Genomic DNA, 56,705 nt, shown 5'->3' on the forward strand with positions numbered 1-56,705 from the left:
GATCCTTGGCGACGGTCTGCACCATCACCCGACCGAGCCCCTGCCCCTGGTAGCCCGGCATGATCCAGGCGGTCATCAGCTGCACGGCATCCGGGGAGACAGGGCTCGTCGGAAACGCCGTGGAGCGCGGCACATAGGCGGGCGGTGCATAGAGCACGAACCCGACCGGCACCTCGTCGACATAGACGATACGGCCGCACGATCCCCACTCGAGAAGGACGGCGGAGATCCAGGCCTCCTTCTCCAGCTCCGGTCTGCCCGCCCTTACTGCGGCTTCTCCGCTGACTGGATCAAGCTCCCAGAAGACACACGCTCGGCAGCGCTTGGGGAGGTCTGGAAGGTTGTCGAGTGTGAGCGGTACGAGCCGACGGCCCATGAAGGCTGCTCCTCACTTCCTTGGACTGCCGCGCCAAGGGCAGCTGACAACGCGCTCCGTTCTCGGAGCAAGCTGCCGATGAACCCGCCGACCGCGCCAATGCTCAGGCCGGCTGTCAGTAGCTGGCTGCGGCTCACCGATCGCATGGCTGCCCTTCCTCTGAGATGGGTCAAGGTGGATGCGCCGTACCAGAACGCATCGTATCCACCCAGCGAGGACACGCCTACCGTGAGACGGCAAAGGGCGGACCGTGTTCCGTCGAGTGCCGGACACGATCCGCCCTGATGACTGCGCAGAGGCCTCAGACCTCTTCGTCCTCCGCAGTTTCCTCGGAGAGCCCCTTCTCCATGACCCGCCCCTCTCCGGGAGCGAGCGTGCCGAGGATGCGGTCCAAGTCTTCTATCGAGGCGAACTCGACGACGATCTTGCCCTTCTTCTGACCCAGGTCGACCTTCACTCGGGTCTCGAAGCGGTCCGACAGGCGCGATGCCAGATCGGAGAGCGCCGGCGAGAGACGGGCGCCCGCCCGGGGTCCCTTCGGCTTCGCGGTGCTCGAGGGCCGCGACCCCATCAGGGTCACGATCTCCTCAACTGCACGCACCGAAAGGCCCTCGGCCACGATGCGGTGTGCCAGTCGGTCCTGCTCCTCGGAGTCCTCCACCGAGAGCAGAGCACGGGCGTGACCGGCGGAGAGCACACCTGCAGCGACGCGGCGCTGAACCGGAGGCGAAAGGCGGAGCAGTCGCAGCGTGTTGGACACCTGCGGACGCGAGCGCCCGATCCGGTCGGCCAGCTGGTCGTGCGTGCAGTTGAAGTCCTTGAGCAACTGGTCGTAAGCAGCGGCCTCCTCCAGCGGGTTCAGCTGTGCCCGGTGAAGGTTCTCCAGAAGGGCGTCCAGCAGAAGCTTGTCGTCCTCCGTGGCACGCACGATCGCCGGGATGCGCTCCAGGCCCGCTTCACGGCATGCCCGCCAGCGGCGCTCACCCATGATGAGCTCATACCGGTCGGGACCCAACTGACGAACGACGACAGGCTGGAGGAGACCAACCTCCTTGATGGAGGTGACCAGCTCGGCGAGCGCGTCCTCGTCGAAGACCTCACGAGGCTGTCGAGGGTTCGGCGTGATGGTATCCAGGGGCACCTCGGCGAAGTGAGCCCCGGCCGGGGACATGACCTCGGGGACCACCTCCGGCTCGGGCTCGGCCGCCCGCGGCTCGGGAGTCATGGGCCCTGGCGGCAGCGTGGTCACCTTGGCGGCGGCCACACCCCGCTCCGCCGTGAGGACCGGTCCTGCGCCCGCTGATGCCGGGCCGGTCCCGTCGGAAGCCACCGGCTTCTCCTGCGGAGCGGCCGGGATCAGGGCACCGAGCCCACGCCCCAGTCCTCTACGTCGCTCGCTCACTGGATCCCCTCCGACATGCTCTGCTGGTTGTTCTGGCTGACCACATGGGCAGCCGGAGCATCGTAATGGACCCCGACCCCACGCAGTGCGATCTCACGCGCTGCCTCAAGGTACGACAATGAGCCGCTGGAGCCCGGGTCGTAAGTGAGGACCGTCTGCCCATAGCTGGGCGCCTCCGAGATGCGCACGGACCGAGGGATGCTCGTCCTCAGCACCTCATCACCGAAGTGGCTGCGGACCTCCTCCGCCACCTGCGAGGCGAGCCTCGTCCGACCGTCATACATGGTGAGCAGAATCGTCGACACATGCAGCGTGGGATTGAGGTGGCCGCGTACCAGGTCGACGTTGCGCAGGAGCTGACCCAGGCCCTCAAGTGCGTAGTACTCGCACTGGATGGGGATCAGCACCTCGGCGCCCGCGACAAGGGCGTTAACGGTCAGCAGGCCGAGCGACGGCGGGCAGTCGATGAGGATGTAGTCCAGCGGCTGCTCATACGACTGGATGGCCCGCTGCAGTCGGCTCTCCCGCGCCACCAGAGAGACCAGCTCGATCTCCGCACCGGCGAGATCGATGGTGGCTGGGGCGCAGAAGAGGCCTTCGACGTCCAGGACCGGCTGGACCACTTCGGAGAGAGGCTTGCTCTCCACCAGGACGTCATAGATCGAGGGGACTTCGGCGTGGTGATCGATCCCCAGCGCCGTGGAGGCGTTGCCCTGTGGATCCAGATCGATCACCAGAACGCGGGCGCCGTGCAGCGCCAGCGAAGCGGCAAGGTTGACCGTTGTGGTCGTCTTACCCACTCCGCCCTTCTGGTTGGCGACCACCATGACGCGTGTCTGCTCAGGTCGAGGAAGACCTTCGCCGGCACGGCCCAGAGCCTCCACCGCCAGTTGGGCAGCACGACCAATGGGGGTGTCGTCCATCGGAGGTGGTGTTTCACGTGAAACATCCACCCCCGCTGACTCGGTACGGGGACCTGGGACCGGATCGGTCATCGGTCCCGCGATGTTGGCGTCGGACCGCAAGGATTCACTCTCCTCGACTTCAGACTCGCGATGAACAGAGCCTGCCATGTCTTGGGGGTCGTGAACCAGCGAGGCCGGTGGTTCTGTGGAGGAATCCACCTCTGTGGACAATTCGATAGCCCTCAAGAAGGGCTTGCGGTTACGGGGAGCGGCAGCCGCGCGACCGCGGCTAATGATTCCCTGCAGCAGTGAGCGACGTTTCACGTGAAACACGATGCCCGCGCCTCACGGTCACATCGTTACGACACTCCGAAATGCGTACGTATGGGGATGCAGACCAACGACCAGTTGGCGGGCACCACACATGAGAAAACCTCAGCGACGGAAGACCTCACCGACGCCGGGGCGCGTCAACGACGACGGCGAGTGCGACCCGTCCTGGCAGCCTTGGCCCGCTTGGCCGCAAAGCGAACACCGCCGGGGCTCTCCCCGACCTCGACCCGCACCACCGTGGAAAGCGGATCCACGATCCCCTCCCCGACATGCAGCACAGAGGTCTCCACCACCCCCAGCTTGCTGAGGGCCGCACGAGCGCCGTTGAGCTCCTCCTCCGCGGTGTCGCCCTTGAGCGCCAGCATCTCGCCGTACGGACGCAGCAGCGGAACGCCCCATCCCGCCAGCCGGTCCAGTGGAGCCACGGCACGTGCTGTCACCACATGCACCGGCGGCAGCTTGCCGAGAACCTCCTCGGCCCTGCCCCGCACCACCGTGACATGGTCCAGCCCCAGCAGCTCGACGACCTCCTGAAGGAAATTCGTGCGACGCAGGAGCGGCTCAAGAAGGGTGATCTTGAGATCCGGGCGAACGAGAGCCAGTGGGATACCCGGGAGGCCGGCGCCGGACCCGACGTCGCAGACGGTGACGCCTTCCGGGACCACCTCGGAGAGCACGGCACAGTTCAGCAGGTGCCGCTCCCACAGCCGCGGCACTTCACGCGGACCGATCAGCCCGCGCTTGACCCCCGCGTCCGCGAGCAGCTCCGCGTACCGGACGGCCTCGGGGAAGAACTCACCGAACACCGTCCGCGCCGCCTCGGGCGCCTGGGGAAGCTCTGCTGCCTCCGTCACCGGAACCGTCCTTCCATACCGCGCTACCGCGCTGTGGTGGCTGACTACAGGCTGACAAAGTTCGGCCCCGCCTGCGAACAGACGGGGCCGAGGGAACGCTCAGGTCAGGCCGGGAGCACGACGACGAAGCGCTGGGGCTCCTCGCCCTCGGACTCACTGCGCAGACCGGCGGCCGCGACCGCGTCGTGCACAACCTTGCGCTCGAACGGAGTCATCGGCTTCATCCTCACCGGCTCACCGGTGTTCTTGACCTCGTCCGCGGCCTTGGCCCCGAGCTCGGCGAGCTCGGCACGCTTCCTGGCCCGGAAACCCGCGATGTCCAGCATGAGCCGGCTGCGGTCCCCGGTCTCCCGGTGCACCGCGAGACGCGTCAGCTCCTGGAGTGCCTCGAGCACCTCGCCGTCCCGGCCCACAAGCTTCTGCAGATCCCTGCTGCCCGTTTCACTGATGATCGAGACCGCGGCCCGGTCCGCCTCGACGTCCATGTCGATGTCGCCGTCGAGATCGGCGATGTCGAGCAGGCCCTCGAGGTAGTCGGCGGCGATCTCCCCCTCCTGCTCCAGGCGGGTCAGGGTGTCGCCACCCTCAGCGGCGGCGGAGGTGGTGCCTTCCGTCACGGATGGACTCCTTCTTACTTCTTGGACGACGGGTGCTTGGGCCGCTGCTGGCCCTTGCGCTGTCCGGACTTGGCTTGGCGGGCCGACGCGGGGGCGGTCTTGCCCACCGGCTTCGGCTTGGCGTCCTGCGGCTCGTCCTGCTTCTCGAGCGACGTCTTCGAGTCGCTCGAGGTGGTCGATGCGCTCGACGTGGAGTCCTGCTGAGCACCGCCGGCCTGAGTGGCAGCGGCCTGGCGCTGAGCCTTGGTCTGGCGCTTGGGCTGCTGACGCCTCGCTGCGGCACCCCCGTCGGCCTCGGCGGTGACGGTGTCGCTCTTGACGACCGTGCCGTCCGCCTGGGCGGCGAAGCCCTCCTTGGACAGGGCCGCGATGAACCGGCGCTCGTTCTCGTTGCGGTCGGAACCCTTGGCGACGATGGCCTGGACGACGCTGCGCTTGCGGCGGCCGCGCACCTCAGCGTGAGTCGTGATGCCCTTCAGCAGACGCTGCAGGTAGTTGTCCTGCGCCTTCGAGCCCGGGGTGGGGTTCTGGTTGATCACGTACATCTGCTGGCCCATGGTCCACACGTTGGTGGTCAGCCAGTAGACGAGAACACCGACCGGGAAGTTGATGCCCGTGACGGCGAAGATCACCGGGAAGATGTACATCAGCATCTTCTGCTGCTGCATGTACGGCGTCTTGACCGTGAGGTCGACGTTCTTCTGCATCAGCTGGCGCTGCGTGTAGAACTGCGACGCCGACATCAGGATGATCATGATCGCGGTGACGACGCGGACATCGGTCACCGAAGCGTGGAGCGACTCGACCTTCTCCGCGGAGTCCATGAACTTCGCGGCGATCGGAGCGCCGAAGATCTCGGCCTGCCGCGCGCTGTCCACCAGGGTCTGGTTGAGTACGCCGATCGTCTTGCCGTTGGCGATGTTGCTCAGCACGTGGTAGAGCGCGAAGAAGAACGGCGACTGCGCGAGGATCGGAAGGCACGAGGACAGCGGGTTGGTACCCGTGTCCTTGTACAGCTTCATCATCTCTTCGGACTGACGCTGCCGGTCGTTCTTGTAGCGCTCCTGGATCGCCTTCATCTTCGGCTGGAGCGCCTGCATGTTCCGCATCGACTTGATCTGCTTCACAAAGAGCGGGATCAGACAGATACGGATCAGCACCACCAGCGACACGATGGACAGTCCCCAGGCCCAACCAGTGTCGGGGCCGAAGACCGCCCCGTACAGGCTGTGGAACTGGACGATGATCCAGGAAACAGGTGTGGTGATAAAGCTGAAGAGACTGGCAATCGTGTCCACTAATCAGGCTCCTTGAGCATTGGGCGAGGTCTCTGCGGCCGGGCTGGTCTCAGGGGGGTGCCCGCCCTTGCCACCACGCAGGTGGTCGCGCAGCAGCTCGTGCCAACGAGGTCGTTTACGCGGCGGAACATGGTCCACACCACCTGGCGACCACGGATTGCACCGCAGAATGCGCCAAGCGGTCAGGGCCGTGCCCTTCACCGCGCCGTGCCGGTCGATGGCCGTATATCCGTAGTGGGAACACGACGGGTAGTACCGGCAGACAGGCCCGAGTAGCGGGCTGATCGTCCACTGGTACAGCTTGATCAGGGCCAGCAGCGGGTATTTCATCGCGCGCCCCCTCCCAGCAGCCGCTGAAGAGCGGCGTCCAGGTCTCGGGCCAGCTGTGCATGGTCGGCGTCGCCCGCTCCGGGCAGCGCCCGTACGACCACCAGGCTACCGGGGGGCAGCTCGGACAGTCGTTCGCGCATCAGGTGCCGCAGTCGCCGCTTCACCTGGTTGCGAATGACCGCGCCACCTACAGCCTTGCTCACGACGAAACCCGCACGCGTCGGGGGAGCGCTCTCCCCAGGCGCGTGCGGGTCCGTTGCACCGCTGCGTAGATGGACGACGAGTAGCGGGCGTCCGGCCCGGCGTCCTCGACGTACCGCGGTCGCGAAGTCCTCGCGCCGCCTCAGCCGATTCTCGGTAGGCAGCACGTCATGACCTGTTAGCGATCAGGCGGACAGGTTCGCGCGACCCTTGCTGCGGCGGTTCGCCAGGATGGCTCGGCCGGCACGGGTACGCATGCGCAGGCGGAAGCCGTGGGTCTTCGCGCGACGACGGTTGTTCGGCTGGAAGGTGCGCTTGCTCACTCGGGGGCTCCAGAAATGATTCGTGTAGTGGCGGGGCATCGCCTGGCTGTCACCGTGCGCCCACGAGTAGCTCGCAATACGCCCGAGTGCACCGCTTCACAATCACTGATCGTGATCTTTGCCCATCGGAGGCAGGCGGCAGCAGCCATCGACAACTCGACCTGGTTACGGTACGCGCGGCTACGCCATTCGGTCAAACCAGGGTCACGGCGCGCCCCGCTGTGCACAGGCTGTGGACAACAACTTGAACCACGCGGGTCGGCCTGACTACCGTGACTGGACTCGAATTCCTTTCCTACCCGCCTGCCGGACCTGACCGACCCGTCCCGAGAACCACACATTCGTGGGACCTGTGAGAGAGCGTGCCTTGTGGCTGACGTACCTGCCGATCTTGCCGCAGTGTGGCCACGAGTGCTGGAGCATCTCCTGGGAGAGGGCCAGCAGGGCATCGAACCCAAGGACAAACAGTGGATCGAGCGCTGCCAGCCACTCGCACTGGTGGCCGACACTGCGCTCCTCGCCGTCCCCAATGAGTGGGGCAAGCGTGTCCTCGAGGGCCGGCTGGCGCCGCTGATCAGCGACACCCTCAGCCGCGAGTGCGGCCGCCCGATCCGTATCGCGATCACCGTCGACGACTCCGCGGCCGAGCCGCCCGTGCAGCAGCAGCCCCGCTACCAGGGCCCGCAGCACGACGAGCCGCGCCAGAGCGACACGTACGAGAGCTACGGCCACCGCCCCACGAGCGACGACGGTCTGCCGACGGTCCGCCCCGCGTACCCCGACTACCAGCAGCAGCGCCCGGAACCCGGCGCCTGGCCGCGCACCCAGGAGGACCTGTCCTGGCAGCAGCCGCGGCTCGGCGGGTTCCAGGAGCGCGACCCGTACGCCACGGGCCGCCCCCAGCAACACGACTACCGGTCGCCGATGCCCGACCGCGGGCATTACGACCAAGGGCGCCACGAGCGGCACGAACTGCCGGAGCGTCAGAACCCGAGGCACGGCGGTCCGCCCGGCCCGCCGGTCGGGGGAGTACCCGGCAGTCATGCCCCCGGCCCGCTCGGCGCACAGCCCGCGCCGGCCCCCGGTCCCGGTGAGCCGCATGCCCGGCTGAACCCCAAGTACCTCTTCGACACCTTTGTCATCGGCGCGTCCAACCGGTTCGCGCATGCGGCCGCCGTCGCGGTGGCCGAGGCCCCGGCGAAGGCGTACAACCCCCTGTTCATCTATGGGGAGTCGGGACTGGGCAAGACCCATCTGCTGCATGCCATCGGGCACTACGCGCGGAGCCTCTATCCGGGTACGCGGGTGCGGTACGTGAGCTCCGAGGAGTTCACCAACGAGTTCATCAACTCGATCCGCGACGGCAAGGGCGACGCGTTCCGCAAGCGCTACCGGGATGTGGACATCCTGCTCGTCGACGACATCCAGTTCCTCGCGAGCAAGGAGTCGACGCAGGAGGAGTTCTTCCACACCTTCAACACGCTCCACAACGCGAACAAGCAGATCGTGCTGTCCTCGGACCGGCCGCCCAAGCAGCTGATGACCCTGGAGGACCGGCTGCGCAACCGCTTCGAGTGGGGTCTGACCACCGATGTACAGCCGCCCGAACTGGAGACGCGAATCGCGATCCTCCGTAAGAAGGCGGTGCAGGAGCAGCTCAACGCCCCGCCGGAGGTACTGGAGTTCATCGCCTCCCGGATCTCGCGCAACATCCGCGAGCTCGAGGGCGCGCTGATCCGGGTCACGGCCTTCGCGAGCCTCAACCGGCAGCCGGTCGACCTCGGGCTGACCGAGATCGTGCTCAAGGATCTGATCCCGGGTGGCGAGGACAGCGCCCCGGAGATCACCGCGAGCGCGATCATGGCGGCGACCGCCGACTACTTCGGGCTGACGGTGGAGGACCTCTGCGGGTCCTCGCGCAGCCGGGTACTGGTCACCGCCCGCCAGATCGCGATGTACCTCTGCCGCGAGCTCACGGATCTGTCGCTGCCGAAGATCGGTGCGCAGTTCGGCGGCCGCGACCATACGACGGTGATGCACGCGGACCGGAAGATCCGCGCGCTGATGGCCGAGCGACGCTCGATCTACAACCAGGTCACCGAGCTCACCAACCGCATCAAGAACGGCTGAGGCCGCCCGGCCTCCACAGAACTGCAAGGTCTGCGAGGACCGCACAGCAGGCTGTGCACACGGCCTCGAAGGGCGCCCCGGGACGAATCCCGGGGCGCCCTTCGGCGTTCCCGGCCCTGCCCCGTGCGACCGCGGTGCCGCCTCGCCGACACGGACTCGCCGTCGCGGTGTTCGAATACGTACCGGCGTCAGCCCGTTCTCCACAGAACTGCGGACAATCTTCCGTCCACAGCCTGGGGACTCCTGAGTTGTCCAGATTGCGTCCACAGGGCCACTTGCCGAGACTTGATCACTCCAGGTCAGCCGGTTGTGGATTTGTGGCCAACCGCGCTCCACAGACTGTGGACGGGCGGCTCGTCCACAGGGCGCGATCAAGGTTGTCCCCACCCGGCCCACAGCCGAGGCCGTGTTGCCCACAGCTTCTCCACACCCCTGTCCACTGTTCGGCAACGAAACACCCGAGCTCACCGGACCGAGTGAAAGGCGTCACACCAAGGTGCTGGATTGGTCTGTGGGGAACCTGGGTAAAGCTGGGGACAGCACTGGGGAGAAGTCCATGTGGCCTGTGCACCGGGTGTGCAGAACTTTCGGGCGTCCACAGAAAGCCCGGGTTGTCCACCGCTCGCGCCCACAGGGCCGGTGGACAAAAAATCGGGTCTGACCTGCGCGGATGGCGTTATCCACGGTTTCCACAGGCCCTACTACTACTCCCACTCAGAGATACCGGGGAATTCGCTTCGAAGAGGGTCCTGTGCACAACTCGGCGCCGGGGCTCCGGCTGCCTCTTGTCTCGACTTGACCCCGAGCCGCACCGAGTGTCGGTGCGGTGCGTCAGACTGGTCTCCGGCATCGGCCCCTGGCTCCGGCTGGGGACTCCATGCCGACGACGAAGGCCAGCAGGGCGAGCGAGCAACAGCAGGAGGCGGTTCCGGTGAAGATCCGGGTGGAGCGCGATGTACTCGCGGAGGCGGTGGCGTGGGTGGCCAGGAGCCTCCCGGCCCGTCCGCCGGCGCCCGTTCTCGCGGGCCTTCTTCTGAAGGCGGAGGACGGCGCTCTCAGCTTCTCCAGCTTCGACTACGAGGTCTCGGCGAAGGTCTCGGTCGAGGCGGAGGTCGAGGAGGACGGGACGGTCCTCGTCTCCGGCCGCCTCCTCGCCGACATCTGCCGCGCCCTCCCCAACCGGCCGGTGGAGATTTCCACAGACGGTGTACGGGCGACGGTCGTCTGTGGCTCCTCGCGCTTCACACTCCACACCCTGCCTGTGGAGGAGTACCCGGCGCTGCCGCAGATGCCGACCGCGACCGGCACGGTCCCCGGCGAGGTCTTCGCCTCCGCCGCCGCCCAGGTCGCCATCGCCGCGGGCCGCGACGACACACTGCCGGTCCTCACCGGCGTACGGATCGAGATCGAGGGCGACACCGTCACCCTGGCGTCCACCGACCGCTACCGCTTCGCGGTCCGCGAGTTCCTGTGGAAGCCGGAGTCCCCGGACGTCTCCGCGGTTGCCCTGGTGCCCGCCAAGACGCTGCTGGACACCGCCAAGTCGCTGACCAGCGGTGACACCGTCACCCTGGCGCTCTCGGGCTCCGGCGCAGGCGAGGGCCTGATCGGTTTCGAGGGCGCCGGCCGCCGCACCACCACGCGGCTGCTGGAGGGCGACCTGCCGAAGTACCGGACGCTCTTCCCCACCGAGTTCAACTCGGTCGCGGTGATCGAGACCGCGCCGTTCGTCGAGGCCGTCAAGCGTGTCGCCCTCGTCGCCGAGCGGAACACGCCGGTGCGGCTCAGCTTCGAGCAGGGCGTGCTGATCCTGGAGGCCGGTTCCAGCGACGATGCACAGGCTGTGGAGCGTGTGGACGCACAGCTGGAGGGCGACGACATCTCGATCGCCTTCAACCCGACGTTCCTGCTGGACGGCCTGAGCGCCATCGACTCGCCGGTGGCCCAGCTCTCCTTCACCACCTCCACCAAGCCGGCGCTGCTCAGCGGCAAGCCGGCGATGGACGCGGAGGCGGACGAGGCGTACAAGTACCTGATCATGCCGGTGCGACTGAGCGGCTGACCTGCTGATATCGGCCGCAGGCCATGCGCCGCATGAGCGGCTGACCCCACAGGTGTGCACCCGCGCCCGGGCGTAGGCTCGGACGCGGGTACGAAACCGCACACGACGCAAAAGGAATCTCTGATGGAGCTCGGTCTCGTCGGTCTCGGCAAGATGGGCGGCAACATGCGCGAGCGCATCCGCCGCGCAGGCCACACCGTCATCGGTTACGACCGCAATCCGGAACTCGCCGATGTCCCCAGCCTCGAGGAGCTGGTGGCCAAGCTCAAGGGCCCTCGTGTCGTGTGGGTGATGGTCCCGGCGGGCGCCGCGACGCAGTCCACCGTCGACGAGCTGGCCGAGCTCCTGTCCCCCGGCGACATCGTCGTCGACGGCGGCAACTCCCGCTGGACGGACGACGAGAAGCACGCGGTCGAGCTCGGCATCAAGGGCATCGGCTTCGTCGACTGCGGTGTGTCGGGTGGCGTGTGGGGCCTGGAGAACGGCTATGCGCTGATGTACGGCGGCGACCCCGAGCACGTCGCCAGGGTGCAGCCGATCTTCGACGCGCTGAAGCCCGAGGGCGAGTTCGGCTCGGTGCACGCGGGCAAGGTCGGTGCCGGCCACTTCGCGAAGATGGTCCACAACGGCATCGAGTACGCCATGATGCAGGCCTACGCCGAGGGCTGGGAGCTGCTCGAGAAGGTCAACTCGGTCACCGATGTCCGTGAGGTCTTCCGCTCCTGGCAGGAGGGCACGGTCATCCGTTCCTGGCTGCTCGACCTCGCGGTCAACGCGCTGGACGAGGACGAGCACCTGGAGAAGCTGCGCGGTTACGCACAGGACTCCGGCGAGGGCCGGTGGACTGTGGAAGCCGCCATCGACAACGCGGTGCCCTTGCCCGCGATCACCGCGTCGCTGTTCGCGCGGTTCGCGTCGCGCCAGGAGGACTCTCCGCAGATGAAGATGATCGCGGCCCTGCGGAACCAGTTCGGCGGGCACGCGGTCGAGAACGCGAAGTAATCCACAGCCTGTTGACCGGCCTGTCGATATACGGCGAGAGCGGCGGGCGGCAGGCGGTACACAGGCAGTGAGAGGCAAGCCGGGGGAGGTCGGCGTCGATATGCATGTCACGCATCTGTCGCTGGCCGACTTCCGCTCGTACGCCCGGGTCGAGGTCCCGCTCGACCCGGGCGTCACCGCGTTCGTGGGGGCGAACGGACAGGGCAAGACCAACCTGGTCGAGGCCGTCGGCTATCTCGCGACCCTCGGCAGCCACAGGGTCGCGTCGGATGCCCCGCTGGTACGGATGGGAGCTGACCGGGCGGTCATTCGCGCGGCCGTCACCCAGGGCGAGCGGTCCCAGCTGATCGAGCTGGAGCTCAATCCGGGCCGGGCGAACCGGGCGCGGATCAATCGGTCCTCGCAGGTCAGGCCACGGGATGTGCTCGGGATCGTACGGACCGTGCTGTTCGCGCCGGAGGACCTGGCGCTGGTGAAGGGCGATCCGGCTGAGCGGCGGCGCTTCCTGGACGAGCTGGTCACGGCGCGGTCGCCGCGGATGGCCGGGGTGCGGTCGGACTACGAGCGGGTGCTCAAGCAGCGCAACACGTTGCTGAAGTCGGCGGCGATGGCGCGGCGGCACGGCGGCCGGTCGATGGATCTGTCGACGCTCGACGTGTGGGACCAGCATCTGGCACGGACGGGCGCGGAGCTGCTGGCGCGGCGGCTGGATCTGATCGCGACGCTCCAGCCGCTCGCCGACAAGGCGTACGAGCAGCTGGCGCCGGGCGGCGGGCCGGTCACCCTCGAGTACCGCGGGTCGGCGGGCGCGGAGGCGCACACCCGTGAGGAGCTGTACGAGCAGCTGATCGCCGCGCTCGCGGAGGTGCGCAAGCAGGAGATCGAGCGGGGCGTCACGCTCGTCGGGCCGCACCGTGACGAGCTGCTGCTCAAGCTGGGGGAGATGCCGGCGAAGGGGTACGCGAGCCACGGCGAGTCCTGGTCGTACGCGCTGGCGCTGCGGCTGGCTTCGTACGACCTGCTCAGGGCCGAGGGCAACGAGCCGGTGCTCGTCCTCGACGACGTCTTCGCGGAGCTGGACGCCCGGCGGCGTGAGCGGCTTGCGGAACTGGTGGCTCCGGGTGAGCAGGTACTGGTGACGGCGGCTGTGGACGACGACGTTCCGGGGGTGCTGGCGGGGGCGCGGTACGCCGTCGCGGACGGGGCGGTGGAGCGCGTATGAGCGAGAACGAGGCGGCCGGGGTTCCTGAGCCCTCCGGGGTCGACCTTGCGCGGGTCGCGCTGCGCGCGGCCAAGGAGCAGGCGCGGGCGCGTGGTGCGGCGGCGCAGGAGAAGCGGCAGGCCAGGCGGGGTGGCGGACTGCGGTCCGGGGCTCGTGCGGACGGCCGGGACCCGCTGCCGCTCGGCGCGGCGATCAATCGGCTGATCACCGAGCGGGGCTGGGAGACGCCTGCGGCGGTCGGCGGTGTGATGGGGCGCTGGCCGCAGATCGTGGGCGAGGACCTGGCGAAGCACTGTCTGCCACTGCGGTACGACGAGGATCCGGACGAGCGCGTGCTGACGGTGCAGTGCGACTCGACCGCGTGGGCCACGCAGCTGCGGCTGCTGGCGCCGCGGCTGGTGGCCCGGCTGAACGAGGACCTCGGCCAGGGAACCGTCCGTCTGATCAAGGTCCTCGGCCCCGGTGGCCCCCCGCGTCGGTACGGCGCGCTCCGTGCCCCGGGCAGCACGGGCCCGGGCGACACCTACGGCTGACCTGCCGCCGGTCCGCCCCAGCTCCCTTCCTTCACCTGTGCCTGTCCTTCAGCTGTGCCTGGGAGCACCCTCCTCCTTCTCCCGTGCCCGGGGCGTCCTGTGCCCGGGAGCTGCCTTGTATCCCGGCTCTGGCCCGCTGCCTGGCGCGGGGCCACAGGCCCTGAGTCCCCTCGCCTCTGGGCTCCGCCCTTCCCGGCGCCGCACTCCAGCCCCACTCCAGCGCCCGCCTCGCATCCGCCGAAGGTGCCCGGCGGCGCCTGCGTCCCACCCCGGTCGCAGCCCACTGTGCCCCCCGAAACCCGCGTGGCTCATGAGGCGTCCCTCACCGTAGCCGGAGGTTGACAGGCCGAAGCGCTCAATGCCCGTGTGAGCCTCTTGGAGCCCCTTCCCGAATATGGGGAGTCGGTCGGCGCCCGTTCAGGGCGGCACATGCGGACTCAGGTACCGGCAAACCCCCATTAGTGTCGGCGGTACCGGTAGACTGGTAGAGAATCCCGTCCGATGGACGGGACACGTCGATTAATGCCGAACGACGCAGCCGCTCCCGCGATCGCGGAGAACGGCTTGTGCTGTGCCAGAAAGGGCGCTTCGTGGCCGATTCCGGCAACCCCAACGAGAACATTCCTTCCACTGCTGCCGCCGGGACCGGCGAGGCCCTGGCGCCCTCGTCGTACGACGCCAGCGCGATCACCGTCCTCGAGGGGCTGGACGCGGTCCGCAAGCGCCCCGGCATGTACATCGGCTCGACCGGTGAGCGTGGACTCCACCACCTTGTGCAAGAGGTCGTCGACAACTCCGTCGACGAGGCGCTCGCCGGCCACGCGGACACGATCGACGTGACGATCCTGGCCGACGGCGGCGTCCGTGTCGTCGACAACGGCCGGGGCATCCCGGTGGACATCCACCCCGTCGAGAAGAAGCCCGCCGTCGAGGTCGTGCTGACCGTCCTGCACGCGGGCGGCAAGTTCGGCGGCGGCGGTTACGCCGTGTCCGGCGGTCTGCACGGTGTGGGTGTCTCCGTCGTCAACGCCCTGTCCACCAAGGTCTCGGTCGACATCAAGCGCGACGGCTACCGCTGGACGCAGGACTACAAGCTCGGTGTGCCGACCGCCCCGCTCGCCCAGCACGAGCAGGTCGCGGACTCCGGCACCTCCGTGACCTTCTGGGCCGACCCGGACGTCTTCGAGACCACCGATTACTCCTTCGAGACGCTCGCGCGCCGATTCCAGGAGATGGCCTTCCTCAACAAGGGCCTGACCCTGACGCTCACGGACGAGCGCGAGTCGGCCAAGGCGACGATGAACGCCGACGACCCCGACGCCGAGGCGGCCGAGGAGCAGCCGGCGAGGACGGTGAAGTACCACTACGAGGGCGGCATCGTCGACTTCGTGAAGTACCTCAACTCCCGCAAGGGCGAGCTCATCCACCCGACCGTGATCGACGTGGAGGCCGAGGACAAGGACCGGATGCTCTCGGTCGAGATCGCGATGCAGTGGAACTCGCAGTACACCGAGGGCGTGTACTCCTTCGCGAACACGATCCACACGCACGAGGGCGGTACGCACGAGGAGGGCTTCCGGGCAGCGCTGACGGGCCTGGTCAACCGGTACGCGCGCGACAAGAAGCTGCTGCGCGAGAAGGACGACAACCTCACCGGTGAGGACATCCGCGAGGGCCTGACGGCCATCATCTCCGTCAAGCTCGGCGAGCCCCAGTTCGAGGGCCAGACCAAGACCAAGCTGGGCAACACGGAGGCGAAGACCTTCGTGCAGAAGGTCGTGCACGAGCACCTCTCCGACTGGTTCGACCGCAATCCCAACGAGGCCGCGGACATCGTCCGCAAGTCGATCCAGGCGGCCACCGCCCGTGTCGCCGCCCGCAAGGCGCGCGACCTGACCCGCCGCAAGGGCCTGCTGGAGTCGGCGTCCCTGCCCGGCAAGCTGTCCGACTGCCAGTCGAACGACCCCACCAAGTGCGAGATCTTCATCGTCGAGGGTGACTCCGCCGGCGGCTCGGCCAAGTCCGGCCGTAACCCGATGTACCAGGCGATCCTGCCGATCCGAGGCAAGATCCTGAACGTCGAGAAGGCGCGGATCGACAAGATCCTGCAGAACACCGAGGTCCAGGCGCTGATCTCGGCCTTCGGCACCGGAGTCCACGAGGACTTCGACATCGAGAAGCTCCGCTATCACAAGATCATCCTGATGGCGGACGCCGACGTCGACGGCCAGCACATCAACACGCTGCTGCTGACGTTCCTCTTCCGCTTCATGCGGCCGCTGGTCGAGGCCGGGCACGTCTTTCTGTCCCGTCCGCCCCTGTACAAGATCAAGTGGGGTCGCGACGACTTCGAGTACGCGTACTCGGACCGTGAGCGCGACGCGCTCGTCGAGCTCGGCAAGCAGAACGGCAAGCGGATCAAGGAAGACTCGATCCAGCGCTTCAAGGGTCTCGGTGAGATGAACGCCGAGGAGCTGCGCGTCACGACCATGGACATCGAGCACCGTGTCCTCGGCCAGGTCACCCTGGACGACGCCGCGCAGGCCGACGACCTGTTCTCGGTGCTGATGGGCGAGGACGTCGAGGCCCGGCGCTCGTTCATCCAGCGCAACGCCAAGGACGTCCGCTTCCTCGACATCTGAGTCGGTCTCAGCTGACCGCACGAAAGGACTGAAGACCAGCAATGGCCGACGAGAACACTCCCGAGACTCCCGCCATCACGGACACCGAAGAGGAGGAGCAGCTGCGGATCGAGCCCGTCGGGCTCGAGACCGAGATGCAGCGCTCGTACCTCGACTACGCGATGTCCGTCATCGTGTCCCGCGCGCTGCCCGACGTACGGGACGGCCTCAAGCCCGTCCACCGGCGCGTGCTGTACGCGATGTACGACGGCGGCTACCGGCCCGAGAAGGGCTTCTACAAGTGCGCCCGTGTCGTCGGCGACGTCATGGGTACGTACCACCCGCACGGCGACTCCTCCATCTACGACGCGCTCGTCCGTCTCGCCCAGCCGTGGTCGATGCGGATGCCGCTGGTGGACTCCAACGGCAACTTCGGTTCCCCGGGCAACGACCCGGCCGCCGCCATGCGGTACACCGAGTGCAAGATGATGCCGCTGTCCATGGAGATGCTCCGGGACATCGACGAGGAGACCGTCGACTTCCAGGACAACTACGACGGCCGTAACCAGGAGCCGACGGTCCTGCCGGCCCGCTTCCCGAACCTGCTGGTCAACGGCTCGGCGGGCATCGCGGTCGGCATGGCCACCAACATCCCGCCGCACAATCTGCGCGAGGTCGCGGCCGGTGCCCAGTGGGCGCTGGAGCACCCGGAGGCCACCCACGAGGAGCTCCTCGACGCGCTGATCGAGCGGATCAAGGGCCCGGACTTCCCGACCGGCGCGCTGGTCGTGGGCCGCAAGGGCATCGAGGAGGCGTACCGGACCGGCCGCGGCTCCATCACCATGCGCGCGGTCGTCGAGGTGGAGGAGATCCAGAACCGCCAGTGCCTGGTGGTCACGGAGCTTCCGTACCAGGTCAACCCGGACAATCTCGCGCAGAAGATCGCCGACCTGGTGAAGGACGGCAAGGTCGGCGGCATCGCCGACGTCCGCGACGAGACCTCCTCCCGGACCGGCCAGCGTCTGGTCATCGTGCTCAAGCGCGACGCCGTCGCCAAGGTGGTCCTGAACAACCTCTACAAGCACACCGACCTGCAGACGAACTTCGGCGCCAACATGCTGGCGCTGGTCGACGGTGTGCCGCGCACGCTGTCCCTCGACGCGTTCATCCGCCACTGGGTGACGCACCAGATCGAGGTCATCGTCCGGCGGACGAAGTTCCGGCTGCGCAAGGCCGAGGAGCGCGCCCACATCCTGCGCGGTCTGCTCAAGGCGCTCGACGCGATCGACGAGGTCATCGCGCTGATCCGGCGCAGTGACACGGTCGAGGTCGCGCGTGAGGGCCTGATGGGCCTGCTGCAGATCGACGAGATCCAGGCGAACGCGATCCTGGAGATGCAGCTGCGCCGGCTGGCCGCCCTGGAGCGCCAGAAGATCGTGCAGGAGCACGACGAGCTGCAGGCGAAGATCAACGAGTACAACGCGATCCTCGCCTCGCCCGAGAAGCAGCGCGTCATCGTCAGCGAGGAGCTGGCCGTCATCGTCGAGAAGTTCGGCGACGACCGGCGCTCCAAGCTGGTCCCCTTCGACGGTGACATGTCCATCGAGGACCTGATCGCCGAGGAGGACATCGTCGTCACCATCACGCGCGGCGGCTATGTGAAGCGTACGAAGACGGACGACTACCGGTCGCAGAAGCGCGGCGGCAAGGGCGTGCGCGGCACGAAGCTGCGGGAAGACGACATCGTCGACCACTTCTTCGTCTCGACCACGCACCACTGGCTGCTGTTCTTCACCAACAAGGGCCGGGTCTACCGGGCCAAGGCGTACGAGCTCCCCGACGCCGGACGGGACGCCCGCGGCCAGCACGTCGCCAACCTGCTGGCCTTCCAGCCGGACGAGCAGATCGCCGAGATCCTCGCGATCCGCGACTACGAGGCCGTGCCCTATCTGGTCCTGGCCACCAAGGCCGGACTGGTCAAGAAGACCCCGCTGAAGGACTACGACTCCCCGCGCTCGGGCGGTGTCATCGCGATCAATCTCCGGGAGACGGGGGACGGCAGCGACGACGAGCTGATCGGCGCCGAGCTGGTGTCGGCGGAGGACGATCTGCTGCTCATCAGCAAGAAGGCGCAGTCGATCCGGTTCACCGCCACGGACGAAGCCCTGCGGCCCATGGGCCGTGCGACGTCCGGCGTCAAGGGCATGAGTTTCCGCGAGGGCGACGAACTGCTCTCGATGAATGTCGTCAGGCCCGGTACTTTCGTGTTCACTGCCACCGACGGTGGGTACGCGAAGCGGACCGCTGTCGACGAGTACCGCGTCCAGGGCCGCGGTGGCCTCGGAATCAAGGCCGCCAAGATCGTGGAGGACCGCGGTTCGCTCGTGGGCGCGCTGGTGGTCGAGGAGACCGACGAGATCCTCGCCATCACGCTGTCCGGTGGTGTAATTCGTACGCGAGTCAACGAAGTCAGGGAGACGGGCCGTGACACCATGGGCGTCCAACTGATCAACTTGGGCAAGCGTGATGCCGTGGTCGGTATCGCCCGCAACGCCGAGGCCGGCCGCGAGGCCGAAGAGGTCGACGGGGAGGCGGGCGCCGAGGACGGTGCAGCGGTCGACGCCGTCGAAACAGTCGAGGCCGTCGAGTCCGCCGAGACCGGTCGGGCCGGCGAGGGCACGGAGCCCTCGGCCGGGGAGCACGAGGAGTAGAGCGTGAGTGGAGCCACGGGTGCCGGATCGGCCGGCGGAGCTGCTGGACCGAACGGCACCCCTGGCTCCGCCACGGACTCCCAGGGGGTTACGGTGACGGACACCCGGGGGCCGCAGCCCCCGTACGAGACCTACGGCGGGGAGCAGCCGGTGCAGCAGGGAACGCAGCCGTACCACCCGCCCCAGGCGTACCCCTCGCCCCAGGGCGGTACGGGTACGCAGGGCGGCCAGCAGCACGCCGGTCACCCGGGGCAGCCCGGTCAGGCCGGAGGGCAGGCGGCCGCCGCCGTCCGCCGGCCGCGTACCGGAGCGACCACTCAGCCGCGGACGCGCAAGGCGCGGCTGCGGGTGGCCAAGGCCGACCCGTGGTCGGTGATGAAGGTGAGCTTCCTGCTCTCCATCGCGCTGGGCATCTGCACGATCGTCGCGTCCGCCGTGCTGTGGATGGTCATGGACGCCATGGGCGTCTTCTCGACGGTCGGCGGCACGATCAGCGAGGCCACCGGGTCGAACGAGAGCAACGGCTTCGATCTGCAGTCGTTCCTGTCGCTGCCGCGCGTGCTGGTCTTCACCTCGGTGATCGCGGTCATCGATGTGGTGCTCGCCACGGCGCTGGCGACGCTGGGCGCCTTCATCTACAACATCTCCGCCGGGTTCGTGGGCGGTGTCGAGCTGACGCTCGCCGAGGACGAGTAGACGAGGGGCCCGGGGGGTAGGAACCGATTTTGGGACTGCCCCCCACGTGCGCTAACCTTCAGGAGTCAGCGCGCAGCGCGGCGGGGCTATAGCTCAGTTGGTTAGAGCGCATCCCTGATAAGGATGAGGCCACAGGTTCAAATCCTGTTAGCCCCACAGTGACGATCGGCCCGGACGGAGACTCTCCGTCCGGGCCGATGTCGTATGTCGGGGGCGGGAGTTGGCCGCCCCCGGGGCGCGAGTCGGCCCGGGCTCAGGTCACCGAACGGTATCGATCGGTGTGTATAGTCGGGCGCCAGAAGTCCTCATACGTCAAGGAAAGACGAGGTCGCGCGGTGAAGAAGCTTCTCCTGGTCGCACTGGCCGCCATCGGCGGGCTCCTCGTGTACCGCCAGATCCAGGCGGATCGCGCCGAGCAGGATCTGTGGACGGAGGCGACCGACTCCGTGCCCGCAGGTTCGGGTGTGTGAGACGCAAACACGTCTGAGTGACAGAGCCCCGGCCGCTGAGCGGCCGGGGCTCTGTGCTGCTCGCCAGGGCCGCTCGGATGGTTGCTGCCTGTTGCCGGACCGTGACACCGAAGCCCTGAGTTCGCTTACGCAAACCAATAGCTTGCAAGGGCAAAGTCGCGGACGTGGACGAGGGGGCAACGGGTGACAGCACGGCTGCGGCGCCGCGCGGGGGCGGCGCTCATCATCGGCGGAGCGGCGCTCACTCTGGCAGCAGGACCGCTGCCGGCCATGGCGGCGGCCGGCACGGCAGTGGCTTCGGGTACGGCAGCCGGGAGTGCGGCGGCCGGCGGCACGGCGGCTGCGCCGCGCGTGGAGGGGACGAGCAGCCTCGTCATGGTTCTCGACTCCTCCGGCTCGATGGCCGACGACGACGGCACGGGACGCACGCGTATCGACGCCGCACGGCAGGCCGTCGGCACCGTCGTGGACGCACTCCCTGACGGATATCCCACCGGCCTGCGGGTCTACGGCGCGGACCGGCCCAGGGGCTGCACCGACACCCGTCTGGTCCGTCCCGTACGGGCGCTCGACAGGACGGCCGTGAAGCAGGCCGTGGCGTCCCTGGAGCCCAAGGGGGACACTCCGACCGGGCTGTCGCTCCAGAAAGCCGCCCAGGACCTTCCGAAGCCCGCCGACGGGGCGATCGGCACGCGCACGATCCTGCTGATCTCCGACGGCGAGGACAACTGCGGTACGCCGCAGCCCTGTGAGGTCGCCGAGCAGCTCGCGAAGGACGGCATCGGGCTGCGCATCGACACCGTCGGCTTCCAGGTCCGCGGAGCGGCCCGCAAGCAGCTGGAGTGCATCGCCGAGGCCGGCAACGGGCGTTACTACGACGCGCCCGACGCCGAGGCGCCGGCGCGCCGGCTGCAGCGCTCCGCCCAGTTGTCGGCGGACGGCTACCGCTTCCGGGGCGAGCGGGCCGGGGCACGCCGAAGCGCAGCGGTGCGCCCGCGCTCGCGCCGGGGCAGTACCTGGACACCATCGGGCCGGGAGAGAAACGGCACTACGCCGTCGACCTCGACGGCGTCTCCAGGGTGAACTTCTCCGCGACGGCGGTGCCGCAGCCGGGAGCGGCGGTGGACACCTTCGACGCACTGCGCACCAGGATCGCGTACGGCACCGACACGTCCGGCGGTTCCTGCGAGTCCAGCACGGAGCACTTCTTCCAGAAGGAGGGCGCGACGACGCTGACCTCGGCGGTCGCGCGCGTCCCGAGCGAGAAGGACTTCGGGACGTGTGACAAGGCAGGGCGCTACTCGCTCGTCGTCGAGCGCGAGAGCAAGAAGGGCTCGGACGCCGCGCGCTGGCCGCTGGAGCTGACGTACGGCGTCGAGAAGGCGCTCCCGCAGGGCGTCACGCCAGCCGAGTCCCAGCCCGAGTACGGAAAGGGCGACAAGGAGGCGGCCCTGCCTCTCGGCGACCCGAAGGACGTGGTCGGCGGCACCGGTTTCAACGACGCCGAGGAGCTCGGCCAGGGCGTGTGGCGCGACCGGGTGCTGCCCGCGCAGACCCTCTGGTACAAGGTGCCGGTCGGCTGGGGACAGCAGCTGCGCTACGACGTCGAGTTCGCCAACGAGCCGCGCTGGAGCGGGGACACTCCTCGACCCTGTCGTACGGAGCCACCGAGGTCTACACGCCGGCGCGGGCGCCCGTGGGCGGCGGCACCGCCGAGTTCGTCCCCCAGACGGTCTACAACGGGCGCCCTGCCGCGCTGAAGATGGGCACGGTCCCGGTCTCCTGGACCAACCGCCACGAGAACCACCCCAATGTCATCCCCGTGCACGCCAAGGGCGACTTCTACATCGCCGTCACGCTAGGCGCCCGGGCCGCCGAGATCGCGGCGAACCCGCAGATCGGTCTGGTGCTGCGGGTGGCTGTGCTCGGCGAGGAGAAGGCCGGGCCGCAGCACGACGCCCCCGTGCCGGCGAAGAAGTCGGACGGCGAGGCGGACAACGGGGGCGATTCGGCCACGCGCGCAGACAGCGGTGGGACTGGCGGGGCAGGATGGACCGGCACTGCGACCGCCGCGGCGGCGGGCGGCGCGGTCGTGCTGATCGCGGGGCTCCTCTTCGTACGCGTACGGGCGATGCGGCGCAGGGCTGCCACGACCGCGTCGGCGGCCACGGCGGCGGGCACGGCGACAGGCACGGACACGACAAGGGGAAGCGTGTGATGAGGCAGCGCAGCAGGGGCCGGGTGACGCTGGCCGGAGTGGCGGCGATGTGCGCGGTTGCCGCGCTGCCGGGCGGGACGGCGTGGGCGGCCGGCGAGCCCAATCCGTACGCCTTCGACACCGACGCGCAGACGATCGAGGGCGCGGAGAGCACGGCGAACGCCAAGGCGCTGAAGGACGGTACGACGTACCACTCCTCGATCGGCCCCGGCGGGAAGCTCAACTACCGCGTGGACCTGGACGCCGAGAAGAACGCGTACGTGTCGGTCGTCGCCGTCCCCAAGCTGGGGACGAAGTTCGCCTACGGCGACGGCATCAAGGTGAGCCTGCAGAACAGCCAGGGGAGCAACTGCAGCAGCAACCACGCCCTGGCCGGATCGGCCGCGTTCGCCAGGCCCTTCGCCGCCTACGCGTACCGCACCGTCGAGAGGGACGGGTCGAGCTGCCAGAAGGCCGGCGCGTACAACGTGCTGGTCGAGCGCACAGGCTCGGCGACCTCCACCCCCGAGGACTGGGAGCTGGAGATCCGCCATGTGACCGAGCCCGCGCTCAAGGACGGCGGGCCGACCGAGGCGCCCAGCGAGTGGCCATCCGCCTCGCCCGCCCTGCCCGGTGGCGGATCGAAGGAGAGGGCCGGAGGCACGAGCTTCAACGACGCCGCCGAGATCTCCGAGGGCGAGTGGAACAGCCGGATGAAGGCCGGCCGCACGTACTTCTACCGGGTGCCGGTCGACTGGGGGCAGCAGATCTTCGCCACCGCGGCCATCGGGAGCGGGTCGGGCAACGACTACGTCGGCAACGCGCTGAACATGCAGCTGTACAACCCCGTGCGCGGCTTCGTCACCGACGGCAGCACGGCCTACGACGGCAAGCAGAAGGAGGCGGCGCTGAACCCGCTGCCGGAGGTGGCGTACGAGAACCGCTACGACAGCAGCGCCAAGGTCAACGGCATGCGGTTCGCCGGCTCGTACTACCTCGCGGTCAGCCTGAACCCCGAGCTCGGCGAGAAGTACGGCGAGGAACCCTTCGGTGTGACCCTGCGGCTCAATGTCGAGGGCTCGGCGAAGGCCGCGCCCGCGTACGTGGGGCCGCTCGGCGACTTCGGCGTCTCGGAGGGCGAGAAGGCGGAGAAGAGCAGCACGATGAAGCTGGTCGGCGCCGCCGGCATCGGCGCGGGGACCGTGCTGGTGCTCGGGCTGGGGGCCTGGATGCTGGTCGCGCGGAGGCGCGTGGCCGGGCAGCCGCACGTGCTCCCGGCCTCGGCCCAGGGCCAGGCCCAGGCGCCGATTCAGCCGCAGTCGCGGCCGCAGTCGCAGTCGCAATACGGACCGCCGGCCGCCTGGTGATGGGGGCGGTCAGGCCTGGGTGAGCGCCCAGATGCCGACCGCGAAGCAGACCAGGGCCACAAGCAGCACCGGGATCGCCACCTTCGGGGGCGGTCCCGGCCGCTTCTGGGGAGCGGCGGGGGCGGGCGCATGGGAGACGGGGGGTGCCTGGACGGGAACCTGCTGGCCGTGGGCGGTGTATTGACGAGTAGGAGCTTGTTCGTACGGCACCGCCGCCGTCTGGGCCTGGGAGAAGTCCGGTGCGGCGGCGTGATGGGGGGAGGCCGCATGCGCGGGGACGGGGGGCTGCGCCGGGGGCTGGTCCGGCGGCGGGGCGAGATGGAAGGAGCCGGTCTCGGAGGGGGACGGCATGGAAGGCGCCACCGTCGGCTGACCGTGGCCCGTCTGCTGTCCGTACTGCTGTCCGGTCCGAGGTCCTGGCTGCTGAAGACCCGTGTTCTGTCCCGTGTGGGGCCCGTTGCTGTATCCGGTCTGGTGGGTGTACGGGCCGGGTTGGGCCTGCGCGGCCTGCGCCGGCTGGGCGGGCGCGGCCTGGGCGGCGGGAGCGGACGCCACCGGGCCGTCGGGCCCGAAGCCGGTCGGCAGCGGCCCGAGTTGGTCGAAGACCTCGACCGGCTCGTCGTCGATGCCGGGCTCCGGGAGGAGCTCGACGGCGGAGGTCAGCGCCTTGCGCGCGCCCGTGGCGGTACGGAACCGGGCCTGCGGATCGGGCTGCAGCAGGCCCGCGAGGACCTGCCACAGCGGTTCGGGGATGCCCTGCGGGGCCCCCGGGGTCCCGTGCGCGGCGAAGTGCTCGACCAAGGCACGGGAGTCGGGCTTCTGACCCTGGAGCAGATAGAGCGCGACGAGCCCCACCGCGAAGAGATCGGCCGGGAAGTCCGGCTCAGCGCCCATCATCTGCTCGGGCGCGAAGTAACCGGGCGTCCCCACCACATAGTTCGTCTCGGTCAGACGCGGCTCGCCCTTGCGCATCGAGATACCGAAGTCGGACAGCCGCAGATGCGGCCGCCCGGTCCCGGTGGCCTCCAGCAGGATGTTGGCCGGCTTGATGTCGCGGTGCACGACCCCCTCGGCGTGCACCGCGGCGAGTCCGGACAGCAGCTGGTCGAGCAGGGTGCAGACGAAGCGCGGCGGCAGCGGGCCGTAGTCGCCGATGACGTGCGCCAGTGACCCACCGCTCACCAGGTCCATGGTGAACAGGACCTTGTCGTCGTCCGCGGCCCAGCTGGCCGGGGCGAGGACATGGGGATGGTCGATGCGCAGAGCCTGCTCGCGGACGAAGCGCAGCAGCGTGTGCGCATCGCTCTGCTGCAGGACCTTGGCGGCCACATAACGCCGCCGCCGATGGTCCCAGGCACGCCAGACCGCGCCGACTCCACCGCGACCGATGGGGTCGATCAGCTCGTACCGACCCGCGAAGACCTCACCCATTGCGCTGCGCCCGCTCCCAGTTCCCTGTTCCGGCGTCGTGCCTCGTCCGGCTTCGTCCGGCGTCCTGCTGCCTCGTTCAGCTCTGGTGCGACTCGTAGTGGGCGACCGCCTCCGCGGTCCGCCCGGCGCCGTACACCCGGAGGAACTCTGCCAGTTCCGGGTGCGTCCGGGCGAGCGTGTCCGCCGCATCGATGATGTCGCCGGCCGCGGCCACCGACCGCAGCAGGGACTGGATCTCGCGGACCACCCGGCGCACCGTCGGCGCGCCGGAGCTGGTCGTGGTCTGGCCGGTGCCGGTGAGCACGGATCCCCCCTGCGACTTCTTGATCTCGTCCATCCGGTCCGTGGCCTCGGCAGCGCTGATGCTCCCGTCGGCGACCTGCCCGGCCAGCTCCTGCAGAGCCTGGACACGCTGGACGACGGCGGGGTTGCCGATCTTGGCCCGCTGGCCGCTCATCAGCTGGGAGAGCATCGGAGCCGACAGCCCGAGCACCGCCGCGAGCCGGGCCTGGTTCAGCCCCAGATCGTCGATCAGCCGACGGAAGAGCGCCCCCAGTGGCTCTCCGTACCAGCTGCGCTGGAGCTCTCTGGCTCTGGCGGTGGCGTCCTGCTGTGCTGCATCCATGTGCGTCTCCCCATCGCTTCCCCATGCGTCGGCTTCGCTGCTGCGAACCCGTCGAGCATCCTACGGAGAGTGGTCGAATACCGGGAGTCCCAATCCTTTTGCAGGATCCCCGGGGTAACCCGGTACTCTGGTCTGCGTTCCGGGGCCTTAGCTCAGTTGGTAGAGCGCTGTCTTTGCATGGCAGATGTCAGGGGTTCGACTCCCCTAGGCTCCACCCTTGCACCCCCTCTGACCTGCGGAAACGCGGTTTGAGGGGGTGTTTTGCGTCCGGGAGGCCGACACGGACCCCGGTGGCGCCGTGGTGGGGCCTCGCTGATTTCGGCGTACACGACAGAACCGGGATGCTCACAGAGGCTCCGCGTCGAAGGATCGTCCCAGCTTGTCCAGCGCTTGGGATGCCGCTGCGCAGGCGGGCGCGTGGGGCGGCGGCCGTGACTGCAGTCCTGGCTCGACGCGTTCGATCTCCACCGTCGTGCGGTGCAGCTGGGAGCCTCTGTGTCCGCGCTCGCAGGATTCCGCGCCCTCTTCTCCGTGGCGGGTGTCCGGCTGCCGGTGATTTCGTTCCTGGCGCGGTTGCCGGCCGAGATTTGCCCCATCGGCACGTTGCTGATGCTGACGGAGCTGGACGGCATCGAGCCCGCGGATCGCCGCCGGAATGCTGTGGACCGGGCAGGCGGTGGGCGGACCCCACTGGGGAGGCTCGCCGACCGGCGGGGCACCGGCCGGTGATCCTGGGACCATCCGTCGCGAACGCGGCCGCGGCCGCCGCTCTCGTGGCCGCGGTGCTCACCGATGTGCCGACCGTCGTCGTGGGGGCCCTCGCCGCCGCCGTCGGCCTGACGGTGCCGCAGATCGGGCCGCTGTCCCGGACCCGGTGGATCGCCCTCACCGACAGCGGGGAGCTGACAGGGCGGGCGCTGGCGTTCGACGCTGAGCGTGCTCGTCGGCATGGCCCTGCTCCAGGGAATGATCTGGGGCAGCGCGAACGCGGGCATCAGCTCGCCGGCCAAGCAGCTGGGCGACTCCGGGATGGCCGGGTTCGTATGGGGCGCCATGGAGGTCACGAGCGCGCTCGCCGGTGTGGCAACCACGCTGCGCCCCGGAGCGCTGGATCTGACGGTCCGCCTCCGGTCGGCGATCGTGCAGCAGGCCGTCCTGCTGGTCCCCCTGCTCATCGTCGACAACTACCTCGGCCCTGCGGCCCTCGCGGGCATCGGGCTCGCCGTCGCCCCGCACCTCATTGCCGTGTTCGGCCTCGCCGAGCGGGTCGCGCCGCCGGCGCGGATGGGAGAGGCGATGGCCCTACTCGGCAGCGGGCTCATCGCCGGCCAGGGCATCGCTGCCGCCAATGGCGGGTCGGCTCGCCGAGGATTCGGGCTACCAGGCGGCCTTCGCCCTGAGTTGCGCGTCCGGTCTCGCGGCGGTACTGGTCGCTCTCGTCCTGGTGCGGCAGAAGGCCTTCGCGGCCCCGGCAGAGGCCCTGGCAGAGCCGCTGCCCACGGCTTGGGCGGGCATTTCGGCGGCGGGCCGGGTCCGGAGGCCCAGGGCCGTACGGGTGGTGTTCATCCGAAGATCTGTCGACCCGTGGCGTAGATCCCACGATTCCCGAGATGCGTCCACATCATGAGGAAGGTATGTAAAACGCCCTACCCGAAAGCGAGGGGTCATGGCCGCCGCCGTCAAGGTCAAGAAGTTGTGGACCGCCTTCATCTCCCTGCTCATCGCACTGCTCGCCCCGCTGGGGTTCGCTCCTTCCGCCTCGGCCGCTCCGCAGCCGGCCAACCAGCAGCCGGAGGAGCCCACGGCTCAGGACCAGCCGCGCACCACGGCTGCGGGACGCGGAGAGCGGGTGAGAGTGGTCAGGCCCAGGCAACCGCGTGACCGCTCCCTGCCGCCGACCATCAAGCAGCGCATCCGAGCAGAGGCCCACGGCGCCTCCCCCGCGGTACGCCACCTGCCCGCGCACGACTCCGAGGACGACGTGCAGGGATCCTCGTCGGCCGCCGACCCCCGGCTCGTCGCCGACCCCCGGCTCGTCGCGGACCCGCGGCTCGTCGCGGCGGCGGCATGAGGCGCCGGGAAGACCTCGTCGCTCCCGACGCCCCGTGCCTGGGTCGTCACGCCCGCCTCGTCCGTCCCGCCCGCTCGGGTCACTGCGCCCGCTTCGGTGACTGCGTCCGCCTCGGCCGCCACACCCGTTCGGATCGCTGCGCCGGCCTCCGCCGCCGCACCCGCTCGGGTCGCTGCGTCCGCCTCGGCCGCCACAGCCGGATCGGCTGTTCCGCCCGGTCAGCCCACCTCGGCCACCCAGGTACGGATACGGCGTCCGGCGTCAGCCGACTGCATGCGACCCCTGGTCAGCGACGGTCCTCGGGGTTCGCCTCGGCTTCGGACTCCGCCTGCTTCGCCTGAACCTCCGGGTCCAGCACCGTCTGGCCACTCCGGTCCACCGACGCAAGCGGAGTGCCCGGATCGGAGACCTCGGTGGGAGCCGGCGGCTCGACGAGCCAGTCCGGGTTGGCCTGCTTGTCCCACCACTTCCAGGCGGCGAAGAGCCCGATGGCCACCACACTGAGGATGCCCACACCCTTGGCGACCCGGCCGGCCTTGGCCCGCCGCTCGTGCTTCCTGGCAAGCTTCCGGATCTCCTTCGCCGACACCTGACCGCGCAGCGCGGCCAGGGCAGCAGCGGATCGGGCTGCGGCCTCCTGCCCCACGGGCTGAGCGACCGCGACGGCGCTCTCGATCCGCGGCTTCGTGTAGTCCGCCGCCTGACGTGCGGCTTTCCGGGTCATGACGGCGGCCCGGTGAGCCGCGTCGTCGACCTTCGGCGGCACATGCGGGGCCACACGCACGCGGTACTGGACACGAGCCTGACGACGGGCCTCGTGCGCGGCGTGGGACACCTTCGGCGCGAGGTAGTCACGAGCCTCCTGTGCGTACTGAGCGGCCTGGTCCTTGGCCGTGTCGGCGTAGGGCGCCACCACTTCCGCGGCGTGCAGCACGCTTTCCTTCGCCGTACCGGTCGCGGCGCGCACGCTGTCCATGCGGGTCACGGGATCCTCCTCCTCGGTGGCGTTCGCGGGGGTCTGGGAGGTTGTCTTCCCAGGCAAGGCACAGTTCGCCTTTCCACCCTTTTCGAAATCATGCCCGTTAGGCGCGGGGTCGGCATGCGGTACGGGCATCCGGGTCACGGTTTCTGTGACGACGGCACTTCCGTGCAAGGATCGGAGGACGTCAGAGAAGACCTAAGGAAGGCACATCGTGGCCGAGCAGCTTTACGCCACTCTGAAGACCAGCCAAGGCGACATCAAGGTCCGGCTCCTGCCCAACCACGCGCCGAAGACGGTCAAGAACTTCACCGAGCTCGCCACCGGTCAGCGTGAGTGGACGCACCCGGCGACCGGCAAGAAGTCGACGGACAAGCTGTACGACGACACGGTCTTCCACCGGGTGATCAGCGGCTTCATGATCCAGGGCGGCGACCCGCTGGGAAACGGCACGGGCGGCCCGGGCTACGAGTTCGCGGACGAGTTCCACCCGGACCTGGCCTTCGACAGGCCGTACCTGCTGGCCATGGCCAACGCCGGCCCGGGCACCAACGGCTCGCAGTTCTTCATCACCGTGGCGCCGACCGCCTGGCTGACGCGTAAGCACACCATCTTCGGTGAGGTCGCCGACGAAGCCAGCAAGAAGGTCGTGGACGCCATCGCGACCACCCGCACCAACCCGCGCACCGACCGCCCGATCGACGACGTCGTGATCGAGTCCGTCGTGATCGAGACCCGCGAGGGCTGACCCCGCGCGAGGCGATTCCCGTACGGGAACCTTCCGCCCCGCTTGTCCGTAAGACGAGCGGGGCGAAGCACTGTCAGGAGACGAGGGGACCTCATGGATCAGGCGCCAGGAAGCTCGGACCAGCCCCATGCGGCCCCCGGGCTGCCGAGCTGCTACCGCCACCCGGGCCGCGAGACGGGCATCAGCTGCACCCGCTGCGAGCGGCCGATCTGCCCGGAGTGCATGGTCAGCGCCTCGGTCGGTTTCCAGTGCCAGGAGTGCGTGCGCACGGGCTCCGGCACGGGGCACGCTCCGTCCGCGAGCCGGCCCCGCACGATCACGGGGGGTGCGGTCGCCTCCGGGGACCCGCAGCTGCTCACCAAGATCTTGATCGGGATCAATCTCGCCGCGTTCCTCGTGCAGATGGCGGTCGGTGACCAGTTCACCGAAGCGTACGAGCTGCTCGGGAGGGCCTTCGTCCCCAGCCTCGGGGATGTTCAGGGCGTTGCCGAGGGGCAGTCGTATCGGCTGCTCACCGCGATGTTCCTGCACGGCAGTGTGATGCACATCGCCTTCAACATGCTCAGTTTGTGGTGGGTCGGTGGACCGCTCGAAGCCGCTCTCGGCAGAGTCCGCTACATCGCGCTCTACCTGATCTCCGGACTTGCCGGCAGTGCGCTGGCCTACTGGCTGGCCGCCCCCAACCAGCCGTCCGTGGGTGCCTCCGGCGCGATCTTCGGTCTGTTCGGTGCCATGGCCGTGCTCATGCGCAGGCTGAACTACGACATCCGGCCCGTCATCGGGCTGCTCGTGGTCAACCTGATCTTCACGTTCGTCCCGTGGTTCGGCATCTCCTGGCAGGCCCATGTCGGCGGCCTGATCGCGGGCACCGTCGTCGCCTTCGGCATGGTGCACGCTCCGCGTGAGCGACGGACCCTCGTTCAGGTCGGTACCTGTGCACTCGTCCTGCTGGCGATCATCGTGACCGTCGTCCTGAGGACCCAGTCGCTCACGTGAGCACGAGCTTTCCCCAGAGTTGTCCACAGCGTGTGGTGGATCTTGTGCATCCCGTGGAGAACAACTGTGCCCCTTGTCCCTGAGCTGGGTTTCCCCAGGAGGGACAAGGGGCGGGCAGTGGTGGCGGTTGTCGCTGGAACGGCCGCTGTAGTCACACCGGCGTCAACAGTCTCTGAGTTATCCACAGATCGTCAGACCTTTTCCCACCGCTGTGGACAACGCTGTGGATAACCTCGGGGCAGAGCTTGACAACCGCCGTCAGGCGGTTACTTCCACTGTGTGGATACGGCGAAGCCGCCCGCGATGAAGCCGAAGCCGACGACGATGTTCCAGTTGCCGAAGGACTGGATCGGCAGCCGGCCGTCGGTGACGTAGAAGACGACGATCCAGGCCAGTCCGATGAGGAACAGTGCCAGCATCACCGGCGCGACCCAGCTGCTGCTCGACAGCTTGATGCTGGTCGCCTGCTTCGTGGCGGGGGGCGGCGTGAAGTCGGCCTTCTTGCGGATACGTGACTTCGGCACGAGGGACTCTCCTGTCGATGCGCTGCGTGACCGCGCAGGGGAACTGTGGCTGGCGCCGGGGTGGGAACGAGGGGGATCACGCCCTCCCCCGGGCGTCCGTTAGCGTAGTGCTTCCGCGGCCACCGTAGGAGTAAGGGTACGTTGAGCAATTCCGCCGACTCCCCCCACGGGCCGGACCGCCGCTTCGCATGGCGGCCCGTCCGGCTGCTGACTGCTGCCGTTTTCGCGCTCGCCGGGCTGATTTTCGTCACCAGCTTCAACACGGCCAAGGGCACCAACCTCCGCACCGACGACTCGCTGCTGAAGCTCTCCGACCTGATCCAGCAGCGCAGCGACAGGAACGCCGAGCTGGACGAGTCCACGGCCGCGGTCCGCAAGGACGTCGACGCTCTCGCGCGCCGCGACGACGGTTCCACCCAGGCCGAGGACGAGAAGCTCCAGGCCCTGGAGGCGGCCGCCGGGACCCAGAAGCTCAGCGGTCAGGCCGTCTCCGTCACCCTCAATGATGCTCCGCCCAACGCCCAGGCAGCCCCCGGCTATCCGGAGCCGCAGGCCAACGACCTCGTGATCCACCAGCAGGACCTCCAGGCCGTGGTGAACGCGCTCTGGCAGGGCGGCGCCAAGGGCATCCAGGTCATGGACCAGCGGCTGATCTCCACCAGTGCCGTCCGCTGTGTGGGCAACACCCTGATCCTCCAGGGACGCGTCTACTCCCCGCCGTACAAGGTCACCGCCGTCGGTGACCCCGGCAAGCTCAAGCGCGCCCTGACCGCATCGCCCGCGATCCAGAACTACCAGCTGTACGTGGAGGCCTACGGGCTCGGCTGGAAAGTCGACGAGCACGAGGCGGTGACTCTCCCCGGCTACTCGGGCACAGTGGATCTCCACTACGCGAAGCCTGTGAGCTAGCTCCCGGGAGGGGTCGCCGGTGTCGATGCGACAGGTGCGACTGATCGTCAGGACTTTCAGCGAGATCAGCATCACCGCGGGCACCGTGATCGTGCTTTTCGTGGTGTACGTGCTGTTCTGGACCGGAGTGAAGGCGGCGGGCGCGGCGGACGGCGAGATCGTCAAGCTGCGGGAGGAGTGGGTACAGCTCGCCGTCGAGCCGTCGACGGCGGCACCGGAGTCAGCGGCGCCCGCGCCGCCGGCCCCGAAGGCGTATGTGGACGGAAAGCCCTTCGCCGTCATGTACGTACCCCGCTTCGGCGCGGGCTGGGACTGGCCGGTGCTGGAGGGCACGGCGGCCGGGACGCTGAAGAAGGGCCTCGGCCACTACGCCGCCACCGCCCGGCTCGGTGCGACAGGGAACTTCTCGGTGGCGGGACACCGGCGCACGTACGGCGACCCGTTCAAGGACTTCCCGAAGCTCCGCCCCGGCGATGCGGTGATCCTCAACGACGGGACGACCTGGTTCACGTACCGCATCAAGCAGAAGCCCTACCGGACCGTCCCGGGCGATGTCGCCGTCATCGACCCCGTGCCCGGCCGGTCCGGCTTCGACGGGCCCGGCCGGTATCTGACGCTGACCACGTGCGATCCCGAGTGGGGCAGCAGTCACCGGCTCATCGTCTGGGCGCACCTCGATGCCACCCAGCCTGTGACGGACGGCAAGCCGGAAGCTTTCCACAGCTGACCCACGGGCCCCCGGCGACCTTTAGTCTGGTTCCGTACCGAACGGAAAGGGACAGCATGTACGGCTGGATCTGGCGTCACCTGCCGGGCAACGCATGGGTGCGGGCGCTCATCTCGCTCGTGCTGATCCTCGCGGTCGTCTATGCGCTGTTCCAGTACGTGTTCCCCTGGGCGGAGCCTCTGCTTCCGTTCAACGATGTGACGGTGGACGGCCAGTGAGCGCGCGGATTCTCGTCGTCGACAACTACGACAGCTTCGTCTTCAACCTCGTCCAGTACCTGTACCAGCTGGGCGCGGAGTGCGAAGTCGTGCGCAACGACGAGGTGTCCACCTCGCACGCGCAGGACGGCTTCGACGGTGTGCTGCTCTCGCCGGGACCCGGTGCGCCCGAACAGGCCGGGGTGTGCATCGAGATGGTCCGTCACTGCGCCGCGACCGGCGTGCCCGTCTTCGGCGTCTGCCTCGGCATGCAGTCGATGGCGGTGGCGTACGGCGGAGTCGTCGACCGCGCCCCCGAGCTGCTGCACGGCAAGACCTCGCTCGTGCTGCACGAGGGCAAGGGCGTCTTCGCCGGGCTGCCCTCGTCGTTCACCGCGACGCGTTACCACTCGCTGGCCGCGGAGCCGGAGACCGTGCCGGACGAGCTGGAGGTCACGGCGCGCACGGAGGACGGCATCATCATGGGGCTGCGCCACCGTGAACTGGCTGTCGAGGGCGTGCAGTTCCACCCCGAGTCGGTGCTCACCGAGCACGGACACCTGATGCTCGCCAACTGGCTGGAGCAGTGCGGCGACACGGGCGCGGTCGGCCGCTCGGCAGGGCTCGCGCCGGTGGTGGGCAAGGCTCTGGCGTGAGCGGCGAGGGGGGATCGCCGTGGTTCGGGGCCGGGAGCGTGCCTGCGCAGTCCCAGGGGCCCCAGGAGCCGCAGGAGTGGTCTGGCTACCGCCAGTACTCCGTGGACGACCCCGAGGGCTACCAGGGCGACTGGTACGGGCAGCAGGCGCAGCCCCAGTACGTGCCCGGGCCGGCGCCGACGCCTGTCCCTGAGCCCGTACCGGAGGCTGCATACGTGGCTCCCTCGTCGTCCGCGTACATGCCGCAGCCCACGACCGGGTACGTGACGCCGTTTTCGCACGAGCCGGAGCCGGTGCCGGTGCGTGTGCCCGACGACGAAACCGTCGCGCTCAGGACCGCCGACACCCGCCAGGCCGACCCGGCCGCGTCCGAGGAGCAGCCCACCGGAGGCCGCGCGGAGCGCCGCAGGGCCGCCAAGGCCCGAGGCAGGCGGCGCCGGGGTGCGCAGCCGCCACCGGCACCCGCGAGGGCGGCCGAGACCGGCGCCGGCGCCCCGCTCTCCCGTGTCGAGGCGCGCCGGGCCGCCCGTGCCCAGAAGGACAGCCCGGCCGTCATCGCCAGCCGGGTCTTCGGTGAGCTCTTCATCACCGTCGGCGTGTTGATGCTGCTCTTCGTCACGTACCAGCTGTGGTGGACGAACATCCTTGCCGGACAGCAGGCCAACGCCGCCACCGACAAGATCCAGGACGACTGGGCGAAGGGCCGCGCCCCCGGCGCGTTCGAGCCGGGCCAGGGCTTCGCCATCATGCACATCCCCAAGCTCGACGTCGTCGTGCCCATCGCCGAGGGCATCGACAAGCACAAGGTGCTCGACCGCGGCATGGTCGGCCATTACGCCGACGGACGGCTCAAGACCGCCATGCCCTCCGACAAGCAGGGCAACTTCGCGGTCGCCGGCCACCGCAACACCCATGGCGAACCGTTCCGCTACATCAACCGCCTCACGCCCGGCGACTCCATAGTCGTCGAGACCCAGGACGCGTACTACACGTACAAGATGGCGAGCATCCTCCCCCAGACCTCGCCGTCCAACGTCAGCGTGATCGGCCCGGTACCGCCCGGCTCGGGCTTCACCAAGCCCGGCCGGTACATCACACTGACCACTTGCACCCCCGAATTCACGAGTACCTATCGAATGATCGTGTGGGGCAAGATGGTCGATGAACGGCCGCGCAGCAAGGGCAAGCCTGACGCGCTCGTCGGCTGACGGAGCACGGATCTCAACGGACTTCAGACGAAAGTAAACAGGGACAGGGACAGGTGCAGTGGCACGTGCGCGCAGCCGGATCGCCGGCGTCATCAGTGTCTTCGGCGAGCTGCTGATCACCGCGGGGGTGCTACTGGCGCTCTTCGTCGTCTACTCGCTGTGGTGGACGAACGTCCTCGCCGACCGCGCGGCGGCCAAGGACGGCGACCTGGTGCGCGACCGCTGGGCGGGCGGCCCGGGCGCCCTGGATACCAAGGACGGCATCGGCTTCCTCCACGTACCCGCCATGAAGAACGGCGAGGTGCTGGTCAAGAAGGGCACCGACCCCAAGACCCTCAACGACGGCGTCGCGGGCTACTACACGGACCCCATCAAGTCGGCCCTCCCGAGCGAGAAGCAGGGCAACTTCACGCTCGCCGCGCACCGCGACGGCCACGGCGCCAAGTTCCACAACATCCACAAGCTCAAGACGGGCGACACGATCGTCTTCGAGACGAAGGACACCTGGTTCGTCTACAAGGTCTTCAAGGACCTCAAAGAGACGTCCAAGTACAACGTGGAGGTGCTGCAGCCGGTCCCGAAGGGTTCGGGCAGGTCCAAGCCGGGCCGCTACATCACCCTGACGACCTGCACGCCCGTCTACACCTCCGACTACCGGTACATCGTCTGGGGCGAGCTGGAGCGCACGGAGAAGGTCGACAATGACCGCACGCCTCCGGCGGAGCTGCGCTGACTGAGCTCCTTCGAGGAGCTCAGTCAGGAAGGACTCAGGTCCTCGAAGGACCTCAGTCGTCGCCCTAGAATGGCCGAGGCTCGAAGCCGCAACTTGGACTTGCGGCTTCGGGCCTTTCTGCGTCTACCCGTCGCAGTTGCTACTGCAGGATCGGCAGCGGTACCCCAGCGCTCCACTTTTCGAGCTGGGTGCGGTCCACGACGGTGATGCCGTATGTCTCGGCGATGGCGCGCGCATCGGGTGTGAAGGCGGTCGTCGCTACGAAGAGAGCCACGTCCGCCTTGTGCTGGACGAAGGAGGCGCCGAGGAATTTCTGGAGCTCGCCGCTCCACACCGGACGGTAGGGCGCAAAGGTCTTGCACTGCACGACTACCCTGCGACCGTCCGCCGTCAGAGCGGTGACATCCACTCCTCGGTCACCCGGCCCTCCGTGAACGACGACGTCTGTGCAACCGTCGCGGCGGAGCAGCACGGCGACGTGGTGCTCGAACTCCCTCCAGTTCATGGCGTCGATCGACGCCATGATTCCGGTGTACGGGCGCGGGCCTTGGGCGTGTTCGAGGTGCCGCAACCGACGCTGGTGGTCGCAGAGCCTCCGCTCGATCTTCTGGACGTCTTCCCGGAGAGAGATCAGCTCCTTGCCGTGCTCGCCGGCGGTCTCGATGAGGGCGTTGAACATGGGGACGACGGTCTTGCCGAGGATGTGGGTGATCCGACCGTCGATGCGATCGTCCAGGTTCTGCGCCTCGTCTTCCACCTCTCCCGTGGGTCGTGTGCGGGCCACGTACTCCATGTCGAGGAGGTACGTCCGCACCTGACGGGCGACTTCGCTGTCACGCAGGAGCATGGCGATGTTGAGGATGGCTCGACGGGGGTAGAGCGTGAGGCTGGAGCGAGGCTGTGGATAACTCTCCGAATAGAGTGACAGGATGTCACGCTTAAATTCTTGCAGGTCAGCGCCCTGCAGTGTGCGCATGCCGTTGAATGTCAGTTCTTCCCGATGACGCGACTTGATCTGGCGGATCACCTCAACGGTGACGTCGAAGTATGTCGCCACCATGGCTGTCGTGACGTGCCTGCCGTCCGGCAGCAGCGACAGCGCCTTCACCTTGTTGAGCACTTCCGTACGCTCGGCCATGCCCTCACGCAGCGACCTCGACTCCAGCAGTACTGCTTCGTTGATCACGTTTGTGCCCTCTCGGCTCGTCCGGTGTTCATGTGGTCGAGGTGAGGTTGATTGCTCCACCCCACCCCACCGGTTGAAACGAGTCGGGACATATGAAGACACGATCGATGGTCGCTGTTGTGTACGCACGAGGCGTGAGACCAACCGCAGACAAGAAGCCCCGGCACCCGTGAAGGGTGTCGGGGCTTCTTGTCTGCCTCGGGGGCGGCTAGCGGCTAATCGGAGCCTCCGGTGAAGCCGCCGTCATTTCCGCCGTTCTGGCCGTTCCCGCCGGCGGCGCCAAGGACGACGGGCGTGGTGGCCGGGTCCACCGGCGTGCCTGGCTGCGGGTTCTGACTGAACACCTGGGCGTTGGGGTCGTTCGAGCCCTGGACCTGGATGTTCTTGAATCCAGCCGCCTCAAGCTCCGCCCTGGCCTGGGCCACCGAGCGGAGGCGTGCCTCCGGCATCGGGATCTGGGCCGTCTGCGGGCCCTTGGAGACCTGCAGGGTGACCGTGCTGCCCTTCGGCCGCTTGGTGTTGGGCTTCGGGTCCTGGTCGACGACCGTGTTCACAGGCTTGTCGGAGTCGACGTCCGCCCGGGCGACGGTGAAGCCGAGGGTCTCCAGCTGGGCCTTGGCGGCGTCGAACTGCGAGTCCACCACGGGCGGAACCGTGATTCCCTGCTGCTTGGCGATCTCCAGGGTGATCGTGGCCCCCTTCTCCGCCTTGGTGTTGCCCTCGGGGTCCTGGCTCACGACCGTGCCGGCCTCCTGGTCGGACTCCACCGACTTGGTCTCGACCTTGAAGCCCTTGTCCTCAAGGATCTTGGTGGCGTTCTCCTCGGACTTCTCCGTGACGTCCGGCACCTCGACCAGCGGCGCGCCCTCCGAGACGATGACCTGGATGGTCTCGCCCTCGTTCATCTTGGCGCCCTCGGTGGCCGCCGGCGTCTGGCTGCAGATGTTGCCCTTCGGCTCGTCGCAGCGGTCGGTCCCGGACTGTTCGACCTTGACCTTCGCGTTGATCCCGAGTTGCTGGGCTTCCTTGAACGTCTGCCCGACGAGGTTCGGGACGTCGATCTTGCCGCTTCCGCCGCCGTCCCCGCCGAAGACCGACTTGCCGATGAGGATCGCGCCGACGAGCACCAGGATGCCCGCGACGACGAGCAGGATCGTCGAGGTGTTCGACTTCTTCTGGCGGCGGCGGTCGGGACGCTCGTCGTAGCCGCCGTAACCGCCGTCGTCCGGGTTCATGGGCGGCAGCATCGAGGTCTGGCCGGCCGGGTCGGCGTGGCGCAGCGCCGTCGTCGACTGGTCGTCGCCGTGCCCGTGTCCGTGCTGGGGGCCGTACCCGCCGCCGTAGCCGACCGCGCCCATGGCCGCCGTCGCCGCGACCGGCTGGCCGTCGAGGCAGGCCTCGATGTCGGCGCGCATCTCGTCGGCGGACTGGTAGCGGTAGTCGGGGTCCTTGACCAGCGCCTTGAGGACGATGGCGTCCATCTCGGGCGTGATCTCGGGGTCGAAGACGCTGGGCGGCTGCGGCTCTTCCCGTACGTGCTGGTAGGCGACCGCGACCGGGGAGTCCCCGACGAACGGCGGCCGGACCGTCAGCAGCTCGTAGAGGAGGCAGCCGGTGGAGTAGAGGTCGGACCGGGCGTCGACCTGCTCGCCCTTGGCCTGCTCCGGGGAGAGGTACTGGGCGGTGCCGATCACGGCAGCGGTCTGGGTCATGGTCATGCCGGCGTCGCCCATGGCGCGCGCGATGCCGAAGTCCATGACCTTGACCTGGCCGGTGCGCGTCAGCATGACGTTCGCCGGCTTGATGTCACGGTGGACGATGCCGTTGCGGTGCGAGTACTCGAGCGCCTGGAGGATGCCGATGGTCATCTCCAGCGTGCGCTCGGGCAGCAGCTTGCGCCCGGAGTGCAGCAGCTCCCTGAGTGTGGAGCCGTCGACGTACTCCATCACGATGTACGGGATGGAGACGCCTTCTACGTAGTCCTCGCCAGTGTCGTACACCGCGACGATCGCAGGATGATTCAGCGAGGCGGCCGACTGGGCCTCACGGCGGAACCGGGCTTGGAAGGACGGGTCGCGGGCGAGATCGGCCCGCAGCGTCTTCACGGCAACGGTGCGGCCGAGCCGGGTGTCGTGGGCGAGGTACACCTCGGCCATGCCACCGCGGCCGAGCACCGAGCCCAGCTCGTACCGGCCGCCGAGGCGACGCGGCTCTTCCATAACTGTTCCAGCCCTCTCCGTCAGTCCCGACCGCACCCGTGTGTGTGGTCCGGCGGTGTGCTGTTCGCGCATACGCTACCGGCCACGCAGGGCCTGATCCGCCCATGGCCGGGACCTGATATGCGACCGGTATCGCATTGTGCGGTTATGCGGCAGGCCGACGCCGGGACAGTGACATGCGTCACTCCTTGCTGTCGAGCACCGCCTGCATCACCTTCTTGGCGATGGGTGCCGCGAGTCCGCCGCCGCTGATGTCGTCACGAGCCGTGCCCGCCGAGTCCTCCACCACGACGGCGACAGCGACCGGCGAGCCGCTGTCGGTCTTGGCGTACGAGATGAACCAGGCGTACGGGCGCTTGCTGTTCCCGACGCCGTGCTGGGCGGTACCGGTCTTGCCGCCGACCGTCACGTCGTCGATCTGCGCGGCGGTGCCGGTGCCCTTCTCGACGACGTTCTCCATCATCTGCTGGAGGAGCTGTGCGTTCTTCTCCGAGAGCGGGCGGCTCATCTCCTCCGGCTCGGTCTTGCTGAGCTCGTCCAGGTTGGGCGCCTCGAGACGGTCGATCATGTACGGCTTCATCAGCTTGCCGTCGTTGGCGATCGCCGCCGTGACCATGGCCATCTGGAGCGGAGTGGCCGCGGTGTTGAACTGGCCGATGGAGGAGAGCGCGTTGCCGCCGCGGTCCATGGTCTTGTCGTAGACCGAGGCGGAGGCGCGGACCGGCGTGTCGATCTCCGGGTTGTTGAAGCCGAACTTCTCCGCGGTCTCGAGCATCTTGTCCCGCGTGACCTCGTCGCCGAGCTTGGCGAAGACCGAGTTGCAGGAGACCTCCAGGGCCCGGTTCAGGCTGGCGTTCTCGCAGCCGCTCGCGTGGTTGACCATCGGCTTGGTCGACAGCGGAATCTTGTACGGCTCGGGAGTGTCGGTCGGCGCGTCGATGTCCGTGACGATGCCGTGCTCGAGGGCCGCGGCGGCCGTGACGACCTTGAAGGTGGAGCCGGGCGGGTAGGTCTCGCGCAGTGCGCGGTTGAGCTTCGGCTTGTCCTTGTCCTTCTCCAGGGCCAGCCAGGCCTTCTCGTCCTTGGCGCCATAGCCGGCGAAGGTGGCGGGGTCGTACGACGGCGTCGAGGCGAGCGCGAGGATCGCTCCGGTGCGCGGGTCGATGGCCGCGACAGCGCCCTTCTTGTCGCCGAGGCCCTCGAACGCGGCCTTCTGGGCCTTGCCGTTCAGGGTGGTGACGACATTGCCGCCCTTCTTCTTGTCGCCCGTGAACATCGCCATCGTGCGGTCGAAGAAGAGCCGGTCGTCGTTGCCGCTGAGGATGCCGTCCTCGAGCTTCTCGATCTGGTTGGCGTCGTACGCCTGTGACGCGTAGCCGGTGACCGGGGCCCACATGGGGCCGTCGACGTAGGTGCGCTTGTACTTGAAGTCGGTGTCGTCGGTCAGTACGGAGCCGGTGATGGGCTTGCCGTCGACGATGATGTTGCCGCGCTCGTGGGCGTACCGCTCGATCTGGACGCGGCGGTTGTACTTGTGCGTGTTGAGCTCGTCCGCGCGCACGTACTGGAGCCAGTTGTCCCGGATCATCAGGGCGAGGACCAGGAGTCCGCAGAAGATCGCGATCCGGCGCAGGGGCTTGTTCACGGTCGGACCACCTGGGTCATCTCGGCGTCGGGGGACGGGGCGGGGGCGGGCGCGGGACGGCGCGCGGTGTCGCTGATACGGATCAGGATGCCGATCAGGGCCCAGTTGGCGATCACGGAGGAACCGCCTGCCGCGAGGAACGGCATGGTCATACCGGTGAGCGGGATGAGACCCATGACACCGCCGGCGACGACGAAGACCTGGAGGGCGAAGGCGCCGGAGAGGCCGATGGCGAAGAGCTTGCCGAACGGGTCGCGGGCGGCGAGGGCCGTGCGGATGCCGCGCTCGATGATCAGACCGTAGAGCAGCAGGAAGGCCATCACACCGGCGAGGCCCAGTTCCTCGCCGACGGTGGCGAAGATGAAGTCGGAGTTGGCGGCGAAGCTGATGAGGTCGGAGTTGCCCTCGCCGAGGCCGGTGCCGAGGACGCCACCGGAGCCGAAGGACATCAGGACCTGGGTCATCTGGTCGCAGGCGTTGAGCATGTTGGAGCCCGCGGGGGCGGTCTCCCGGCAGCCGAAGGGGTCGATCCAGGCGGCCACGCGGGACTGGACGTGGCTGGCGAACGAGGCGACGACGACCGCGCCGCCCGCCGACATCAGCAGTCCGATCACGATCCAGCTGGTCCGCTCGGTGGCCACGTACAGCATGATCACGAACATGCCGAAGAAGAGCAGCGAGGTGCCGAGGTCGTTCTCGAAGATGAGGACGAGCAGGCTCATCGCCCAGATCGTGAGGATCGGGCCGAGGTCGCGGCCGCGCGGCAGATAGAGCCCCATGAACCGCCGGCTCGCGAGGGCCAGTGCGTCGCGCTTGACCATGAGGTAGCCGGAGAAGAACACCGCGATGACGATCTTCGCGAACTCACCGGGCTGGATGGAGAAGCCGCCGACGCGGATCCAGATCTTGGCGCCGAAGACGTCCGCGCCGAGGCCGGGGACGATCGGCAGGAGCAGCAGCACCAGCGACGCCGCCATCGAGATGTAGGTGAAGCGCTGGAGGATGCGGTGGTCCTTCAGGACGAGCAGTACGCCCACGAACAGCGCGATGCCCAGCGCCGAGTACATCAGCTGGTTCATGGCCTGCGGCGCGAAGTCGCTGCGCGCGTTCAGCCGCGGCGACTGGTCGAGGCGCCAGATGAGCACCAGGCCCAGTCCGTTGAGCAGCGTCGCCAGCGGCAGCAGCAGCGGGTCGGCGTACTTCGCGAACTTCCGCACCACGAGATGCGCGACGCCCGCCAGCAGGCCCAGCCCGAGCCCGTAACCGAGCATGCCGGAGGGCACCTCGCCGTCGAGCGCGAGGCCCACGTTGAGGTACGCGAACACCGGGATGACGACGGCGAAGCCGAGCAACGCCAGCTCGGTGTTACGGCGGCTCGGCAGTTCGATCGCGCCAATGGTGGTCGTGTTGGTGACAACGCTCATGGTTAGGAAAGGCCCCCTACGGGTTTGCCGCTCGACCGCTTACTGCTTGCCGCAGTTCGAGGCCAGCTTCTGCTCCTCCTCCGAGAGGGTGGGGCCCGGAGAGGGAGTCGCTGCGGTCGGCTTGATCTGGGCGGACTGGGTGGCGGGCTTCGTGCCGGTGGTACCGCCGGCCTCGCCCTCACCGGTCTGCGCCCCGGCCGCACGGTCGGCGGCGCGGCGCTGCTCGTCCTTCTTGCAGGCGGAGGCCTGCGTGGCGAGCTCCTGGATCTTGTCGCGTGCGTCGCCGAGACTGCCCTCGGTGATCGTCTCCTCGACCTGCTTCTGCTGGTAGGGCGGCAGGTACTTGAGTTCGATCTCGGGGTGGTCCTTCTCGACCTTCGAGAGCGAGAGCCAGGCGAGGTCCTGGCTGATGCCCCGGTAGAGCGCGATGTGCTTGTCCTTGGCCCCGACGTAGTACTGGGTCTGGGTCCAGCGCCAGGCGCCGTACAGACCGCCGCCGACCACGGCGAGCGCGAGCACGATGAAGAAGGATCTCTTCAGCCACCTACGGCCGGAGCGCGGTTTGACGAAGTCCTCGTCGGTGTACGCGCCGAAGCTGCCCCGGGGCGGCATTCCGCCGTAGCCCATGTCGTCGCCGCTCCCGGGCGGACCGAAACCGCCGCCGGGGGGCGGCGGGACGGGGCGGCCGAGGCCGGACGCGCGTCCCGCGGGCGTCTGCATGGCCCCGCCGTCGTGGTGCTGCGCCTGGTTCTCGGCGACCGCGCCGACGATGACGGGGGTGTCGCTGAGCTGTCCGGCGAGGGTGTCGCCGCCGTCGACGTCGAGGACGTCCGCGACGATCACCGTGATGTTGTCCGGGCCGCCGCCGCGCAGTGCGAGCTGGATCAGCTCCTGCACGGTCTCCTGCGGGCCCTGGTAGCTGGCGAGGGTGTCCTCCATCGTCTGGTGGGAGACGACGCCGGACAGTCCGTCGGAGCAGATCAGGTAGCGGTCGCCGGCCCGGACCTCGCGGATGGAGAGATCGGGCTCGACGTGGTCGCCGCTGCCCAGCGCGCGCATCAGCAGGGAGCGCTGCGGGTGGGTGGTGGCCTCTTCCTCGGTGATCCGCCCCTCGTCGACGAGGCGCTGCACCCAGGTGTGGTCCTGCGTGATCTGCGTGAGCACGCCGTCGCGGAGCAGATACGCACGGGAGTCGCCGACGTGGACGAGGCCGAGTCGCTGGCCGGTCCACAGCAGCGCGGTCAGGGTGGTCCCCATGCCCTCGAGCTGGGGGTCCTCCTCGACCATCGCGCGCAACTGGTCGTTCGCCCGCTGCACGGCGGTGCCGAGCGAGGTGAGGATGTCCGAACCCGGTACGTCGTCGTCGAGCTGGACGAGCGTGGAGATGACCTCGGAGGAGGCGACCTCACCGGCGGCCTGGCCGCCCATGCCGTCGGCGATCGCGAGAAGGCGCGGGCCGGCGTAGCCGGAGTCCTCGTTGCCCTCCCGGATCATGCCCTTGTGCGATCCGGCGGCGAAGCGCAGTGACAGACTCATGCGCACCTCGCCCGTCGGATCGGGGTACAGCCGGTCTCGAGCCACACTGCCCACCCTCCGGTCGGGAGCCGCCCGTCCCGGCCCGCTGCCGGGACTGCTGCGGGGTCCGTTGTGGGGACCGCCGCGGCTCGCTCGCTCCGCTCGCTCATTGTCGTACTACTTCCGCAGCTCGATGACGGTCTTGCCGATGCGGATCGGCGCGCCCAGCGGAATCGGTGTCGGAGTGGTGAGCCGGGTCCGGTCGAGATAGGTGCCGTTGGTGGACCCGAGATCCTCGACGATCCACTGGCCGTCACGGTCCGGGTAGATCCTGGCATGCCGGCTGGACGCGTAGTCGTCGTCCAGCACGATCGTGGAGTCGTGTGCGCGGCCCAGCGTGATCGTCTGGCCCTGCAGGGCGACCGTGGTGCCGGTGAGGCTGCCCTCGGAGACGACCAGTTTGGTGGGCGCCCCGCGGCGCTGCCGCGCGGACTGCTGGCGCTGCTGCGGAGGCGCCGCGGCCTGGCGCGCGGCCTGCTGCGGTCGTGCGTCGGCGTTGCGGCGCGAGCCGCGCTGCGTGACGCGCGTACCGAACAGGTCGCTACGGATGACCTGGACGGCCACGATGACGAACAGCCACAGTACGGCCAGGAAACCCAGCCGCATGACCGTCAGGGTCAGCTCTGACATTGCCCCCGCTTCACCCTTCGGCTTGCCGGTAAACGATGGTGGTGCTGCCCACGACGATCCGCGAGCCGTCGCGGAGCGTAGCGCGGGTGGTGTGCTGCCCGTCTACCACGATGCCGTTGGTGGACCCGAGATCCTGGATCGTCGAGGGCGTTCCGGTCCGGATCTCGCAGTGGCGGCGCGAAACGCCGGGGTCGTCGATCCGTACGTCGGCTTCGGTGCTGCGGCCCAGCACCATCGTCGGGCGGGAGATCTGGTGGCGGGTGCCGTTGATCTCGATCCAGCGGCGCACCTGGGCGCCCGGCATGGGACCGGGTGCCGCGGCCGCCGGGCGTCCGGCGGCGGTGGGCGTGGGGCCCGGCCGGTTCATCCCGGGCGGCGGTGCGGACGGCATGGGAGGAGCACTCACGGGAGGGTAGCCGTAGCCGCCGCCCTGCGGGCCGGCCGCGGGAGGACCGTGCGGGCCGGCGCCGTGCGGGCCGACTCCAGGTCCGGCTCCCGGTCCGGCCGGTGCGCGGTCGGGCGACTGTGACGTACTCGACGCGAGCGTACGGCTGCGGACCCGGTAGAGACCGGTGTCGAGGTCGTCGGCCTTCTCCAAGTGGACCTTGATCGGGCCCATGAAGGTGTACCGCTGCTGCTTGGCGTAGTCCCTGACCAGGCCGGAGAGCTCGTCGCCGAGCTGGCCCGAGTAAGGGCTGAGGCGCTCGTAGTCCGGCGCGCTCAGCTCCACGATGAAGTCGTTGGGGACGACGGTCCGCTCGCGGTTCCAGATCGTCGCGTTGTTGTCGCACTCGCGCTGGAGGGCGCCCGCGATCTCGACGGGCTGGACCTCGGACTTGAAGACCTTGGCGAAGGTGCCGTTGACCAGACCTTCGAGCCGCTGTTCGAAACGCTTCAGGACTCCCATGGGGCACCTCCTCCGTCGTTGCCGTCCTGGTACTGCTTACTGATCGTATCCACGCGTCGGGAAATCGGCTGGTTCCCCTTGTCTGCCCCGTCGATGAGTGTCACCTCTCACACGGATCTCCACACGGATCGTAGAGGCGGCTTCCTGACAGTGTCCCGCACCCGGGGAGTACCGGGGAGAAGAGGGGTGAGGAGAGGCGAGGAGGCGCCGTCCGGGGAGCCGGCGCCGATGTCGTTCCGGATGCGGTTCCGGATGCGGTCGCGGTGCCGTCCCGGGGTCGGCCCCGGGCTGCCGGAGGCTGTCCTGGGACCCGCCCTGGGAGCCGTCCTGGGAGCCGTCCCAGGGGTGCCCGGTCCGCTGAACAAACGGATGTGAATCGACCCTCGGCAGCATGCTAATGTTCTGCATGTCGCAAGGCGCTCGCCCCGAACAGGTGAGGGACACAGCGGCAACACCCAATGCGCGGGTGGCGGAATAGGCAGACGCGCTGGATTCAGGTTCCAGTGCCCGCAAGGGCGTGGGGGTTCAACTCCCCCCTCGCGCACCGACGAGACGGTCGTCATCGTGATCACGATGACGACCGTCTCGCTTTTCCCGACAGGTCAGGGATGGCGGGGGCGCACGACTGCCGTCGGTGCCGCCGTGCTTCCCACTGGGCCCCGTCAGGCTGCGAGAGCGTGATGCATGCGCCGGGTGACATGTCCCTCGAAGGCCAGGGTCGCGGCCGAGCAGAGGACGCCGGCGACGAGTGCCGTCCACCACAGGACCGCCGGGCCGAGGGCGGTGCAGAGGGTGACGCCGAGGGTAAGGGCGGCGAATCTGGCGACGCCCCAGGTCCAGGCGAACGCTCCCTGATAGCGGCCGCGTGCGTGGGCCGGAGCGAGGTTGGCGACGACCGTGGCGGCGATACCGGCCACGACCACCTCACCCAGTGACCAGACGATCACCGAGGCCGTGTAGCCGGCGATGCTGTCCGCGAGGCCTGTCAGTGCCACGCCGACGGCGATCAGCGCACTGCCCGCGCACTGGACGGGGAGCTGCGGCAGCCGGGCCAGCCGGGCCGTCGCGAACGGCTGGAGGGCCACCACCAGGACAGCGTTGACCGCCGCCATCGCCCCGTAGACGGCCGGGGAGAGAGCACTGTCGTGAATGGCGAGCGGCAGGGCGGCCTCGGTGAGGGAGCAGACGAAGAGCTGAACGCCGAACAGGGGGCAGCGCGAGCACCAGACGGTCCCGGAAGACGACCCCGTAGCCGATGCCGTCGCTGTCCTCGTGCGCCGCGTCTTCGCGTGCCGCGTCTTCGCGTGCCGCGATCGTGCGCGCCGGGTCCCCCTGCGCCACGTCCGTGTGCACCGGGTCCGTGTGCATCGGGTCCTTCGCCGTGGGCCGCGGCTCGCTCAGCCGGGTCGCCACGACAGCGGCGTAGATCAGCATGGTCCCGGCATCGACGGCGAAGAGCAGCCAGTACCCGTGCGCGGCGAGAAGGCCGCCGAGCACCCCGGCCGCGGCCGTTCCGGTGTTGACGCCCCAGCCGAAGAGGGCCTACGCCCGCTGCCTGCGCCCCGCGTCCACGGAGTCGGCCATCAAGGCGTACGCGGCGGGCCCGACCATCGCGCCCGTCGCGCTGATCAGCAGTGCGGCCGCGGCCATCATCGGCACGCCCGGGGCAACGAACAGCGCACCCTGGGCCGCCGCCGCACCGACAAGCCCGATCAGCATCGTCGGGCGACGGCCGATCCGGTCGGCGAGCAGCCCGCCGACCGCCGGGCCGAGCAGATTGCCCGCGCCGAGGGCGCCGAGGGCGCCGAGGACGTACGAGGTCTCCGTCCCTGTGACGCCGCGCGCGGCCAGGAAGAACACCAGGAACGGTGTGACCAGGTAGCCGAGACGGTTGACGATCGTGCCGGCGAAGACGGTCCAGACGGTGGGCGGAAGTCCGCGGAAGGTGGAGAGCATGCGAGGGAGACTGCGGCCCGGTTCCCTCGGTGGGCCATTGATTAAGCTCAGACCGAATCCGATGAACGGCCAGAGGGGGGCGGCACGTGGAGTCGGGACTGAGTTTCTCCACGGCGGACCTGGCGCAGACCCGCTTCGCGGTCTCCCCGATGTGGGAGGTCGTCACCAGCTTCCGGCTGCTCAGGGACGGGGCCGAGCCGCCGCTTCACCGGCGATGGGCGGCACAGGTACGGCCCCGGTTGACGCAGGCGGGGCTCGACCGTGGCTGGCCGGCCGAGCTGATCCCCGCCCGCGGCTATCTCGCGGACTTCCTCAATCCCACCCCCGCCGCCCCGTTCCCCACCCTCGCCGCCGAACTGGAGGCGATCCGGCGTACCCGGCCCGGGCAGGTACTCACCGACCTGGAGATGCTGAGGGCCGAGCGCGACCAGGCCCCGTCCCCGAGGATCAGGCTGCTGGAACAAGCCCCTGAGGCGGCCCTGGAGAAGGTCTGCGCCGAGATCGAGACCTACTGGGAGTCGCCCTCGGGCCCTACTGGGCCCGCATACGGCGACTCCTCGAAGCGGATGTGTTCCACCGCGCCCGCAGGTGGCCGAGTACGGATCCGCCCACGTCCTGGGCGAACTCCACGAGACCGTACGGTGGGACGACGGCACCCTGCGCCTGGTCCGCCGCCACTGTGCTCTGACACGTGACAAAGCGGGTTCGGGGCTGCTGCTGGTGCCCTCGGCGTTCGCCTGGCCGCGCGTGCTGACCCGCTCGGTGCCGCCGGAGCCTCCCCAACTCGCGTATCCGGCACGCGGCATCGGCAATCTGTGGGCGCCGAGGACCACCGCTTCCGCCCACGCGGTCGCCGCCGGCCGCTCCCGCACGATGCTCCTGACCGAACTCGACACACCGGCCTCGACCACTCAACTCGCCCAGCACTCCGGCCTGTCCGCTGCCGGTGTCTCCCAGCACCTCACAGCCCTGCGGAACGCGGGCCTGGTCACCGCGCATCGCAGAGGCCGCTCGGTCCTCTACGCCCGCACGGCCGTCGCCGACGCGCTCCTGGCTCCGAGCGGGGACGGACTCGCCGCAAAGAGCCCGGAGGACTGAGCCCGGGAACGTCCCGGCGGGAATGACGGTGAGAGGTCACTTTCGTCGCGTGCGTATGCGACGAAAGTGGAGCGCGAACGGCACCGGGCGCTGAATAGGGTGCCTGCCGTGGAAGCGTCTTCGAACATACGGGCCCGGATACGGGCGGGCCGGCAGTGGCTGGCCGCACCGGAGCTGTGGTCCCGCCGCAGGCTCGCGGGCGAGGTGGTCCTCGCGCTCGTGCTGGGGCTGATGAGCGCGGGGCTGGCCGAGCTGTTGGGGGCGTCGGGGCCGGCCGTCGCCGCCGAGGGGGCCGCGACCGCCGTGCTGTCCCTGATGCGCCGGAGACTGCCCGTGAGCGTCCTGGTCGTGACGTCGGGACTGGCCCCGGTGGTCGACGGGTTCGCTCCGCTGATGATGGTCGTGGGCTGGTCGGCCGGGCGGCGCATCCCCGGGGCGGGCAGGGCGCTGACCGCGTTCACCGGTGCGTACGTCCTCTGCGTCGGCACCACGCTGGTCGACGGCTGGTCGCAGGACGTCGGGATGGCCGTCGTGCTGTTCACGACGCTGTTCTTCCTGGCGACGACGCTCGTGCCCGGCCTCGCCAGCCGCTACTGGACCCAGCGCCGGACCCTGCTGCGCACCCTCCAGGAGCGCAATGTCCAGCTGCTGCGCGAGCGCGCGATGGTCGCCGGACAGGCGCGGCTGCGCGAGCGCCAGCGCATCGCCCAGGACATGCACGACAGCCTCGGGCATCAACTGGCCCTCATCGCCGTCCACGCCGGCGCACTCGAGGTGGACCGTGAGCTGACCGGCCGGCAGCGGGAGGCCGTCGGGGTCCTGCGGGAGGCATCGGTGACGGCGATGCACGAGCTGCGCGAGGTCGTCGGCATCCTCAGGGACGGCGTGGAGGCACCCGCGTCACCCCCCGCCGTGGACGAGTCCGGGCGGGCCGCACGGGGGACGGCCGGTGTCGTGGGGCTTGTCGATGCGGCCAGGGCCGCGGGCAACGCCGTGGAACTGCGGCGTACGGGAGAGGCCAGGCCACTGGCGGCGGCGGCCGACCACGCGGCGTTCCGGATAGCCCAGGAGGCGTTGACCAACGCCTTCAAGCACGCGCCCGGAGCGCCGATCGTCGTTGAACTGCGGTACGAGCCGGACTCCTTCGTCGTGGAGAGCGTCAACGAGGCCGCGACCGGTGCCGTGGACGCCGTCGGCGAGGCCGTCAGGGGTGGTCAGGGGCTGACCGGGCTGCACGAACGCGCCCGGCTCGTCGGGGGCATGGTGCACGCGGGGCCCGTCGACGGCGGTGGGTTCCGCGTGGCGGGCGTACTTCCGTACGGCGTCGTCGAAGCCGCGCCCATCGGCGATGCGGTGGACGACTTCCGGCAGCAGTCGCCGGCCGTCCCGCTCGGGAACGGTGTTCCGGTCACGGACTGGACCGTTTCGGAGAGGGAGCTGGCAATGGGTGGCGCAAGCAGGAGCAGGAGCGGCGGATGGGCGCTGGGGTGCGGGATCGCGCTGGCCGCCTTGGTGTTGCTCGTGGTGGCGAGTCTCTTCGGGCTCTTCTTCCTGATGGGGTCGCTGAGCAAGGGGATGATCGACCCCGAGCAGTACGACGCCATCGAGGTCGGCACGGCGGAGAAGGACGTACGCGACCGGCTGCCGGACGGCGACACCATCGCCACGACCGGGCTCCACGGGAAGGGCCCGAAGGAGCCGAAGGGGTCGTCCTGCCTGGTGCTGATGTCCTCCGAGACGGGGGACAGCCTGGACACCGAGCCGGTGTTCCGGTTCTGCTTCCAGGACGGCAAGCTGGTCGAGAAAAAGGCGTACGAGGTCAAGCGGTAGGAAAACAGGGGGAGTTTCTGTGACCGGGTCTGCGGCGGCTGCGGGGTCTCCGGGTTTGCCGGGGGCTCCGGGTCTCCGGCGTTTTCGGGGGTGCCGGCACCTTCGGGCGGGCGGTACGGGCCGCGGCCGCCGGTGACGCGTATCTCTCGCCCGGAGCCATCCGGCATGTGGTGGACCCGCTGGCTTCGGGGCGGGCCGCGGCGCGCAGCGAGCAGGCCCGCGCATGGGTGACGGCGCTGAGCGCGCGAGCGTGAGGTGCTGGCGCTGCTCGGGGAAGGGCTGTCCAACGCGGACGGCGAGCGCCGGTCGCATATGAGCGAGGCGACCGTGAAGACCTACGTAGCGCGGCCTTTCGGGGCCGGAGCTGGAGCTGGAGCAGAGAGCTGGTGGCACCCTGGCCCAGCCTGCTGGCCTGCTGGCCTGCTGGCCTGCTGGCCTGCCGGCCTGTCGGCCTGTCGCTGACTGCCGGGCTGTCGCCGTTCTGCGTCCGGTGTTTCACGTGGAACACAGACGGGACACCGGCGGGAGCGGCAGGCCATCGGCGCGGCCGAGCCGCCCGCCGATGGCCTGCTGCTCCCGCGGTGTGAGGTGAGGTCGCCGGCTACGCGGCCAGGCGCGCCGCCAGCTCCTTCGCCTTCTGCGCGGCCTGGTCGAACGCCTTGGTCCTGGAGGCCTCGGCGAGCGGCACGAGCTCGGCCATCTCGGGCTTCGCGGGGGCCATGGTCAGCTCGGGCACGATGAAGTCGACCTCCGCGCCGAGCATCCCGGTGAGGACCTTCTCCAGGTAGTTCTGGACGAACTCGAAGTCCTCGCGCGGAGTGCCAGGGGCGTACGAGCCGCCGCGGCTGGCGACGACGGTGACCGGGGTGCCCGCCACGGGGCCGTCGGGGCTGCCGGCGTTGTGACCCACGATGATCACCTGGTCCAGCCAGGCCTTGAGCGTGGACGGGATCGTGAAGTTGTACATGGGGGCGCCGATCAGTACGGCGTCCGCCGCCTCGAGTTCGTCGGCGAGCTCGCGGCGGAGCGCGTCATCCGCACCTGCGGAGACGGCGGCGATGTCGAGGTGCGGCAGCGGGTTCGCGGCCAGATCGCGGTAGACGACCTTGCCATCGGGGTGCTCCTCCAGCCAGGTCTTCACAAAGGCGGCGGTGACATCGCGCGATGCGGAGCCCTGGGGGAAGACGGCGGAATCGATGTGCAGCAGCGTGGCCACGATGTTCTCCAAGGGTGCAGATGTGCAGGTGTGCAGGGGGTGGGCACGGGGCCGGAAGCCCGAACGCGAGTCCTCAGGTTCCGTGCGTAACTATGAATAGCATAGCTACTTACTTTTTCTCACCCCCGAACGGGGTGGCAGTACGCTGGGGGCATGGCGGATCACAGCGAGCACGCGTGCAGGCAGGTCGACCAGGCGATCACGCACGTCTTCGAGCTGTTCGGCAAGCGCTGGACGGGCCCGATCGTGTCCGTGCTGTTGCAGCAGCCCGTGTACTTCGCCGAGCTGCGCAGGGCGATCCCGGGCATCAGCGAGCGCATGCTGTCCGACCGTCTGAGCGAGCTGGCGGCGGCCGGGCTGATCCTGCGCGAGGTCGACGAAGGCCCGCCGCTGCGCGTCTCGTACCGGCTCACGGTGGCCGGTTCGGCACTGGAGCCCGCACTCAAGGAGCTGGGGCGGTGGGCCGAGGCCTATCTGCCGAGTGGTGTGCGAGGAGACGGGCAGCCCTGCTGAGCGTCGACGACTGTCCACGAGTGCCGAGGCGCTGAAGGGCCCGTCGCAAGGTTGTCCGAGGTTATCCACAGGGGGAGACGGCTGCCTGACGTGGCTGTACCGTCTGGTGAGTTGATGTTGTACGACGTCGGGGGAGGCGGTCCCGCCATGGGTGAGGTCGAAGCGGTCGTGCCGGTGCAGCGGTCGGCTTCCGGGGGTGTGCGGGTTCCTGAGGTGGCCGGCTTCGCCAGGCATGGCGCGACGGGCAGTGAGCCCGACTCCCCCAAGGAGGCGGGCAAGGCGCTGCGGGCCCGGGTGCCGCGCTCGTCGCACGACACACTGCTCATCGGCGCGGGGCGACCGGACGCGGTGCAGGCCGTCGAGGAGTCCAGCCGTGGCCGGGTGCCAGAGCTCGCTCCGATCCGGGTCGGGCGGATGGCCGCGTCTCCCTTCGCGTTTCTGCGCGGTGCCGCGGGACTGATGGCCCATGATCTGGTCGCCACCCCCGTCACCGGCGTCGCGGCGCAGATCTGCGGCGACGCGCATGCGGCGAACTTCGGGCTGTACGGGGACGCGCGCGGGCGTCTGGTCATCGATCTGAACGACTTCGACGAGACCGTGCTCGGCCCCTGGGAATGGGACCTCAAGCGGCTCGCGGCCTCGATCGTCCTGGCCGGCCGTGAGGCCGGTGCCGACGAGGACACCTGCCGCAGGGCCGCCTTCGACGTGGCCGGTGCGTACCGTCGGACGATGCGGCTGCTGGCCAAGCTCCCGGTGCTCGACGCGTGGAACGCGATCGCGGACGAAGAGCTTGTCTCGCACACGGACGCGCGGGATCTGCTCGGCACGCTCGAGCGGGTCTCCGAGAAGGCCCGGAGCAACACCAGCGCCCGGTTCGCCGCCAGGTCGACGGAGGCCGGGCCCGACGGTAGCCGCCGCTTCGTGGACGCGCCTCCCGTGCTGCGCCGGGTGCCGGACGAGGAGGCCGCCGCCGTCGCCGCGTCGCTCGGGGAGTATCTGGAGACGCTCTCCGAGGACCGGCTGCCGCTGCTGGCGCGGTATGCCATCCACGATGTCGCGTTCCGGGTGGTGGGTACCGGGAGCGTCGGGACCAGGTCCTATGTGGTGCTGCTGATCGACCACCGGGGCGAGCCGCTGGTGCTCCAGGTGAAGGAGGCACGGGCCTCCGCGCTGCTGCCGCATCTGCGGGCCGCGGGCTTCAGCGACCCCGAGCCGCTGCACGAGGGCCGCCGGGTCGTGCTGGGACAGAAGCGGATGCAGGTCGTCAGCGACATCCTGCTGGGCTGGACGACCGTGGAGGGCAGGCCCTTCCAGGTGCGGCAGTTCAGGAACCGCAAGGGCAGTGTGGACCCGGCAGCCCTCGCGGCCGACCAGGTGGACGACTACGCCCGGATGACGGGAGCGCTGCTGGCCAGGGCCCATGCGCACAGCGTCGACCCGCGGCTTGTCGCGGGGTACTGCGGCAAGAACGAGGAGCTCGACGAGGCCGTGGCCGGCTTCGCTGTGCTCTACGCGGACCGGACGGAGGCGGACCACAGCGAGCTGGTCGCCGCCGTGCGGAGCGGGCGGATAGCCGCCGAGCTCGGCGTGTGACGGGCCGGAGGCTCGTCCGCCCGGGGTGGACGGAGCTCTGCCATACGCTGGGCGGGTGACCCAGGATTCTCCCGGGGCGCCGACGACCCGGACCGACGACGAGCAGGACGACCACCGAGTGGACGAACAGAGCAGCGTGGACGAGCAGGGCGTGCCCGAGGCCGATGACGCGCCGGGCGGCGCACAGGACGGCCCGGGTGTGCAGGACAGCCGGGCTGCTCAGGCGGCGGACGGCGAGCGGCCCGAGGCCCGGCTCGAGCGGGCCGTGCGCGCCGCCGAGCAGGCGCTGATCGAGTTCGAGATCGCGGTGGAGACCTTCCGCGTCGAGGTCGAGAACTTCTCGCGGCTGCACCACCAGAAGCTCGGCCCGATGTACTCCCGGCTCGACGAGCTCGACGCCCTGATCGCGGAGGCCCGCGCCGCCCGCACCGGCGACCCGGAGGATCTGCGCCGAGCAGAGGAGGCGCGGGCCATGGTGATGCCGATGCCCGGTGTCGACGAGCTCTTCCACGACTGGATCGACTCGGACGGTCTGTCGCCCGAGGCAGTCGCGATGCTGACCGACCAGTCCGTGCAGCCGCCGAAGCGCGTACGGCCGAGCGACGAGGCGCGCAAGCTGTACCGGGAGCTCGCCCGCAAGGCCCACCCGGATCTGGCGCAGGAGGAGAAGGAGCGCGCCCGCCGTGAGGAGTTCATCACGCGCGTGAACGCCGCCTACGGGCGCGGGGACGAGGCTCTGCTCCGTGAGCTGTCGCAGGAGTGGGACGCCGGACCGGTGCCGGAGGCTCCCCGGCTCAGCGAGAGCGAGGAGCTCTACGCCCGCCTGGAGTGGCTGGCGCAGCGCAAGGAGCTGCTGACCGCGGTCGCCAAGGAGCTGGAGGACAGCGCGATCGGCGCGATGCTGAGGATGGCACCCGACGACCCGGACCGGCTGCTGGACGAGATCGCCGAGCAGCTGCTGGCGCAGGTCGCACAGCGCGAGGCCGAGCTGGCCGGCCTGGTGCAGTAGGTTTCCCGTGGGCGCCCGTCATACGCGGTACGCGCCCCGTAGGTACGAGAGAAGGCCAACCCCATGAATTTCGCCTCGCTGCCCTCGGTGGACGTCGTGTCCGTCCCAGCCGACGGTCTGGTGCTCGACGTCCGGGAGGACGACGAGTGGGCGGCCGGCCATGTCCAGGGCGCGCTGCACATCCCGATCAGCGACTTCGTCGCCCGCTACGGCGAGGTCACCGAGGCCGTGGCCGACGGCCGCCGCGCTTATGTGATGTGCCGGGTCGGTGGCCGGTCCGCGCAGGTCACCCAGTATCTGGTGCAGCAGGGCATCGACGCCGTGAACATCGACGGCGGGATGCAGGCCTGGGACGCCGCCGGGCGTCCGATGGTCACCGAGGACGGCAGCCCGGCGTACGTGCTGTAGGCGCCGCTTCTAGGACCCCAGGGGGTGGGCGGCGAGCAGGTCGCCCAGAGCCTCCTCATGGGCCGCCGCCGGGCCGAGCGAGAGCTCGAGCTGCTTGGCCCAGGCGTGGTAGCGGTGCAGCGGGTAGTCGGTGTCGGCGCCGAAGCCGCCGTGCAGGTGCTGTGCGGTCTGGACGATGCGGCGCACGCCGTCGGACGCCCAGATCTTCGCCACCGCGATGTCCCCGGCGGGCGGCAGAGCCCCGCCCGCACCGGTGGAGATCCGCCAGGCGGCCTGCCACAGGGTCGCCTCCATCGCGCGCAGATCGATGTAGCGGTCGGCCGCCTGCACCGCCACGGCCTGGAAGGTCGCGACCGGGAAGCCGAACTGCTCGCGCTTGCTGGTGTACTCACTCGTCATCGACAGCACCCGCTCGCCGAGGCCGAGAGCCAGCGCACAGGTCCCGGTGGCCAGCAGCCCGCGCAGCCACTCCCAGGCCCCCTTGGCGTCGATGACCGCGCCACCCTCGATCCTTACGGAATCCAGCCGGGCCTCGGCGAAGAGTTCGCCGCTGGTGGAGATCTGCTCGGCCAACGTCAGGCCCTCAAGGCCGCGGGGCACGAGAGCGAGGACCGCCCGCCCCTCGTCGGTGTGCGCGGGCACGGCGATCAGATCGGCGCACTGAGCCCAGGGCACGCCCGTCTGCACCCCGTCGAGAACCCACAGCTCGCCGTCCTTGCGGGCGGTGACGGCGAGCTCGGCGGTGTCATGGCCGGTGCGGCCGTTGGCCCCGACGGTCAGCACCAGTTCGCCGCGGCCGACCCGGGGCAGGATGTCGGCCCCGAGTGTTTCGCTGCCGAAGCGCTGAACGGCCATCGCGACCGCGCTGGTTTCCAGCAGCGGCACACGGGCCAGCACCTTCGCCGATTCCCGCAGTACGAGGCAGAGAGCGATGGGGTCCAGGCCCGCCCCGCCGTGCTCCGGGGAAACCACGAGGCTCAGCAGGTCGGCGTCCGCGAGCCTCGCCCACAGTGGCCGGTCGAACTCCTCGGCGACCGCGCCCGGACTGAGCGCGGGGCTCGGCACCCCGTCGGGCGCGACGCCCGAGAAGACCGCCCTTGCTGCTTCGACGGCCGCCTGCTGCTCCTCGGTGAAGGTGAAGTCCACTGCCCTGTCCTTCCGCGCACCGGCCCTGTCCGTGTCCGCCGGACCCGAGGATCCGACCGACCTGACAGATCTGACGGGTCGTCAAGATAGAACAGGTTCTAGCGGAAGGGAATGGTGCCGGCAGTGGGCAGTGCCGGCACCGGCTCCCCAGCGTCAGCGGTCGAAGTCCAGCTCCACTTCGGACGTCACCGGATGCGACTGGCAGGCCAGCACATAGCCCGCCTCGGTCTCCTCCTGCTCCAGCGCGAAGTTGCGGTCCATCCGCACCTCGCCCGAGACCAGGAACGCACGGCAGGTGCCGCACACGCCGCCCTTGCAGGCGTACGGCGCGTCGGAACGGGCCCGCAGCACCGTCTCCAGCAGCGACTCGCCTTCCTGTACCGGCCAGGTGCCCGAGCGGCCGTCCAGCGTCGCACTCAGCGTGCTGTGCGCGGGCGCAGCGACCGGCGCCGGGGCGGGCGCCTCGTCCACATGGAAGATCTCCTCGTGGATACGGCTCCGGTCCACACCCAGCCCGCGAAGCGCCCGCTCCGCGCCCTGGACCAGCCCGAACGGCCCGCACAGGAACCACCCGTCCACATCCGGCACCGGAAGCAGCGCGGGCAGCAGACCCGTCAGTCGCTCCTGGTCCAGCCGCCCGGACGGCAGACCGGCCTGCTGCTCCTCCCGGGAGAGCACGGTGACCAGCTGGAAGCGGTCCGGATAGCGGTCCTTGAGGTCGGCGACCTCCTCCAGGAACATCGTCGAGGCCGCCGTGCGGTCGCTGCGGATCAGACAGAACCGGGCATCCGGCTCCCGCGCCAGCAGCGTCGCCGCGATCGACAGCACGGGGGTGATACCGCTGCCCCCGACGATCCCCGCGAAGTGCCCGGCACGCGGCTCCAGGACGAACCGGC

The 56,705-nt window shown here is 69.3% G+C and carries 53 protein-coding genes, 3 tRNA genes and 2 pseudogenes (2 of these 58 running past the window's edge); 33 read left to right on the forward strand and 25 right to left on the reverse strand.

Features of this window, described 5'->3' with window-relative positions:
• The 9 genes from ACFV9O_RS00820 to rpmH all read right to left on the reverse strand — a co-directional run.
• Positions 1 to 376 carry the 5' portion of a GNAT family N-acetyltransferase gene (locus ACFV9O_RS00820; RefSeq protein WP_385410732.1) on the reverse strand. Its footprint begins 242 nt before the window's first position, so only the first 376 of its 618 coding nucleotides appear in the window; its start codon is at positions 374 to 376; its stop codon lies beyond the left edge, outside the window.
• A 301-nt stretch (positions 377 to 677) separates the two neighbouring features.
• Positions 678 to 1,778: a ParB/RepB/Spo0J family partition protein gene (locus tag ACFV9O_RS00825; protein WP_385410734.1), complete on the reverse strand. Its 1,101-nt coding sequence runs from the start codon at positions 1,776 to 1,778 to the stop codon at positions 678 to 680.
• Entirely contained in the window at positions 1,775 to 2,851 is a 1,077-nt protein-coding gene (locus ACFV9O_RS00830; protein ID WP_385410736.1) for a ParA family protein, read from the reverse strand. Before ACFV9O_RS00830 ends, ACFV9O_RS00825 begins: the two co-directional genes overlap by 4 nt.
• Positions 2,852 to 3,153: 302 nt before the next feature.
• Positions 3,154 to 3,870, reverse strand: a complete 717-nt coding sequence (rsmG, locus tag ACFV9O_RS00835; RefSeq protein WP_385410737.1) for a 16S rRNA (guanine(527)-N(7))-methyltransferase RsmG — start codon at positions 3,868 to 3,870, stop codon at positions 3,154 to 3,156.
• A 104-nt stretch (positions 3,871 to 3,974) separates the two neighbouring features.
• Positions 3,975 to 4,487 (reverse strand): protein jag, encoded by a 513-nt coding sequence (locus ACFV9O_RS00840; protein ID WP_385410739.1) that lies wholly within the window; start codon positions 4,485 to 4,487, stop codon positions 3,975 to 3,977.
• 14 nt (positions 4,488 to 4,501) lie between these two features.
• Entirely contained in the window at positions 4,502 to 5,785 is a 1,284-nt protein-coding gene (gene yidC / locus ACFV9O_RS00845; protein ID WP_385410741.1) for a membrane protein insertase YidC, read from the reverse strand.
• Between the two features lie 3 nt (positions 5,786 to 5,788).
• A complete protein-coding gene (gene yidD, locus ACFV9O_RS00850; RefSeq protein WP_017946339.1) occupies positions 5,789 to 6,115 on the reverse strand; it encodes a membrane protein insertion efficiency factor YidD in 327 nt (108 codons plus the stop codon).
• Positions 6,112 to 6,483: a ribonuclease P protein component gene (rnpA, locus tag ACFV9O_RS00855; RefSeq protein WP_385410743.1), complete on the reverse strand. Its 372-nt coding sequence runs from the start codon at positions 6,481 to 6,483 to the stop codon at positions 6,112 to 6,114. The genes yidD and rnpA overlap by 4 nt, the downstream gene beginning before the upstream one ends.
• An 18-nt stretch (positions 6,484 to 6,501) precedes the next feature.
• Positions 6,502 to 6,639, reverse strand: a complete 138-nt coding sequence (gene rpmH, locus ACFV9O_RS00860; protein WP_018846094.1) for a 50S ribosomal protein L34 — start codon at positions 6,637 to 6,639, stop codon at positions 6,502 to 6,504.
• A 369-nt stretch (positions 6,640 to 7,008) separates the two neighbouring features.
• Between rpmH and dnaA the strand changes: the two genes are divergently transcribed.
• From dnaA to ACFV9O_RS00920, 12 genes and pseudogenes are all read left to right on the forward strand, one after another.
• Complete coding sequence (gene dnaA, locus ACFV9O_RS00865) at positions 7,009 to 8,769, forward strand: chromosomal replication initiator protein DnaA (RefSeq protein ID WP_385410746.1); 1,761 nt, start codon at positions 7,009 to 7,011, stop codon at positions 8,767 to 8,769.
• A 931-nt stretch (positions 8,770 to 9,700) separates the two neighbouring features.
• A complete protein-coding gene (dnaN, locus tag ACFV9O_RS00870) occupies positions 9,701 to 10,831 on the forward strand; it encodes a DNA polymerase III subunit beta (RefSeq protein WP_385411100.1) in 1,131 nt (376 codons plus the stop codon).
• A gap of 123 nt (positions 10,832 to 10,954) precedes the next feature.
• Entirely contained in the window at positions 10,955 to 11,833 is an 879-nt protein-coding gene (gene gnd / locus ACFV9O_RS00875; protein ID WP_385410747.1) for a phosphogluconate dehydrogenase (NAD(+)-dependent, decarboxylating), read from the forward strand.
• A gap of 100 nt (positions 11,834 to 11,933) precedes the next feature.
• A complete protein-coding gene (gene recF / locus ACFV9O_RS00880; protein ID WP_385410750.1) occupies positions 11,934 to 13,055 on the forward strand; it encodes a DNA replication/repair protein RecF in 1,122 nt (373 codons plus the stop codon).
• Positions 13,052 to 13,588, forward strand: a complete 537-nt coding sequence (locus ACFV9O_RS00885; RefSeq protein ID WP_385410752.1) for a DUF721 domain-containing protein — start codon at positions 13,052 to 13,054, stop codon at positions 13,586 to 13,588. Before recF ends, ACFV9O_RS00885 begins: the two co-directional genes overlap by 4 nt.
• A 566-nt stretch (positions 13,589 to 14,154) precedes the next feature.
• The gene (gyrB, locus tag ACFV9O_RS00890; protein WP_385410754.1) at positions 14,155 to 16,230 is read left to right on the forward strand and encodes a DNA topoisomerase (ATP-hydrolyzing) subunit B; all 2,076 of its coding nucleotides are present in this window, start codon (positions 14,155 to 14,157) and stop codon (positions 16,228 to 16,230) included.
• 41 nt (positions 16,231 to 16,271) lie between these two features.
• Positions 16,272 to 18,920 carry a DNA gyrase subunit A gene (gyrA, locus tag ACFV9O_RS00895; RefSeq protein WP_385410756.1) on the forward strand — a complete coding sequence of 883 codons (2,649 nt, stop codon included), beginning with the start codon at positions 16,272 to 16,274 and terminating at the stop codon, positions 18,918 to 18,920.
• Positions 18,921 to 19,013: 93 nt separating this feature from the next.
• Positions 19,014 to 19,616, forward strand: coding sequence for a DUF3566 domain-containing protein (locus tag ACFV9O_RS00900; RefSeq protein WP_385410758.1), 603 nt, complete (start codon positions 19,014 to 19,016; stop codon positions 19,614 to 19,616).
• Between the two features lie 82 nt (positions 19,617 to 19,698).
• Positions 19,699 to 19,772 (forward strand) — tRNA-Ile (locus ACFV9O_RS00905).
• Positions 19,773 to 19,951: 179 nt separating this feature from the next.
• Entirely contained in the window at positions 19,952 to 20,086 is a 135-nt protein-coding gene (locus tag ACFV9O_RS00910) for a DLW-39 family protein (protein ID WP_003958712.1), read from the forward strand.
• 270 nt (positions 20,087 to 20,356) lie between these two features.
• A pseudogene (locus tag ACFV9O_RS00915) lies at positions 20,357 to 22,304 on the forward strand (VWA domain-containing protein).
• Positions 22,304 to 23,650 (forward strand): hypothetical protein, encoded by a 1,347-nt coding sequence (locus ACFV9O_RS00920; protein WP_385410760.1) that lies wholly within the window; start codon positions 22,304 to 22,306, stop codon positions 23,648 to 23,650. The pseudogene ACFV9O_RS00915 and the gene ACFV9O_RS00920 overlap by 1 nt, the downstream one beginning before the upstream one ends.
• 9 nt (positions 23,651 to 23,659) lie before the next feature.
• Here the strand turns inward: ACFV9O_RS00920 and ACFV9O_RS00925 are convergent, their stop codons facing one another.
• Together ACFV9O_RS00925 and ACFV9O_RS00930 are read right to left on the reverse strand one after the other, a co-directional pair.
• Positions 23,660 to 25,081 (reverse strand): serine/threonine-protein kinase, encoded by a 1,422-nt coding sequence (locus ACFV9O_RS00925; RefSeq protein WP_385410762.1) that lies wholly within the window; start codon positions 25,079 to 25,081, stop codon positions 23,660 to 23,662.
• A gap of 76 nt (positions 25,082 to 25,157) precedes the next feature.
• Positions 25,158 to 25,706, reverse strand: coding sequence for a helix-turn-helix domain-containing protein (locus ACFV9O_RS00930; RefSeq protein ID WP_385410764.1), 549 nt, complete (start codon positions 25,704 to 25,706; stop codon positions 25,158 to 25,160).
• 141 nt (positions 25,707 to 25,847) lie between these two features.
• Between ACFV9O_RS00930 and ACFV9O_RS00935 the strand changes: the two genes are divergently transcribed.
• From ACFV9O_RS00935 to ACFV9O_RS00950, 4 genes are all read left to right on the forward strand, one after another.
• Positions 25,848 to 25,920: transfer RNA gene (locus ACFV9O_RS00935), tRNA-Ala, on the forward strand.
• Between the two features lie 281 nt (positions 25,921 to 26,201).
• Positions 26,202 to 26,435, forward strand: a complete 234-nt coding sequence (locus ACFV9O_RS00940) for a hypothetical protein (protein ID WP_385410766.1) — start codon at positions 26,202 to 26,204, stop codon at positions 26,433 to 26,435.
• Positions 26,436 to 26,654: 219 nt separating this feature from the next.
• Positions 26,655 to 27,299: a hypothetical protein gene (locus ACFV9O_RS00945; protein WP_385410768.1), complete on the forward strand. Its 645-nt coding sequence runs from the start codon at positions 26,655 to 26,657 to the stop codon at positions 27,297 to 27,299.
• A gap of 73 nt (positions 27,300 to 27,372) precedes the next feature.
• The gene (locus tag ACFV9O_RS00950; protein WP_385410770.1) at positions 27,373 to 27,777 is read left to right on the forward strand and encodes a DUF6344 domain-containing protein; all 405 of its coding nucleotides are present in this window, start codon (positions 27,373 to 27,375) and stop codon (positions 27,775 to 27,777) included.
• Between the two features lie 286 nt (positions 27,778 to 28,063).
• On the opposite strand, the gene ACFV9O_RS00955 is transcribed toward ACFV9O_RS00950, so the two are convergent.
• Positions 28,064 to 28,762, reverse strand: coding sequence for a DUF5324 family protein (locus tag ACFV9O_RS00955; protein ID WP_385410772.1), 699 nt, complete (start codon positions 28,760 to 28,762; stop codon positions 28,064 to 28,066).
• Between the two features lie 208 nt (positions 28,763 to 28,970).
• Between ACFV9O_RS00955 and ACFV9O_RS00960 the strand changes: the two genes are divergently transcribed.
• A complete protein-coding gene (locus ACFV9O_RS00960; RefSeq protein ID WP_385410774.1) occupies positions 28,971 to 29,504 on the forward strand; it encodes a peptidylprolyl isomerase in 534 nt (177 codons plus the stop codon).
• Between the two features lie 93 nt (positions 29,505 to 29,597).
• Positions 29,598 to 30,500 (forward strand): rhomboid family intramembrane serine protease, encoded by a 903-nt coding sequence (locus tag ACFV9O_RS00965; protein WP_385410775.1) that lies wholly within the window; start codon positions 29,598 to 29,600, stop codon positions 30,498 to 30,500.
• Positions 30,501 to 30,766: 266 nt separating this feature from the next.
• Here ACFV9O_RS00965 and crgA read toward each other — a convergent pair whose 3' ends face one another.
• A complete protein-coding gene (gene crgA, locus ACFV9O_RS00970; RefSeq protein WP_385410777.1) occupies positions 30,767 to 31,024 on the reverse strand; it encodes a cell division protein CrgA in 258 nt (85 codons plus the stop codon).
• Positions 31,025 to 31,165: 141 nt separating this feature from the next.
• Here crgA and ACFV9O_RS00975 point away from each other — a divergent pair, with 141 nt between their 5' ends.
• Genes ACFV9O_RS00975 through ACFV9O_RS01000 form a run of 6 tightly spaced genes read left to right on the forward strand, consistent with a single transcriptional unit; the run spans position 31,166 to position 35,454 of the window.
• Positions 31,166 to 31,933: a DUF881 domain-containing protein gene (locus ACFV9O_RS00975; RefSeq protein WP_385410779.1), complete on the forward strand. Its 768-nt coding sequence runs from the start codon at positions 31,166 to 31,168 to the stop codon at positions 31,931 to 31,933.
• Positions 31,934 to 31,958: 25 nt separating this feature from the next.
• Entirely contained in the window at positions 31,959 to 32,660 is a 702-nt protein-coding gene (locus ACFV9O_RS00980) for a class E sortase (protein ID WP_385411102.1), read from the forward strand.
• 56 nt (positions 32,661 to 32,716) lie between these two features.
• Positions 32,717 to 32,878, forward strand: a complete 162-nt coding sequence (locus ACFV9O_RS00985) for a hypothetical protein (protein ID WP_385410781.1) — start codon at positions 32,717 to 32,719, stop codon at positions 32,876 to 32,878.
• Positions 32,875 to 33,513 carry an aminodeoxychorismate/anthranilate synthase component II gene (locus ACFV9O_RS00990; RefSeq protein ID WP_385410782.1) on the forward strand — a complete coding sequence of 213 codons (639 nt, stop codon included), beginning with the start codon at positions 32,875 to 32,877 and terminating at the stop codon, positions 33,511 to 33,513. The genes ACFV9O_RS00985 and ACFV9O_RS00990 overlap by 4 nt, the downstream gene beginning before the upstream one ends.
• Positions 33,510 to 34,721: a class E sortase gene (locus ACFV9O_RS00995; protein ID WP_385410784.1), complete on the forward strand. Its 1,212-nt coding sequence runs from the start codon at positions 33,510 to 33,512 to the stop codon at positions 34,719 to 34,721. Before ACFV9O_RS00990 ends, ACFV9O_RS00995 begins: the two co-directional genes overlap by 4 nt.
• Before the next feature lie 58 nt (positions 34,722 to 34,779).
• Complete coding sequence (locus tag ACFV9O_RS01000; RefSeq protein ID WP_385410786.1) at positions 34,780 to 35,454, forward strand: class E sortase; 675 nt, start codon at positions 34,780 to 34,782, stop codon at positions 35,452 to 35,454.
• 139 nt (positions 35,455 to 35,593) lie between these two features.
• Here the strand turns inward: ACFV9O_RS01000 and ACFV9O_RS01005 are convergent, their stop codons facing one another.
• The 7 genes from ACFV9O_RS01005 to ACFV9O_RS01035 all read right to left on the reverse strand — a co-directional run bounded on the left by ACFV9O_RS01005 (position 35,594) and on the right by ACFV9O_RS01035 (position 45,040).
• Positions 35,594 to 36,640: a restriction endonuclease gene (locus ACFV9O_RS01005; protein ID WP_385410787.1), complete on the reverse strand. Its 1,047-nt coding sequence runs from the start codon at positions 36,638 to 36,640 to the stop codon at positions 35,594 to 35,596.
• A 215-nt stretch (positions 36,641 to 36,855) separates the two neighbouring features.
• Positions 36,856 to 38,859, reverse strand: coding sequence for a Stk1 family PASTA domain-containing Ser/Thr kinase (pknB, locus tag ACFV9O_RS01010; protein ID WP_385410788.1), 2,004 nt, complete (start codon positions 38,857 to 38,859; stop codon positions 36,856 to 36,858).
• Between the two features lie 181 nt (positions 38,860 to 39,040).
• On the reverse strand, positions 39,041 to 40,504 hold the full coding sequence (locus tag ACFV9O_RS01015; protein ID WP_385410789.1) for a peptidoglycan D,D-transpeptidase FtsI family protein: 1,464 nt from the start codon (positions 40,502 to 40,504) through the stop codon (positions 39,041 to 39,043).
• Complete coding sequence (locus tag ACFV9O_RS01020) at positions 40,501 to 41,928, reverse strand: FtsW/RodA/SpoVE family cell cycle protein (RefSeq protein ID WP_385410791.1); 1,428 nt, start codon at positions 41,926 to 41,928, stop codon at positions 40,501 to 40,503. Before ACFV9O_RS01020 ends, ACFV9O_RS01015 begins: the two co-directional genes overlap by 4 nt.
• Before the next feature lie 39 nt (positions 41,929 to 41,967).
• Positions 41,968 to 43,464, reverse strand: a complete 1,497-nt coding sequence (locus ACFV9O_RS01025; RefSeq protein WP_385410792.1) for a Stp1/IreP family PP2C-type Ser/Thr phosphatase — start codon at positions 43,462 to 43,464, stop codon at positions 41,968 to 41,970.
• A gap of 156 nt (positions 43,465 to 43,620) precedes the next feature.
• On the reverse strand, positions 43,621 to 44,133 hold the full coding sequence (locus tag ACFV9O_RS01030; RefSeq protein WP_385410793.1) for an FHA domain-containing protein: 513 nt from the start codon (positions 44,131 to 44,133) through the stop codon (positions 43,621 to 43,623).
• A 10-nt stretch (positions 44,134 to 44,143) separates the two neighbouring features.
• Positions 44,144 to 45,040: an FhaA domain-containing protein gene (locus ACFV9O_RS01035; protein WP_385410795.1), complete on the reverse strand. Its 897-nt coding sequence runs from the start codon at positions 45,038 to 45,040 to the stop codon at positions 44,144 to 44,146.
• Between the two features lie 460 nt (positions 45,041 to 45,500).
• Between ACFV9O_RS01035 and ACFV9O_RS01040 the strand changes: the two genes are divergently transcribed.
• Positions 45,501 to 45,584 (forward strand) — tRNA-Leu (locus tag ACFV9O_RS01040).
• A gap of 118 nt (positions 45,585 to 45,702) precedes the next feature.
• Here the strand turns inward: ACFV9O_RS01040 and ACFV9O_RS01045 are convergent.
• Entirely contained in the window at positions 45,703 to 46,248 is a 546-nt protein-coding gene (locus tag ACFV9O_RS01045) for an MFS transporter (RefSeq protein ID WP_385411103.1), read from the reverse strand.
• 334 nt (positions 46,249 to 46,582) lie between these two features.
• Complete coding sequence (locus ACFV9O_RS01050) at positions 46,583 to 46,996, reverse strand: MFS transporter (protein WP_385410796.1); 414 nt, start codon at positions 46,994 to 46,996, stop codon at positions 46,583 to 46,585.
• Between the two features lie 86 nt (positions 46,997 to 47,082).
• Between ACFV9O_RS01050 and ACFV9O_RS01055 the strand changes: the two genes are divergently transcribed.
• The 4 genes and pseudogenes from ACFV9O_RS01055 to ACFV9O_RS01070 all read left to right on the forward strand — a co-directional run.
• Entirely contained in the window at positions 47,083 to 47,691 is a 609-nt protein-coding gene (locus tag ACFV9O_RS01055) for a hypothetical protein (protein WP_385410797.1), read from the forward strand.
• A gap of 25 nt (positions 47,692 to 47,716) precedes the next feature.
• Complete coding sequence (locus tag ACFV9O_RS01060) at positions 47,717 to 48,094, forward strand: ArsR/SmtB family transcription factor (RefSeq protein ID WP_385410799.1); 378 nt, start codon at positions 47,717 to 47,719, stop codon at positions 48,092 to 48,094.
• A 138-nt stretch (positions 48,095 to 48,232) separates the two neighbouring features.
• Positions 48,233 to 49,924 carry a sensor histidine kinase gene (locus ACFV9O_RS01065; protein WP_385411105.1) on the forward strand — a complete coding sequence of 564 codons (1,692 nt, stop codon included), beginning with the start codon at positions 48,233 to 48,235 and terminating at the stop codon, positions 49,922 to 49,924.
• Between the two features lie 107 nt (positions 49,925 to 50,031).
• Positions 50,032 to 50,272: pseudogene (locus ACFV9O_RS01070) on the forward strand (LuxR C-terminal-related transcriptional regulator); the annotation flags it as partial.
• 253 nt (positions 50,273 to 50,525) lie between these two features.
• On the opposite strand, the gene ACFV9O_RS01075 reads toward ACFV9O_RS01070, so the two are convergent.
• Positions 50,526 to 51,140, reverse strand: coding sequence for an FMN-dependent NADH-azoreductase (locus tag ACFV9O_RS01075; protein ID WP_385411107.1), 615 nt, complete (start codon positions 51,138 to 51,140; stop codon positions 50,526 to 50,528).
• Positions 51,141 to 51,293: 153 nt separating this feature from the next.
• Here ACFV9O_RS01075 and ACFV9O_RS01080 point away from each other — a divergent pair, with 153 nt between their 5' ends.
• The 4 genes from ACFV9O_RS01080 to ACFV9O_RS01095 all read left to right on the forward strand — a co-directional run bounded on the left by ACFV9O_RS01080 (position 51,294) and on the right by ACFV9O_RS01095 (position 54,663).
• Complete coding sequence (locus ACFV9O_RS01080; RefSeq protein ID WP_385410800.1) at positions 51,294 to 51,653, forward strand: winged helix-turn-helix transcriptional regulator; 360 nt, start codon at positions 51,294 to 51,296, stop codon at positions 51,651 to 51,653.
• A 147-nt stretch (positions 51,654 to 51,800) separates the two neighbouring features.
• Positions 51,801 to 53,246 (forward strand): DUF2252 domain-containing protein, encoded by a 1,446-nt coding sequence (locus ACFV9O_RS01085; protein ID WP_385410801.1) that lies wholly within the window; start codon positions 51,801 to 51,803, stop codon positions 53,244 to 53,246.
• A 55-nt stretch (positions 53,247 to 53,301) separates the two neighbouring features.
• The gene (locus ACFV9O_RS01090; protein ID WP_385410802.1) at positions 53,302 to 54,255 is read left to right on the forward strand and encodes a hypothetical protein; all 954 of its coding nucleotides are present in this window, start codon (positions 53,302 to 53,304) and stop codon (positions 54,253 to 54,255) included.
• Positions 54,256 to 54,318: 63 nt separating this feature from the next.
• A complete protein-coding gene (locus ACFV9O_RS01095) occupies positions 54,319 to 54,663 on the forward strand; it encodes a rhodanese-like domain-containing protein (protein WP_385410804.1) in 345 nt (114 codons plus the stop codon).
• A gap of 9 nt (positions 54,664 to 54,672) precedes the next feature.
• Here ACFV9O_RS01095 and ACFV9O_RS01100 read toward each other — a convergent pair whose 3' ends face one another.
• Together ACFV9O_RS01100 and ACFV9O_RS01105 are read right to left on the reverse strand one after the other, a co-directional pair.
• On the reverse strand, positions 54,673 to 55,809 hold the full coding sequence (locus ACFV9O_RS01100; RefSeq protein WP_385410806.1) for an acyl-CoA dehydrogenase family protein: 1,137 nt from the start codon (positions 55,807 to 55,809) through the stop codon (positions 54,673 to 54,675).
• A 153-nt stretch (positions 55,810 to 55,962) separates the two neighbouring features.
• Positions 55,963 to 56,705: the 3' portion of a 2Fe-2S iron-sulfur cluster-binding protein gene (locus ACFV9O_RS01105; RefSeq protein ID WP_385410808.1), read on the reverse strand. It continues 310 nt past the right edge of the window; the window shows 743 of its 1,053 coding nt (coding positions 311-1,053); its start codon lies off the right edge, out of view; it ends in the stop codon at positions 55,963 to 55,965.

The organism is Streptomyces sp. NPDC059909 (genome assembly GCF_042730885.1).
Lineage (GTDB): Bacteria > Actinomycetota > Actinomycetes > Streptomycetales > Streptomycetaceae > Streptomyces.

What these genes read in the sequence shown, in the direction of transcription:
- ACFV9O_RS00885 (WP_385410752.1), top strand. Translation starts at nt 13,052, where the DNA reads ATGAGCGAGAACGAGGCGGCCGGGGTTCCTGAGCCCTCCGGGGTCGAC.
- gnd (WP_385410747.1), top strand. Translation starts at nt 10,955, where the DNA reads ATGGAGCTCGGTCTCGTCGGTCTCGGCAAGATGGGCGGCAACATGCGC.
- gyrA (WP_385410756.1), top strand. Translation starts at nt 16,272, where the DNA reads ATGGCCGACGAGAACACTCCCGAGACTCCCGCCATCACGGACACCGAA.
- ACFV9O_RS01050 (WP_385410796.1), bottom strand. Translation starts at nt 46,996, where the DNA reads ATGCTCTCCACCTTCCGCGGACTTCCGCCCACCGTCTGGACCGTCTTC.
- ACFV9O_RS01095 (WP_385410804.1), top strand. Translation starts at nt 54,319, where the DNA reads ATGAATTTCGCCTCGCTGCCCTCGGTGGACGTCGTGTCCGTCCCAGCC.
- pknB (WP_385410788.1), bottom strand. Translation starts at nt 38,859, where the DNA reads ATGGAAGAGCCGCGTCGCCTCGGCGGCCGGTACGAGCTGGGCTCGGTG.
- ACFV9O_RS00950 (WP_385410770.1), top strand. Translation starts at nt 27,373, where the DNA reads ATGGCCGCCGCCGTCAAGGTCAAGAAGTTGTGGACCGCCTTCATCTCC.
- ACFV9O_RS01020 (WP_385410791.1), bottom strand. Translation starts at nt 41,928, where the DNA reads ATGAGCGTTGTCACCAACACGACCACCATTGGCGCGATCGAACTGCCG.
- ACFV9O_RS01030 (WP_385410793.1), bottom strand. Translation starts at nt 44,133, where the DNA reads ATGTCAGAGCTGACCCTGACGGTCATGCGGCTGGGTTTCCTGGCCGTA.
- ACFV9O_RS00965 (WP_385410775.1), top strand. Translation starts at nt 29,598, where the DNA reads ATGGATCAGGCGCCAGGAAGCTCGGACCAGCCCCATGCGGCCCCCGGG.
- ACFV9O_RS01080 (WP_385410800.1), top strand. Translation starts at nt 51,294, where the DNA reads ATGGCGGATCACAGCGAGCACGCGTGCAGGCAGGTCGACCAGGCGATC.
- ACFV9O_RS00925 (WP_385410762.1), bottom strand. Translation starts at nt 25,081, where the DNA reads ATGGGTGAGGTCTTCGCGGGTCGGTACGAGCTGATCGACCCCATCGGT.
- ACFV9O_RS01085 (WP_385410801.1), top strand. Translation starts at nt 51,801, where the DNA reads ATGGGTGAGGTCGAAGCGGTCGTGCCGGTGCAGCGGTCGGCTTCCGGG.
- ACFV9O_RS01035 (WP_385410795.1), bottom strand. Translation starts at nt 45,040, where the DNA reads ATGGGAGTCCTGAAGCGTTTCGAACAGCGGCTCGAAGGTCTGGTCAAC.
- yidD (WP_017946339.1), bottom strand. Translation starts at nt 6,115, where the DNA reads ATGAAATACCCGCTGCTGGCCCTGATCAAGCTGTACCAGTGGACGATC.
- ACFV9O_RS00920 (WP_385410760.1), top strand. Translation starts at nt 22,304, where the DNA reads ATGAGGCAGCGCAGCAGGGGCCGGGTGACGCTGGCCGGAGTGGCGGCG.
- ACFV9O_RS00945 (WP_385410768.1), top strand. Translation starts at nt 26,655, where the DNA reads ATGGCCCTGCTCCAGGGAATGATCTGGGGCAGCGCGAACGCGGGCATC.
- ACFV9O_RS01025 (WP_385410792.1), bottom strand. Translation starts at nt 43,464, where the DNA reads ATGAGTCTGTCACTGCGCTTCGCCGCCGGATCGCACAAGGGCATGATC.
- recF (WP_385410750.1), top strand. Translation starts at nt 11,934, where the DNA reads ATGCATGTCACGCATCTGTCGCTGGCCGACTTCCGCTCGTACGCCCGG.
- ACFV9O_RS00930 (WP_385410764.1), bottom strand. Translation starts at nt 25,706, where the DNA reads ATGGATGCAGCACAGCAGGACGCCACCGCCAGAGCCAGAGAGCTCCAG.
- ACFV9O_RS00985 (WP_385410781.1), top strand. Translation starts at nt 32,717, where the DNA reads ATGTACGGCTGGATCTGGCGTCACCTGCCGGGCAACGCATGGGTGCGG.
- ACFV9O_RS00830 (WP_385410736.1), bottom strand. Translation starts at nt 2,851, where the DNA reads ATGGCAGGCTCTGTTCATCGCGAGTCTGAAGTCGAGGAGAGTGAATCC.
- ACFV9O_RS00980 (WP_385411102.1), top strand. Translation starts at nt 31,959, where the DNA reads ATGCGACAGGTGCGACTGATCGTCAGGACTTTCAGCGAGATCAGCATC.